Source organism: Gordonia sp. NPDC003376, from assembly GCF_053589235.1.
In genome coordinates, this window is record NZ_JBSFRM010000005.1 from 102,648 (window position 1) to 159,278 (window position 56,631).

The 56,631-nt window shown below is 68.5% G+C and carries 54 protein-coding genes and 2 tRNA genes (1 of these 56 cut by a window edge); 33 read left to right on the forward strand and 23 right to left on the reverse strand.

The genetic code is table 11. The features are described from left to right. Window positions 1–720 precede the first annotated feature (720 nt). Window positions 721–1,104: an MmcQ/YjbR family DNA-binding protein gene (locus ACWDUA_RS07700; RefSeq protein ID WP_449750426.1), complete on the reverse strand. Its 384-nt coding sequence runs from the start codon at window positions 1,102–1,104 to the stop codon at window positions 721–723. 75 nt (window positions 1,105–1,179) lie between these two features. Between ACWDUA_RS07700 and ACWDUA_RS07705 the strand changes: the two genes are divergently transcribed. Both ACWDUA_RS07705 and ligA read left to right on the forward strand, forming a co-directional pair. Then, on the forward strand, window positions 1,180–2,166 hold the full coding sequence (locus ACWDUA_RS07705; RefSeq protein WP_449750427.1) for an LLM class F420-dependent oxidoreductase: 987 nt from the start codon (window positions 1,180–1,182) through the stop codon (window positions 2,164–2,166). Window positions 2,167–2,244: 78 nt separating this feature from the next. Continuing rightward, on the forward strand, window positions 2,245–4,320 hold the full coding sequence (ligA, locus tag ACWDUA_RS07710) for an NAD-dependent DNA ligase LigA (RefSeq protein ID WP_449750536.1): 2,076 nt from the start codon (window positions 2,245–2,247) through the stop codon (window positions 4,318–4,320). Here the strand turns inward: ligA and ACWDUA_RS07715 are convergent. Further along, a complete protein-coding gene (locus tag ACWDUA_RS07715; RefSeq protein WP_449750428.1) occupies window positions 4,280–5,206 on the reverse strand; it encodes a LysR family transcriptional regulator in 927 nt (308 codons plus the stop codon). The genes ligA and ACWDUA_RS07715 overlap by 41 nt on opposite strands. Window positions 5,207–5,368: 162 nt before the next feature. Between ACWDUA_RS07715 and ACWDUA_RS07720 the strand changes: the two genes are divergently transcribed. Both ACWDUA_RS07720 and ACWDUA_RS07725 read left to right on the forward strand, forming a co-directional pair. After that, window positions 5,369–6,178, forward strand: a complete 810-nt coding sequence (locus ACWDUA_RS07720; protein ID WP_449750429.1) for an SDR family oxidoreductase — start codon at window positions 5,369–5,371, stop codon at window positions 6,176–6,178. A gap of 40 nt (window positions 6,179–6,218) precedes the next feature. After that, window positions 6,219–6,542: a nuclear transport factor 2 family protein gene (locus ACWDUA_RS07725; RefSeq protein ID WP_449750430.1), complete on the forward strand. Its 324-nt coding sequence runs from the start codon at window positions 6,219–6,221 to the stop codon at window positions 6,540–6,542. Window positions 6,543–6,596: 54 nt separating this feature from the next. Here ACWDUA_RS07725 and ACWDUA_RS07730 read toward each other — a convergent pair whose 3' ends face one another. From ACWDUA_RS07730 to ACWDUA_RS07740, 3 genes are read right to left on the reverse strand one after another with little or no spacing between them, the layout of a single operon-like run. Beyond that, complete coding sequence (locus tag ACWDUA_RS07730; RefSeq protein WP_449750431.1) at window positions 6,597–7,106, reverse strand: O-acetyl-ADP-ribose deacetylase; 510 nt, start codon at window positions 7,104–7,106, stop codon at window positions 6,597–6,599. A 58-nt stretch (window positions 7,107–7,164) separates the two neighbouring features. Next, window positions 7,165–7,833, reverse strand: coding sequence for an amino acid-binding protein (locus ACWDUA_RS07735; protein WP_449750432.1), 669 nt, complete (start codon window positions 7,831–7,833; stop codon window positions 7,165–7,167). Window positions 7,834–7,858: 25 nt separating this feature from the next. Then, complete coding sequence (locus tag ACWDUA_RS07740; RefSeq protein ID WP_449750433.1) at window positions 7,859–8,200, reverse strand: YbjQ family protein; 342 nt, start codon at window positions 8,198–8,200, stop codon at window positions 7,859–7,861. 21 nt (window positions 8,201–8,221) lie between these two features. On the opposite strand from ACWDUA_RS07740, the gene ACWDUA_RS07745 reads away from it, so the two are divergent. The 3 genes from ACWDUA_RS07745 to gatA all read left to right on the forward strand — a co-directional run bounded on the left by ACWDUA_RS07745 (window position 8,222) and on the right by gatA (window position 10,651). Beyond that, the gene (locus tag ACWDUA_RS07745; RefSeq protein ID WP_449750434.1) at window positions 8,222–8,647 is read left to right on the forward strand and encodes a VOC family protein; all 426 of its coding nucleotides are present in this window, start codon (window positions 8,222–8,224) and stop codon (window positions 8,645–8,647) included. Window positions 8,648–8,855: 208 nt separating this feature from the next. Then, window positions 8,856–9,170, forward strand: coding sequence for an Asp-tRNA(Asn)/Glu-tRNA(Gln) amidotransferase subunit GatC (gene gatC, locus ACWDUA_RS07750; RefSeq protein ID WP_449750435.1), 315 nt, complete (start codon window positions 8,856–8,858; stop codon window positions 9,168–9,170). Continuing rightward, complete coding sequence (gatA, locus tag ACWDUA_RS07755) at window positions 9,167–10,651, forward strand: Asp-tRNA(Asn)/Glu-tRNA(Gln) amidotransferase subunit GatA (RefSeq protein WP_449750436.1); 1,485 nt, start codon at window positions 9,167–9,169, stop codon at window positions 10,649–10,651. The genes gatC and gatA overlap by 4 nt, the downstream gene beginning before the upstream one ends. Here the strand turns inward: gatA and ACWDUA_RS07760 are convergent. Next, entirely contained in the window at window positions 10,621–11,850 is a 1,230-nt protein-coding gene (locus ACWDUA_RS07760) for an alpha/beta-hydrolase family protein (RefSeq protein WP_449750437.1), read from the reverse strand. The two genes, gatA and ACWDUA_RS07760, sit on opposite strands and share 31 nt — an antisense overlap. Continuing rightward, window positions 11,850–12,539, reverse strand: coding sequence for a hypothetical protein (locus ACWDUA_RS07765; RefSeq protein ID WP_449750438.1), 690 nt, complete (start codon window positions 12,537–12,539; stop codon window positions 11,850–11,852). Before ACWDUA_RS07765 ends, ACWDUA_RS07760 begins: the two co-directional genes overlap by 1 nt. A 181-nt stretch (window positions 12,540–12,720) precedes the next feature. On the opposite strand from ACWDUA_RS07765, the gene ACWDUA_RS07770 reads away from it, so the two are divergent. From ACWDUA_RS07770 to ACWDUA_RS07780, 3 genes are all read left to right on the forward strand, one after another. Beyond that, complete coding sequence (locus ACWDUA_RS07770; RefSeq protein ID WP_449750439.1) at window positions 12,721–14,070, forward strand: sensor histidine kinase; 1,350 nt, start codon at window positions 12,721–12,723, stop codon at window positions 14,068–14,070. Window positions 14,071–14,079: 9 nt separating this feature from the next. Continuing rightward, a complete protein-coding gene (locus ACWDUA_RS07775) occupies window positions 14,080–14,766 on the forward strand; it encodes a LuxR C-terminal-related transcriptional regulator (RefSeq protein WP_449750440.1) in 687 nt (228 codons plus the stop codon). A gap of 102 nt (window positions 14,767–14,868) precedes the next feature. Beyond that, window positions 14,869–15,903, forward strand: coding sequence for a 6-phosphofructokinase (locus tag ACWDUA_RS07780; protein WP_449750441.1), 1,035 nt, complete (start codon window positions 14,869–14,871; stop codon window positions 15,901–15,903). A 23-nt stretch (window positions 15,904–15,926) separates the two neighbouring features. Here the strand turns inward: ACWDUA_RS07780 and ACWDUA_RS07785 are convergent, their stop codons facing one another. Continuing rightward, a complete protein-coding gene (locus tag ACWDUA_RS07785; protein ID WP_449750442.1) occupies window positions 15,927–16,142 on the reverse strand; it encodes a PspC domain-containing protein in 216 nt (71 codons plus the stop codon). Between the two features lie 185 nt (window positions 16,143–16,327). On the opposite strand from ACWDUA_RS07785, the gene gatB reads away from it, so the two are divergent. Beyond that, a complete protein-coding gene (gatB, locus tag ACWDUA_RS07790; protein ID WP_449750443.1) occupies window positions 16,328–17,830 on the forward strand; it encodes an Asp-tRNA(Asn)/Glu-tRNA(Gln) amidotransferase subunit GatB in 1,503 nt (500 codons plus the stop codon). 198 nt (window positions 17,831–18,028) lie between these two features. Beyond that, window positions 18,029–18,862: a potassium channel family protein gene (locus tag ACWDUA_RS07795; RefSeq protein WP_449750444.1), complete on the forward strand. Its 834-nt coding sequence runs from the start codon at window positions 18,029–18,031 to the stop codon at window positions 18,860–18,862. A gap of 140 nt (window positions 18,863–19,002) precedes the next feature. Here the strand turns inward: ACWDUA_RS07795 and ACWDUA_RS07800 are convergent, their stop codons facing one another. Beyond that, the gene (locus ACWDUA_RS07800) at window positions 19,003–20,094 is read right to left on the reverse strand and encodes a PQQ-dependent sugar dehydrogenase (RefSeq protein WP_449750445.1); all 1,092 of its coding nucleotides are present in this window, start codon (window positions 20,092–20,094) and stop codon (window positions 19,003–19,005) included. A 178-nt stretch (window positions 20,095–20,272) separates the two neighbouring features. Here ACWDUA_RS07800 and ACWDUA_RS07805 point away from each other — a divergent pair, with 178 nt between their 5' ends. Further along, entirely contained in the window at window positions 20,273–21,403 is a 1,131-nt protein-coding gene (locus ACWDUA_RS07805) for a DoxX family membrane protein (RefSeq protein ID WP_449750446.1), read from the forward strand. Between the two features lie 86 nt (window positions 21,404–21,489). Here the strand turns inward: ACWDUA_RS07805 and ilvD are convergent, their stop codons facing one another. The 3 genes from ilvD to ACWDUA_RS07820 all read right to left on the reverse strand — a co-directional run bounded on the left by ilvD (window position 21,490) and on the right by ACWDUA_RS07820 (window position 25,480). Beyond that, window positions 21,490–23,334, reverse strand: coding sequence for a dihydroxy-acid dehydratase (gene ilvD / locus ACWDUA_RS07810; protein WP_449750447.1), 1,845 nt, complete (start codon window positions 23,332–23,334; stop codon window positions 21,490–21,492). Between the two features lie 216 nt (window positions 23,335–23,550). Further along, window positions 23,551–24,894: a magnesium transporter gene (mgtE, locus tag ACWDUA_RS07815; RefSeq protein ID WP_449750448.1), complete on the reverse strand. Its 1,344-nt coding sequence runs from the start codon at window positions 24,892–24,894 to the stop codon at window positions 23,551–23,553. Window positions 24,895–25,021: 127 nt separating this feature from the next. Next, window positions 25,022–25,480 carry a PH domain-containing protein gene (locus tag ACWDUA_RS07820; RefSeq protein ID WP_449750449.1) on the reverse strand — a complete coding sequence of 153 codons (459 nt, stop codon included), beginning with the start codon at window positions 25,478–25,480 and terminating at the stop codon, window positions 25,022–25,024. Between the two features lie 327 nt (window positions 25,481–25,807). Here ACWDUA_RS07820 and ACWDUA_RS07825 point away from each other — a divergent pair, with 327 nt between their 5' ends. The 3 genes from ACWDUA_RS07825 (at window position 25,808) to ilvC (ending at window position 29,340) form a co-directional block, all read left to right on the forward strand. Continuing rightward, on the forward strand, window positions 25,808–27,748 hold the full coding sequence (locus ACWDUA_RS07825; protein ID WP_449750450.1) for an acetolactate synthase large subunit: 1,941 nt from the start codon (window positions 25,808–25,810) through the stop codon (window positions 27,746–27,748). Continuing rightward, window positions 27,745–28,245: an acetolactate synthase small subunit gene (gene ilvN / locus ACWDUA_RS07830; RefSeq protein ID WP_053778332.1), complete on the forward strand. Its 501-nt coding sequence runs from the start codon at window positions 27,745–27,747 to the stop codon at window positions 28,243–28,245. Before ACWDUA_RS07825 ends, ilvN begins: the two co-directional genes overlap by 4 nt. An 81-nt stretch (window positions 28,246–28,326) precedes the next feature. Beyond that, window positions 28,327–29,340: a ketol-acid reductoisomerase gene (gene ilvC / locus ACWDUA_RS07835; RefSeq protein WP_020790640.1), complete on the forward strand. Its 1,014-nt coding sequence runs from the start codon at window positions 28,327–28,329 to the stop codon at window positions 29,338–29,340. 317 nt (window positions 29,341–29,657) lie between these two features. Here the strand turns inward: ilvC and ACWDUA_RS07840 are convergent, their stop codons facing one another. Continuing rightward, the gene (locus tag ACWDUA_RS07840; protein ID WP_449750451.1) at window positions 29,658–30,323 is read right to left on the reverse strand and encodes a serine protease; all 666 of its coding nucleotides are present in this window, start codon (window positions 30,321–30,323) and stop codon (window positions 29,658–29,660) included. Window positions 30,324–30,641: 318 nt separating this feature from the next. Between ACWDUA_RS07840 and serA the strand changes: the two genes are divergently transcribed. From serA to ACWDUA_RS07860, 4 genes are all read left to right on the forward strand, one after another. Beyond that, the gene (gene serA, locus ACWDUA_RS07845) at window positions 30,642–32,237 is read left to right on the forward strand and encodes a phosphoglycerate dehydrogenase (RefSeq protein WP_449750452.1); all 1,596 of its coding nucleotides are present in this window, start codon (window positions 30,642–30,644) and stop codon (window positions 32,235–32,237) included. Then, window positions 32,234–33,244, forward strand: coding sequence for a 3-isopropylmalate dehydrogenase (locus ACWDUA_RS07850; RefSeq protein ID WP_449750453.1), 1,011 nt, complete (start codon window positions 32,234–32,236; stop codon window positions 33,242–33,244). Before serA ends, ACWDUA_RS07850 begins: the two co-directional genes overlap by 4 nt. A 1,164-nt stretch (window positions 33,245–34,408) precedes the next feature. Then, the gene (locus ACWDUA_RS07855) at window positions 34,409–34,759 is read left to right on the forward strand and encodes a GntR family transcriptional regulator (protein ID WP_449750454.1); all 351 of its coding nucleotides are present in this window, start codon (window positions 34,409–34,411) and stop codon (window positions 34,757–34,759) included. Further along, entirely contained in the window at window positions 34,756–35,769 is a 1,014-nt protein-coding gene (locus tag ACWDUA_RS07860) for a hypothetical protein (RefSeq protein ID WP_449750455.1), read from the forward strand. The genes ACWDUA_RS07855 and ACWDUA_RS07860 overlap by 4 nt, the downstream gene beginning before the upstream one ends. 19 nt (window positions 35,770–35,788) lie before the next feature. On the opposite strand, the gene ACWDUA_RS07865 is transcribed toward ACWDUA_RS07860, so the two are convergent. Next, entirely contained in the window at window positions 35,789–37,000 is a 1,212-nt protein-coding gene (locus tag ACWDUA_RS07865) for an MFS transporter (protein ID WP_449750456.1), read from the reverse strand. Window positions 37,001–37,130: 130 nt separating this feature from the next. Between ACWDUA_RS07865 and ACWDUA_RS07870 the strand changes: the two genes are divergently transcribed. The 5 genes from ACWDUA_RS07870 to ACWDUA_RS07890 all read left to right on the forward strand — a co-directional run bounded on the left by ACWDUA_RS07870 (window position 37,131) and on the right by ACWDUA_RS07890 (window position 40,492). Then, the gene (locus ACWDUA_RS07870) at window positions 37,131–37,904 is read left to right on the forward strand and encodes a fumarylacetoacetate hydrolase family protein (protein WP_449750457.1); all 774 of its coding nucleotides are present in this window, start codon (window positions 37,131–37,133) and stop codon (window positions 37,902–37,904) included. After that, window positions 37,901–38,731, forward strand: a complete 831-nt coding sequence (locus ACWDUA_RS07875) for an alpha/beta fold hydrolase (RefSeq protein WP_449750458.1) — start codon at window positions 37,901–37,903, stop codon at window positions 38,729–38,731. The genes ACWDUA_RS07870 and ACWDUA_RS07875 overlap by 4 nt, the downstream gene beginning before the upstream one ends. A gap of 30 nt (window positions 38,732–38,761) precedes the next feature. Next, window positions 38,762–40,240, forward strand: a complete 1,479-nt coding sequence (gene gltX / locus ACWDUA_RS07880; protein ID WP_449750459.1) for a glutamate--tRNA ligase — start codon at window positions 38,762–38,764, stop codon at window positions 40,238–40,240. 87 nt (window positions 40,241–40,327) lie between these two features. Further along, a tRNA-Gln gene (locus ACWDUA_RS07885) sits at window positions 40,328–40,399 on the forward strand. Window positions 40,400–40,419: 20 nt separating this feature from the next. Continuing rightward, a tRNA-Glu gene (locus ACWDUA_RS07890) sits at window positions 40,420–40,492 on the forward strand. A gap of 700 nt (window positions 40,493–41,192) precedes the next feature. Here ACWDUA_RS07890 and ACWDUA_RS07895 read toward each other — a convergent pair. Then, entirely contained in the window at window positions 41,193–41,684 is a 492-nt protein-coding gene (locus tag ACWDUA_RS07895) for a PPOX class F420-dependent oxidoreductase (RefSeq protein ID WP_449750460.1), read from the reverse strand. Between the two features lie 91 nt (window positions 41,685–41,775). Further along, window positions 41,776–42,513, reverse strand: coding sequence for an IclR family transcriptional regulator (locus ACWDUA_RS07900; protein ID WP_449750461.1), 738 nt, complete (start codon window positions 42,511–42,513; stop codon window positions 41,776–41,778). A gap of 120 nt (window positions 42,514–42,633) precedes the next feature. Here ACWDUA_RS07900 and leuC point away from each other — a divergent pair, with 120 nt between their 5' ends. The 3 genes from leuC to ACWDUA_RS07915 all read left to right on the forward strand — a co-directional run bounded on the left by leuC (window position 42,634) and on the right by ACWDUA_RS07915 (window position 45,577). Further along, entirely contained in the window at window positions 42,634–44,061 is a 1,428-nt protein-coding gene (gene leuC, locus ACWDUA_RS07905) for a 3-isopropylmalate dehydratase large subunit (RefSeq protein WP_449750462.1), read from the forward strand. 94 nt (window positions 44,062–44,155) lie between these two features. After that, on the forward strand, window positions 44,156–44,749 hold the full coding sequence (leuD, locus tag ACWDUA_RS07910) for a 3-isopropylmalate dehydratase small subunit (RefSeq protein ID WP_449750463.1): 594 nt from the start codon (window positions 44,156–44,158) through the stop codon (window positions 44,747–44,749). A 180-nt stretch (window positions 44,750–44,929) separates the two neighbouring features. Then, window positions 44,930–45,577: an HU family DNA-binding protein gene (locus ACWDUA_RS07915; protein WP_449750464.1), complete on the forward strand. Its 648-nt coding sequence runs from the start codon at window positions 44,930–44,932 to the stop codon at window positions 45,575–45,577. A gap of 216 nt (window positions 45,578–45,793) precedes the next feature. On the opposite strand, the gene ACWDUA_RS07920 is transcribed toward ACWDUA_RS07915, so the two are convergent. The 3 genes from ACWDUA_RS07920 to cofC are packed head-to-tail and all read right to left on the reverse strand — an operon-like array spanning window position 45,794 to window position 49,755. Next, a complete protein-coding gene (locus tag ACWDUA_RS07920) occupies window positions 45,794–46,729 on the reverse strand; it encodes an NUDIX hydrolase (protein WP_449750465.1) in 936 nt (311 codons plus the stop codon). A 55-nt stretch (window positions 46,730–46,784) separates the two neighbouring features. After that, entirely contained in the window at window positions 46,785–48,968 is a 2,184-nt protein-coding gene (locus ACWDUA_RS07925) for an RNA degradosome polyphosphate kinase (protein WP_449750466.1), read from the reverse strand. A gap of 25 nt (window positions 48,969–48,993) precedes the next feature. Beyond that, the gene (gene cofC, locus ACWDUA_RS07930) at window positions 48,994–49,755 is read right to left on the reverse strand and encodes a 2-phospho-L-lactate guanylyltransferase (protein WP_449750467.1); all 762 of its coding nucleotides are present in this window, start codon (window positions 49,753–49,755) and stop codon (window positions 48,994–48,996) included. 234 nt (window positions 49,756–49,989) lie between these two features. On the opposite strand from cofC, the gene ACWDUA_RS07935 reads away from it, so the two are divergent. After that, window positions 49,990–50,997 carry an NAD(P)H-dependent glycerol-3-phosphate dehydrogenase gene (locus tag ACWDUA_RS07935; protein ID WP_449750537.1) on the forward strand — a complete coding sequence of 336 codons (1,008 nt, stop codon included), beginning with the start codon at window positions 49,990–49,992 and terminating at the stop codon, window positions 50,995–50,997. A 53-nt stretch (window positions 50,998–51,050) separates the two neighbouring features. Here ACWDUA_RS07935 and ACWDUA_RS07940 read toward each other — a convergent pair whose 3' ends face one another. Together ACWDUA_RS07940 and ACWDUA_RS07945 are read right to left on the reverse strand one after the other, a co-directional pair. Then, window positions 51,051–51,617: a DUF3515 domain-containing protein gene (locus tag ACWDUA_RS07940; RefSeq protein ID WP_449750468.1), complete on the reverse strand. Its 567-nt coding sequence runs from the start codon at window positions 51,615–51,617 to the stop codon at window positions 51,051–51,053. A gap of 42 nt (window positions 51,618–51,659) precedes the next feature. Then, window positions 51,660–51,905 carry an Lrp/AsnC ligand binding domain-containing protein gene (locus ACWDUA_RS07945; RefSeq protein ID WP_059035003.1) on the reverse strand — a complete coding sequence of 82 codons (246 nt, stop codon included), beginning with the start codon at window positions 51,903–51,905 and terminating at the stop codon, window positions 51,660–51,662. A 186-nt stretch (window positions 51,906–52,091) separates the two neighbouring features. Here ACWDUA_RS07945 and ACWDUA_RS07950 point away from each other — a divergent pair, with 186 nt between their 5' ends. From ACWDUA_RS07950 to ACWDUA_RS07960, 3 genes are read left to right on the forward strand one after another with little or no spacing between them, the layout of a single operon-like run. Beyond that, window positions 52,092–53,141 (forward strand): thiamine-phosphate kinase, encoded by a 1,050-nt coding sequence (locus ACWDUA_RS07950; RefSeq protein ID WP_449750469.1) that lies wholly within the window; start codon window positions 52,092–52,094, stop codon window positions 53,139–53,141. Window positions 53,142–53,184: 43 nt separating this feature from the next. Further along, a complete protein-coding gene (locus ACWDUA_RS07955; RefSeq protein ID WP_449750470.1) occupies window positions 53,185–53,706 on the forward strand; it encodes a gamma carbonic anhydrase family protein in 522 nt (173 codons plus the stop codon). Then, a complete protein-coding gene (locus ACWDUA_RS07960; protein WP_449750471.1) occupies window positions 53,703–54,392 on the forward strand; it encodes a uracil-DNA glycosylase in 690 nt (229 codons plus the stop codon). Before ACWDUA_RS07955 ends, ACWDUA_RS07960 begins: the two co-directional genes overlap by 4 nt. 41 nt (window positions 54,393–54,433) lie before the next feature. Here ACWDUA_RS07960 and ACWDUA_RS07965 read toward each other — a convergent pair whose 3' ends face one another. Both ACWDUA_RS07965 and rpmB read right to left on the reverse strand, forming a co-directional pair. Beyond that, a complete protein-coding gene (locus ACWDUA_RS07965) occupies window positions 54,434–55,261 on the reverse strand; it encodes an enoyl-CoA hydratase/isomerase family protein (protein ID WP_449750472.1) in 828 nt (275 codons plus the stop codon). 110 nt (window positions 55,262–55,371) lie between these two features. Next, window positions 55,372–55,563 carry a 50S ribosomal protein L28 gene (rpmB, locus tag ACWDUA_RS07970; protein WP_006370596.1) on the reverse strand — a complete coding sequence of 64 codons (192 nt, stop codon included), beginning with the start codon at window positions 55,561–55,563 and terminating at the stop codon, window positions 55,372–55,374. 281 nt (window positions 55,564–55,844) lie between these two features. On the opposite strand from rpmB, the gene ACWDUA_RS07975 reads away from it, so the two are divergent. Then, on the forward strand, window positions 55,845–56,631 hold the 5' end (the start) of the coding sequence (locus ACWDUA_RS07975) for a DAK2 domain-containing protein (protein ID WP_449750473.1). Its footprint extends 875 nt past the window's final position; the window shows 787 of its 1,662 coding nt (coding positions 1–787); the start codon lies at window positions 55,845–55,847; its stop codon lies beyond the right edge, outside the window.

Sequence of the window (56,631 nt, forward strand, 5' to 3'; positions counted from 1 at the left end):
TTGTGGTGTGCTCGGTCGGTTGTGCATGGGTGGCCGACTCCCGAACTCGGCCGGCGGAGATTTCGACACGACTTGTCGCTCGCTCCTCGTCGGCTCAATCATCGTGCACGCGTGGGCTTTCGACATCAGGGGGTCGGTCTATGTGGTGTGCTCGGTCGGTTGTGCATGGGTGGCCGACTCCCGAACTCGGCCGGCGGAGATTTCGACACGACTTGTCGCTCGCTCCTCGTCGGCTCGATCATCGTGTACGCGTGGGTGTTCGACATCAGAGGGTCGGTCTATGAGGTGTGCTCGGTCGGTTGTGCATGGGTGGCCGACTCCCGAACTCGGCCGGCGGAGATTTCGTTACGACTTGTCGCTTCGCTCTTCGTCGGCTCGATCACCGTGCACTCAACGGCCTTCGACATCAGAACATCAGGCATGGCGGTCGTTCCTCGCCGACTCAATCATCGTGCACGCGTGGGTGTTCGACATCAGGTTGTCGGGTCTTGGCGGTCGCGCCCGGTCGGTTGTGCACCGGTGGTTGCGTGGCGTTGTCGGCCGACGGAGATTTCGACACGACTTGTCGCTGCGCTCCTCGTCGGCTCAATCATCGTGCAGACAAGGGCTTTCGGTGGTGAGATGTCGGGTCTTGGCGGTCGCTCCTCGTCGGCTCGATCACCAAGCGCAACAGGGTCTTCAATGGCGGGGCGGGAGGTCTCGGCGGCGACTGTTATTCGATCAGGGTGTATCCAACTTGGCAATCGACCGCCTCGGTGCGACGTGTCGGAAGCTGGCATCCAAGAGCTCCGACACCTCGACCCAGTCGGTGTCGTCGTCGAGCAGGATGCCCAACCAGCCGTAGGGGCCGAGGTAAGCGGGGAGGAAGAACCGGGGGTCGGCCATCAGGGCCTCGCGCTCGGCGGTGTCGGGGATGAACAGCAACGACTGGTCGTGCCGCTCGCCGCCCTTCTCGCCGCCGCCGTAGTTGCCGAACATCTTGCCGCAGCGGAAGGTGGGTCGGCCGTGGGCGACGACCTCGGTGGTGTCGGGCAGGGCAAGGGCGAGCTCGCGCACACGGATCAGGAACGGATCGGCGTCGTCGAACATGATCGGATGCGGCATGTGACCGAGGATAGTTCGACTCCCGATGATTGTGAGGAGCCCTACGAAGACCCGATTGCCGATAACGTGGGTGGGATGGACTTCGGGATCTTCATACCGCAGGGCTGGCGGCTCGACCTCGTCGGCGTGGACGCCGCCGAGCAGTGGCCACTGATGAGACGACTGGCGCAGGCCGCCGACGCCGGACCGTGGACGTCGCTGTGGGTGTACGACCACTTCCACACTGTGCCCGCACCCACCACCGAGGCCACGCACGAGGCGTGGACGCTGATGTCGGCGTTCGCGGCGACGACCGACCGCGTCCGGCTCGGCCAGATGTGTACGTGCATGGCCTATCGCAATCCGGCGTATCTGGCCAAGGTGGCCGCGACCGTCGACCACGTCTCCGGCGGCCGCGTCGAGATGGGCATCGGCGCAGGCTGGTACGAGCACGAATGGCGGGCCTACGGATACGGCTTCCCCTCGGCGGGGGAGCGGTTGAAGGCACTCGACGAGGGCGTGCAGATCTTCCGTCAGGCGTGGCGGGACGGCACGGCCACCCTCGACGGCGACATCTATCAGGTCGACGGCGCGATTGTGCGACCGCTGCCGTTGCAGGAGAACGGAATCCCGCTGTGGATCGCCGGTGGTGGTGAACGCAAAACCCTGCGGATCGCCGCAAAGTACGCCCAGTACACCAACTTCGACGGCACCCCCGACGGATTCGCCCACAAGTCGGCGATTCTCGCCGAGCACGCCAAAGACCTCGGACGCGACTTCGGCGAGATCATCCGGTCGGCGAACTACAACGTGGTGATCGGCGAGACCGAGCAGGACGTCGCCGACAAACTCGACTGGATCGACGCCCACTACCGGCGGTTGGTCCCCGCCGAGGCCGCACAGCGGTTCTCCGAGACACTTCGGGGCGGCTGGCTGGTCGGGACCGTCGAGCAGATCACCGAGCGACTCACCCAGGTCGCCGACCTCGGACTCGCCTACGCGATCACGAACTTCGTCGACCTCGCCTACGACGAGGCCGGTGCCACCCTCTTCGCCGACAAGATCATCCCCGAGATCACCTGACGGGTCTGCTCACCGGCCGGGGAACTGTCGTGACCCTTCGTTAACCTGAGGGGCGTGGCAGAAGACAGCGATCCGGCCGTGAGCGGCACCCCCGATGAGGCCGCGGAGGTCCCCGCACCGATCCGTGAGCGGTGGAACGAGCTGGCCACCGAGATCCGCGAACACCAGTTCCGCTACTACGTCAAGGACGCGCCGACCATCTCCGACGGCGAGTTCGACCACCTGCTGCGTGATCTGCAGGAACTCGAGGACGACAATCCCGGGCTGGCGACGCCGGACTCGCCGACCAAACTGGTCGGCGGCGGATTCTCCACGGCCTTCACCCCGGTCGACCATCTCGAACGAATGCTGTCGCTGGACAACGTCTTCGACGCCGACGAGATGCGCACATGGGTGTCGCGGGTGGAGGACGAGATCGGCGGCGTCGAGTACTTATGTGAACTCAAGATCGACGGTGTCGCCCTGGCGCTGGTCTACATCGACGGTGTCCTCGACCACGCCACCACCCGCGGCGACGGGCGCACCGGTGAGGACGTGACGCTCAACGCCCGCACCATCGAAGACGTCCCGGCCCGGCTGACCGGCACCGACACCTACCCCGTCCCACATGTTCTCGAGGTGCGGGGCGAGGTGTTCTTCCGGGTGGAGGATTTCGAAGCGCTCAACGCCTCCTTGGTGGAGGACGGCAAACCGCCGTTCGCCAACCCGCGCAACTCTGCCGCCGGCTCTCTCCGCCAGAAGAACCCCCAGGTCACCGCGCGTCGCCGGCTGCGGATGATCTGCCATGGCATCGGCCACACCGAGGGCTGGCGGCCGAGGTCGCTGCACGACGCGTACCTGGCGCTCGGCGAGTGGGGTCTGCCGGTGTCGTCGCACACCAGCAAGCTGACCGGCGCCGCCGCGATCCTCGAGAAGATCGACCACTGGGGCGAGCACCGCCATGACGTCGAGCACGAGATCGACGGCATCGTGGTGAAGGTCGACGACTTCGGGTTGCAACGACGGCTCGGCGCCACCTCGCGGGCACCACGCTGGGCGATCGCCTACAAGTACCCGCCCGAGGAGGTCACCACCGAGCTCCTCGGCATCGAGGTGGGGGTCGGGCGCACCGGGCGCGTCACCCCATATGCGGTGCTCGCGCCGGTGCTCGTCGCCGGGTCGACCGTCGCCCGTGCCACCCTGCACAACGGCTCGGAGGTCAAACGCAAGGGTGTGCTGATCGGCGACACGGTGACGATCCGCAAGGCCGGTGACGTGATCCCCGAGGTACTCGGCCCCGTCGTCGACCTGCGCAATGGCAGCGAGCACGCCTTCGAGATGCCGACGAACTGTCCGGAATGTGGGGCGCCGCTGCGTCCGGAGAAGGACAGCGACGTCGACATCCGTTGCCCCAACCAGGAATCCTGCCCGGCACAGCTGCGGGAGCGCCTGTTCCACCTCGCCGGTCGAGGCTCCTTCGACATCGAGGCGCTCGGCTACGAGGCGGCCACTGCGCTTCTTTCGGCAGGGGTGATCACCAACGAGGGCGACCTGTTCTCGCTGACCGCCGACGACCTGGTCAAGACCGACCTGTTCACCACCAAGGCCGGTGCGCTCTCGGCCAACGGCAGACGCCTGCTGGCCAATCTGGGCAAGGCCAAAGAGGTTCCGCTCTGGCGGGTCCTGGTGGGGTTGTCGATCCGGCACGTCGGGCCGACCGCAGCGCGTGCCCTCGCCACCGAATTCGGGTCACTGCAGGCCATCGAGGAGGCGAGCGCCGAGGATCTGGCCCAGGTCGAGGGGCTGGGCGCGACTCTGGCGCAGAGTATCTCGGACTGGTTCACCGTCGACTGGCATCGCGAGATCGTCGAGAAGTGGCGCGCGGCCGGGGTGTCGATGGCCGACCAGCGCGACGAGTCGATCGTGCGCACGCTGGAGGGCAAGACCATCGTGGTCACCGGATCCCTGCAGGACTTCTCCCGCGACGGCGCCAAGGAGGCCATCCTGGTGCGGGGCGGCAAGGCCTCGGGCTCGGTCTCCAAGAAGACCGACTACGTGGTGGTGGGCGACGCCCCGGGCAGCAAGGCCGCCAAGGCCGAACAGCTCGGGGTACCGATCCTCGACGAGGACGCGTTCAAGCACCTTCTGGAGACAGGCGAGCCGGAGGCGAATTGAGCACTGCGGTGCGGAAATCCGACACCGTGTGCGGCAGCCACAACGCCTGGATCGGGGACAGCGGCGGGTCGGTGAACTCCTTGACCACCACCCGGCCGCCATGGACCGGGCCGGCCGGGGCGGTCACGAACGCGCAGGCGTCCGGATCGACGAGAACCGCGGTGGTCGGTGGGGTGCCCTGTACCCGGTTGATGCGTAGTTCCGGCTCGAAACCGGAACGGCGGCAGTGGGCGACGAGGAAGTCGGTGTAGAACGAGTGCCGCTCGGGAGCCCACACGATCAGCGGGTGCCCGGCGAGATCGGACATCGCGATCCGATCCGGGGTGGCCAACGGGTGGTCGGCGGCGACGGCGAGGCGCAGCTCCTGGTACGAGATCACCGCCGAGGTCAGTCCCTCCGGAGTGTCCACCCCGCGTCGAAGTACGAGATCGATTGTGCCACTGTGTAGTTCGTCGACGAAGGTGCTAGGGAATGCTGGGCGGGCGGTCACCGGTTGTGTGGGGTGGCCACCGATCGAGCGCTCGAGGAGCAGGAACACCTCGGCGCCGGAGAGTGCAGGGGAGTGGCCGACGACGAAGGCATGCGTGGAGTCGGCGTCGGCCTCGCGCACCGCCCTCGTCAGATGTCGCGCACCGGTGAGCAGAGGCCGGGCGCTGCGCAGGAGTTCCTCCCCGGCTGCGGTCAGGTGCAGTCCCCGATTCTGCCGGTTGAACAGGGTCACCCCGAGCTCGGATTCCAGTCGGCGTACGGCGGTCGACAGTGCCTGCTGGGTCACGTACAGCTGTTGCGCGGCGACGGCGAGGGTGGGTGATTCGGCAACTGCGACGAACTGCTCGAGTCGACGGATGTCGGGGAGGGGGTAGGAGCCCAGGGCGGAATCCGGCATGCACAAACAGTACTTGATGTTAGTGCCAAACGTTTCGTTGGAATTTGATCTTTTCGGTTCGTAGCCTCGGACGTGAAGCACCCAACGACCGGTGCCCGAGTCGGCGGAGTCTTTCCGACCACCGTCCACTGCCGACTCCCACGAACCGGAAAGGACCAAGACATGGCCGAGTCCACGGCAACAAACCCCACGGCAACAAACCCCACGGCACCCCGGGCCACCCCGCGTGACCTGCACGGCAAGACCGCGGTGGTCGCGGCAGGAGCGAAGAACCTCGGCGGCCTGATCTCGCGCGATCTCGCTGCGCTCGGCGCCGCGGTCGTCGTCCATCACCACGGCGAGACCTCGCGTCCTGACGCCGAGAAGACGGTCGCCGAGATCGAGGCGGCGGGCGGTCGCGCGATCGCAGTGGCCGGCGACCTCACCCGACCCGCCGCCGTCGCCGCTTTGTTCGACGAGGCGGTCGCGGCCTTCGGTGCGGTGGACATCGCGGTCAACACCGTCGGCAAGGTGCTGCGCACCCCGATCGTCGAGACCAGCGAGGCCGACTACGACGCGATGTTCGACATCAACGCCAAGGCGGCCTTCTTCTTCCTGCAGGAGGCGGGAAAGCAGCTGTCCGACAACGGATCGGCGATCACCATCGTCACCTCGCTGCTGGCCGCCTTCACCGACGGGTATGCCACCTATGCGGGCGCCAAGAGCCCGGTCGAGCACTTTACCCGCGCTGCGGCCAAGGAGTTCGCGCCGCGCGGCATCTCGGTGACCGCGGTCGCACCCGGCCCCATGGACACCCCCTTCTTCTATCCTCAGGAGACCCCCGAACGCGTCGAGTTCCACAAGTCACAGGCGATGGGCAACCGCCTGACCCGAATCGAGGACATCGCACCGATCGTCACCTTCCTCGCCACCGAGGGACACTGGATCACCGGGCAGACCCTGTTCGCCAACGGTGGCTACACCACCCGCTGACCCGGAACGGAGACCGCTGACCGGAACGGAGACCATTGTCATGACCACATCACTTCCCGAACCCGTCCGGGCGTCGATCGACGCCACCAATGCCGGTGACCTGCAGGCCTTCCTGGGTTCCTTCACCCCCGACGGTGCCGTCGACGACTGGGGTCGGGTCTTCGGCGGGCCCGCGGCCATCACCCGCTGGAGCGACGCCGAGTACCTCGGCAAGAACGTCACCCTCGAGGTGACATCGGTGAGCGCGACCGGCGGCGACGTGGTGGTCGTCGCCACGGTCGGCGGTGACGGCTTCAACGGACCGTCGACCTTCACCTTCACCGTCGACGGTGAGAAGATCGCTCGCATGACCATTCGCGAATGACGTTCCTCGACAAGGGAGTTCACCGCCGAGGAGGCGCTCCCCGCCGGACGGCGTTCAGTCGACCACCACGACGAACGCGCGGAACGCCCGCTCGTCGAACAGGACGAACCGGACGTCGGTGACCGATGTGGGTGTGGCGCGGACGGTCTCGACGGCGATCCGTGCGCCGTCATCGATCGGCCAGCCGTACACCCCGGTGGAGATGGCCGGGAACGCCACCGACCGGGCGCCGAGTTCGTCGGCCACCCGCAGCGACCGCCGGTAACACGACACCAGTGTGGCCGAGCGGTCGTCGGATGCGGAGAACACCGGACCCACGGTGTGGATCACCCAGCGGGCATCGAGATCACCGGCGCTGGTCGCGACGGCATCACCCGGTGGCAGCCCGTCGGCATATCGGGTCTCCCGCAGGTGCCGGCATTCGGCGAGAACGGCCGGACCGCCCCGGCGGTGGATCGCGCCGTCGACACCCCCGCCGCCGAGCAACGAGGAGTTCGCGGCGTTGACGATGGCGTCGACGCTCTGCTCGGTGATGTCGCCGCGGACCAGGGTGATCGTGGTCATCTGCGCATTGTCCCGCCGGGTGTCGGCGCGGGACAAGGGGCGGTCGTTCCCGGGAAGGTCAGTTCTCGGCGCGCAGCACCGTGCTGACGATCCCGGCGAGGTAGCCCAGACGCGCGATCTCCGACGGCCGGAAGTCGGGTCCACCGATCCGGCCGAGCAGGATCGCCTTGGCGCCGTCGACCAGCGGTGCCGCCGCCAGCCGGGTGTCCATGTCCTGCCAGGTCTCGGGCACCCAGTCGGCCTCGGGATCGAGTTGGACCGCGCGTGCGAGTGGCAGCCAGTCGACGGTGGTCAGCTGGGTCTCGGGGGCACCCGAACTCCCGAACAACTGCAGGACCCCGCCGGCGGCATCGGTGATCACCGTGGCCCACGAGACACGCAGCACGCGTGGGGCGTTGTCGACGAGAACCTGCAGCCGGTCGTCGCCGGCGGTGGCCACCTGATCGACGAGTTCGAGCTCGCGATGGGTGTCGAGGACGCCGGCGTACGGCCGGATCGAATCCACCCGCACACCCTTGACCTTCTCGGCGGCGGTGATCAGGGCATCGGGCAACGACCCGGGCGCGACTTCCACCACGAGATCGTCGACCGCATAGCCATCGCCGCGTTCGACCACCTCGAGGGACAGGATGTCGGCGCCGACCGAACCGAGCTGGACGGCGAGCAGACCGAGGCTGCCCGGCCGGTCCTGGAGATAGACCCGAAGGAGGTACGACACGACGGCCATTGTCGCACCGGGGCGGGTCAGCTGCTCAGTGCGGTCCCTGCGGGGCACCGAGCGGCTCGATGCCGACCGCGGTCCCGTACGCGCACACCTCGACGCCGGTGCCGCCGTATTCGGTGGTCTCGAATCGGAAGGCGACCACGGCGTTGGCGCCCACCCGCTGGGCTTCGGCGGCCAGCCGGGACAGCGCCTCCTGCCGGCATTCGTGCAGCAGGTTGGTGATGCCCTTGAGCTCGCCGCCGGCCATCGCCTTGAAGCCGGCGCCGATGTTGGAGCCGAGGTGACGGGATCGGACGGTCAACCCGAAGCACTCGCCGTAGACGTGGACGATCCGGGAACCGGGGATGTCATTGGTGGTGACGATGATCACGGAGCCCTACGCTAGGCGTCCGTGGGAACTTTCGCACCGGACACGCCGCTCGCCGGGCTGCACCATCTGACCCTGTCCGTCTCCGATCTGGACGCGAGCCTGGACTGGTATGCGCGGGTCCTGGGGTTTCGCGTCGTCGGACGCGCCGAGGTCGACGGCATGCGCAAGGCCCTGATGCGCCGTCCCGATGCCTTCTCACTGAGCTTCGTCGAACACGATCGCGACCCGGGTGACTCGGCCGGGGACAGGTTCGACGAGCGGCGGATCGGCCTCGACCACGTGTCCTTCGCGGTGCCCGGTCCCGACGCCCTGCACGGATGGATCGCGGTGCTCGACCGCCACGATGTGCCGCATTCGCCGATCGCGGCCGCCACCTGGGGATCGGTGGTCTCGTTCCGGGACCCCGACAACATCGCACTGGAGTTCTACACGCTGCAGGAGCGGTGAGGTCCGCGTCGTCGATGGTGGCCCCGTGCCCACCCATCGGCGACGCCGACGCATCGCCTAGGCTTGACGGGGTCGCCGCCCGGGCACTCCGGTCGTCCACGGTGGTCGCGGCCGCGTCGTACTCGGCAAGGAATGGACTTCCGCTGCGATGGGCGGCCGACGGTGTGCGAGCAGGCCAGACGAGCAGGTCAGAAAGGACACGATCGACATGTCAGGAGACTCCGGGTCCGCGATCACGCGGGCCGAGGTCGCGCATCTGGCGCGGTTGTCGCGGCTGGCGCTGCGCGACGACGAACTCGACGTCTATGCCGGACAGCTGGATTCGATCCTCGCCCACGTCGCGCAGATCTCCGAGGTCGCCGCCGACGACGTCCCGCCCACAGCGCACCCGGCCGAGCTGGCCAACGTGCTGCGCGCCGACGAGGTGGTTCCCGGCCTGACCACCGAGCAGGCGCTCTCCGGCGCCCCGGCCGTCGATCAGGACCGCTTCGAGGTCCCGCAGATCCTGGGAGAAGAGCAGTGAGCACCCGCACCGCCAACGAGGTCACCGGTCTGACCGCGGCCGAGCTCGCCGGCAAGATCGCCGCGCGCGAGCTGTCGTCGGTCGAGGTCACCCAGGCCCACCTCGACCGGATCGCCGAGGTCGACGGCGAGCTCGGTGCGTTCCTGCACGTCAGCGGCTCCGAGGCGCTGGTCGCCGCGAAGGCCGCCGACGACGCGATCGCCGCAGGCCGGGCGCCGTCGAAGCTCGCCGGTGTGCCGCTGGCGCTCAAGGACATCTTCACCACCACCGACGCGCCGACCACCTGTGGATCGAGGATCCTCGAGGGCTGGGTTGCGCCGTACGACTCGACGGTCACCCAGAAGCTGCGTGCCGCGGGTATCCCGATCCTCGGCAAGACCAACATGGACGAGTTCGCGATGGGCAGCTCCACCGAGAACTCCGCCTACCAGGTGACCCGGAATCCGTGGGACACCACCAGGATTCCCGGCGGCTCCGGCGGCGGTAGTGCGGCGGCGCTCGCGTCGTATCAGGCGCCGCTGGCGATCGGCACCGACACCGGCGGCTCGATCCGCCAGCCGGCCGCGGTCACCGCCACCGTCGGCGTGAAGCCCACCTACGGCACCGTCTCGCGGTACGGCCTCGTCGCATGTGCGTCGTCGCTCGACCAGGGTGGTCCGTGTGGTCGCACCGTGCTCGACACCGCACTGCTGCACGAGGTGATCGCCGGCTACGACCCGCGTGACTCCACCTCCGTCGACGCGCCGGTGCCCGACGTCGTGGGCGCCGCCCGGACCGGCGCGACCGGTGACCTCGCCGGTGTGCGGATCGGCGTGGTCAAGGAACTGCAGGGCGAGGGCTACCAGGCGGGTGTGCTCGCATCGTTCGAGCAGGCCGTCGCCGAGCTCACCGCCCGCGGGGCCGAGGTGGTCGAGGTGTCGTGCCCGAACTTCACCTACGCCCTCGGTGCGTACTACCTGATCCTGCCCAGCGAGGTCTCGAGCAACCTCGCCCGCTTCGACGCCATGCGCTACGGCCTGCGCGTCGGAGACGACGGCAACCATTCTGCCGACGAGGTCATGGCCCTGACCCGCGAGGCCGGATTCGGCCCGGAGGTCAAGCGCCGCATCATGATCGGAACCTATGCGTTGTCGTCGGGCTACTACGACGCCTACTACGGCCAGGCACAGAAGGTCCGCACGCTGATCGCCCGTGACTTCGCCGCCGCGTTCGCCGGTGTCGACGTGCTGGTGTCGCCGACCACCCCGACCACCGCGTTCCCGCTCGGTGAAAAGGTCGACGATCCGCTCGCGATGTACCTGTTCGACCTGTGCACCCTGCCGGTCAACCTCGCCGGTGTGGCCGCGATGTCGGTGCCGTCGGGTCTGTCCGCCGACGACGGGCTGCCGGTCGGTCTGCAGATCATGGCCCCCGCCCTTGCCGACGATCGGCTCTATCGCGTCGGTGCCGCCTACGAGGCGGCCCGCGGTCCGATCGGCTGACCGGCCTCGTCGCGGCCGCCGACCCTCGGTAGGTCGCCCTGCTCGGTCCCGTAGCGATGGCCGGTCCCGGCCGCGCCGTCGAGGGAGGTCAGCAGGTCGACCGAGGTCTGCACGAACGACACCACCGGGAGCCACGGTGGGGTGTGTGCGGCACGCCCCACCGTCCGGGTGTCGTCGGGGCGGCTCGGCGGACGCCACAGCGAGGCGACCGACCAGCGCGTCACCGGGTCGGACGGATTGGCCAGCACCGTCCGCGGTGTCGCAGAGACCCGCGCCACCGTGTCGGCCGGGACCCCGGCCAACAGCGTTCCGGCCATCATCCCCGCACGGTGGCGTTCGGCCCATTCCCGGGTGCGGTCGGCACCGAGGGCCCCCAGACTCTGCCCATAGAGGTGGATCTGAGGTCGGTCGGCGCCGGGACGCTGCCCGACGGCGTCGGCCACGGCATCGAAGAGTGCGATCGCACTGCGCGCCGCGGCGCCCGGATCGGTCACGAATGCCCGCCACGACGTCGTCGACGCATACGGCAGGGTGAGGATCTCGACGTCGCCACCGAACCGGGCGTCGATTCCCGCGACGGCGGTCGCATCGACCCAGCCGGATCCGGTGGGTACCGCGATGACCACCGCAGACCGGTCCAGGCCACCGTCACGGACCCAGGCATCGACGAGTTGTGTCGCCGCAGCAGACAGATTCCCGTCGTCCGGGATGGGCGCACGATGGACCGTCGCCGCAGCGGACTGCCCGGGCACGGCGAGCGACCCGGCCACCACCGCGCCGGCGATCATCCCGGCCGCCAGCGCGGGACGCGGCATCCACACGATGACGCCGAATGCCCCGACCGCCGCGGCCAGGACGGCGGCGGGGTACTCCGCGCCGACCCCTCCGGTTCCGAGGTCGGCGCGGACCAGGTTCTGCCACAGGGCGTTCCCGACCACCGCGGCCGTCACCAGGGGCAGTGCCAGGCTCGCGGCGAGTCGGCCGGAACGGCCTGACCGCGGCCGATGGCGCACGGCGAACACCGCGATCGCCGTGCCCAGGGCGACCAGCGCGGCCACCACCACCGCCTCGGTCACCACGCCCCGGGGGAGACCCGAGGGTGCCACGGCGGTCAGGGCGGCGGCGGTCGCCGCCACGGTCACCGCGGGATGTGGTGCAGCCGTGCGGTGTTCGGATGATCCCGGCGTGACCTGCCGCATCACGCCACCGCCGATCGGCCGGTCACCGCGGTGGTCACCCGGACCAGCATCGACGCGGTGATGTCCCCGGCGTCCTCCGACGGCGCAGGTGGACCGTCGTACTGCCGCCAGGTGTTGACGGCCAGACCGATCCGGGCGGTCTCGGCGGCCATCGAACAGAGCAGACCGTCGCAGGCGGCGTGCATCCGTGCGACCAGCATCCCGTCGATCGCCAGCCGTGCCCACCCGGCCAGCGGGTGCCCGGTGCGTTCGGCGTAGCGCAGCAGGTCGTAGCCGAAGTCGTGTGTGCGGCACAACGGTTCGAAGCGTTCCGGCATCGGGACCGGTGACGAGCAGTCGCCGTCGGGATCGATGGGGTATCCGTCGGCCGTCCTCGGCCGATAGCCCATCACCACGTCGAAGTCGGCGGGCAGCGAGGCGAGGGTCGCCGCCGGATCCGGTCCGGTCAGGACCTGCACCGTGTGGGCGGCCGGCGACGCCTCGCCGGGGTGCGTGGCCAGGGTGGGGGAACCCGACGCGCCCCGCGCCGGCGTGGCCAGCCACGCATGGGCGATCACGATGAGTGCTCCCAGGGCGATCCATGCGGTGCGACGCAGTCCGCCGTGCAGGGTGAAACCCCTTGGAAGATCAGGAAATCGGAGATCGAAGGTCGCGGACCGGGCGGGTGTGGGATCGGCTGTCGTGGACATGTATCCGACGCTAGGAACGGCCCGTACCCACCCACATCGGCCGCGCGATCGGTTCACACCCCACTCCGCCGACCGGGGCCGGCGCGCCCGACCGGGACCGGGGTATGACCCCGGATCTCCCTCTGGAGTATGAGGACTTCGGGCGGGTCGCCGCCTAGCGTGGACCGCGAGGTGATGTGAGATGTTGCGACGAATCACGCGGGCCGGGTGGCATGCGGTGTCGGAGGAACTGCGGGACACCCCGCTGGCCCGGCATCCCGGGGTCCGGGCCTACCTGCGATCGCCGTTGAACTGGTTCTTCCTCGTCTTCGCCACGGTGTTGTTCATCGTGTCGTGGGGAACCATGTCGATCACGCACGCGGTGCCGGCCTACGTGATGCCGGTGATGGCCGCGCCGGCATCGGTACCGCTGGCCTTCGCCTGGGTGGCACCGTTGCCGGCCTGGACGGTGTCGGCGGTGTCGGCGCTGGTGATCGGGGTGGTGACACCCACCGCCAACGGATGGCCGTGGCAGATCCAGGTCACCCACATCATCGCCTTCCTGATCCTGACGTTCATGGCCTTCCTGCGGTGCCCACTGCGCCTGCTGTTGCCCTGGTGGGTGTGCTCGGTGGCGGTGATGGTGCTGTCGGCGCCGGCCGAGGCGCGGTTCGGGTGGGCGTTCGGGCTGACCGCACTCGCGGTGGTCACCGGACTGCTGCGCGGATTGCTGTTCTCCCGACGTCAGCTCGCCGTGCAGACCGAGGAGACCCGGGTCGCCGAGTCGACCGCCGCGGTCCTGGCCGAGCGCACCCGGATCGCCCGCGACCTGCACGACGTCGTCGCCCATCGCATGTCGATGGTGGTGGTGATGGCGCAGACCGCCCGCTACCGCCTACCTGACGTGTCCGACTCCGCGGCCGAGGAATTCGACGCCATCGCCGACGCCGCGCGGACCTCCCTCGACGAGGTGCGCCAGCTCCTCGGTGTGCTGCGGGTGGAGGGATCGGCGATCAACTCGGCCCCGAATCCCGGTCTGGGCGATATCGATTCGCTGATCAACCAGACCCGCAGAGCGGGTGCGCAGGTCACCTTCACCGATGGTCTCGACCATGCCGCCTTCGGTGAGTCGTCGGGGTTGGTGATCTATCGGATCGTGCAGGAGTCCCTGGCGAACGCGACCCGGCACGCACCGGGCGGTGCGATCACCGTGGAGCTCGCCGCCGACAACCGCACCAACGCAGGCGATCCCGCGGCGCAGGTGATGGTGTACAACGCGGCGGGAACCGAACCGCCGCTGGGTCTCGGCGGGACCGGGGTGGGCCTGCCCGGGATGGTCGATCGGGCCGGTGCGGTGGGCGGCACCCTGACCGCGACACCGGCCGGCGACGGCGGATTCGTCGTGCGCGCGTGGATTCCGTCCGGACGCGTCGGCACCGCCGCGATCCCGCCCGGTGCCGGTTCGCCGACCACTGCGCCGTCGGGCGTTGCGCCGTCGGGGGTCGCGCCGTCGGGGGTGGAGGCCGCCGCGATCGCCGACGACGCCCGGTAACGTGGCACCGTGCCGATCACGCTCGTCGTCGTCGATGACCAGGCCATGGTCCGACAGGGATTCTCCGCGCTGTTGGCCGCGCAACCCGACATCTCGGTTCTCGGCGATGCCGCCGACGGTGTCGAGGCCGTCGACCTGTGCCGTCGGGTCCGGCCCGATGTGGTCCTGATGGATGTCCGGATGCCCCGCAAGGACGGACTGTGGGCGGCCGAACAGATCCTCGGTTCGGTGTCGGCGGCCACAGCCATCGCGCCCGCCGACGGTGCGCAGGGACGGACCAAGGTGTTGATGCTCACCACCTTCGACATCGACGACTACGTCTACGAGGCGCTGCGGATCGGGGCGTCGGGCTTCTTGCTCAAAGACGCTCCCGCCGACGAGCTCGTCCGTGCGGTGCGGGTGGTCGCGGCCGGGGAGGCGCTGCTCGCGCCCTCCATCACCCGCCGGCTGATCCAGGAGGTCACCGACCGCAGGTCACGGCCGGTCCGGACCTCCGGCGCCGCCACACACCTCACCCCCCGCGAGCGCGAGGTCTTGGGCCTGGTGGCCGAGGGCAAGTCGAATCAGGAGATCGCGGCCGAGCTGTTCGTCGCCGAACAGACCGTCAAGACCCATGTCAGCAGCATGCTCGGCAAGCTCTCGCTGCGCGACCGGGCGCAGGCCGTCGTCTTCGCCTATGAGAACGGGTTGAAGTGACACGTCCGGCACGAGTGGCCCATCACCACTAGATTGAACCCCGACCCGTGTCGGTCACTCGATGATGGTGGATTTCGACGGTGGCAGGAGGCGTTCGACGGTATGGCGAAGCGATTCGGGATTCTGACGTCCGGGGGTGACTGCCCGGGCCTGAACGCCGTGATCCGCGGTGCGGTCCTCAAGGGGGAGACGGTCTACGGCCAGGAGTTCGTCGGTTTCCGCGACGGCTGGTACGGGCTGGTCTACGGCGACATCATCGATCTCGACCGCACGGTGGTCCGCGGTCTTTCCAACCAGGGCGGAACGATCCTGGGCACCAGTCGATTCGGCCCCTACTCCGAGCCCGACGGCGGCCCGGAGAACATCAAGAAGGTGCTCAAGAACCTCGGCATCGACGGTGTCATCGCGATCGGTGGGGAGGGCACTGCGTCGGCGTCCAAGCGTCTCCTCGAGGACGGCATCCCGATCGTCGGTGTGCCCAAGACCATCGACAACGACATCAACGCCACCGACTACACCTTCGGTTTCAACACGGCCGTGGAGATCGCCACCGAGTCGATCGACCGGCTGCGCACCACCGGCAACTCGCACAAGCGGTGCATGGTGCTGGAGGTGATGGGCCGTCACGCCGGGTGGATCGCCCTGCACTCGGGGATCGCCGGTGGTGCACACGCCATCCTCATCCCGGAGCAGCCAGAGAGCATCAACCAGATCTGCGCCTGGGTGACCAGCGTGAAGAACCGTGGCCGGTCACCGATGGTGGTGGTGGCCGAGGGCTTCAAGCTCCCCGAGATGGCCGAGGCACATTCCACCAAGGGCCTCGACGGCTTCAACCGGCCGCGGCTCGGCGGAATCGCCGAGGTGCTCGCCCCGATGATCGAGGAGCGCACGGGTATCGAGGCGCGGGCCACCGTACTCGGCCACATCCAGCGTGGTGGTGTGCCGACCGCCTTCGACCGGGTTCTCGCGACCCGGCTCGGGATGGCGACCGCCGATCTCGTCGCCGACAAGAAGTGGGGACACATGGTGGCACTACGCGGCACCGACATCGTGCGTACCACCTTCGACGAGGCGCTCGCCGATCCCAAACGGGTGCCGCTCGACCAGTATCAGGAGATCCGGGTCATCTTCGGGTGATGCCTGCCCCCTGCTGAGCGGCCTCACGCCTCGCGTGGAATCACCAGCCACAGCACCAGGTACAGCAGGACCTGTGGGCCGGGGAGCAGGATCGACGCCACGAACAGGGCGCGGACCAGGCTCGCGTCCCAGCCGTAGCGGGCGGCGATCCCGCCGCACACCCCGCCGAGCCACGCGTCCGTGCGTGATCGGGTCAGCCGGCGTGCGGGAGCCGAGGTGGGTTGATAGGAGGTGCTCATCGTGGTGGTCCTGTCGGTCGGGCGGGCCCGGTGCGGGGTGCTGTGATCGGGTCGTCTCCGACGCTACGAGCGCCGTCGGCCGGTGGCATCGGGGTTCACCCGGGGATATCACCTGAACTCCGGCTCGGGGTCGCCGGAGCGTCCCCGTGCGGTGGGTGCGGGGTGCTCGGCATAAACTGGACCGCATGACTGCCGCTGCCGCCGAGTTGATGGACTACGACCAGGTCATCGCCGAATTCGATCCGGTGATGGGGCTCGAGGTCCACGTCGAACTGGGTACGGCCACCAAGATGTTCTGTGGCTGCCCGACCGCCTTCGGTGCCGATCCCAACACCCAGGTGTGCCCGGTGTGCATCGGTCTGCCGGGGTCGCTGCCCGTCGTCAACCAGAAGGCCATCGAGTACGCCATCCGGATCGGTCTGGCGCTGAACTGTTCGATCCGGCCGTCGAGTGTCTTCGCCCGGAAGAACTACTTCTACCCGGATCAGCCGAAGAACTACCAGATCTCGCAGTACGACGAGCCGATCGCCTACGACGGATACCTCGACGTACAGCTCGCCGACGGCACCACCTGGCGGGTCGACATCGAGCGCGCGCACATGGAGGAGGACACCGGCAAGTCCTTGCACATCGGTGGCAGTGGACGCATCCATGGTGCCGATCACTCCCTGCTCGACTACAACCGCGCCGGGGTACCGCTGGTGGAGATCGTCACCAAGCCGATCGTCGGCGCGGGCGAACGTGCCCCGGAGGTGGCCCGCGCCTATGTGAGCGCCCTGCGTGATCTGCTGAAGGCCCTGGAGGTCTCCGACGTCCGAATGGATCAGGGTTCGCTGCGCTGTGACGCCAATCTGTCGCTGATGGCCAAGGACGCCGGCGAGTTCGGTACCCGCACCGAGACGAAGAACGTGAACTCGCTGAAGAGTGTCGAGATCGCGGTGACCTACGAGATGCGGCGTCAGGCCGCGCTGCTCACCGCCGGTGGCGAGGTCATCCAGGAGACCCGTCATTTCCACGAGACCGACGGCACCACCTCGGCCGGTCGCCGCAAGGAGACCGCCGAGGACTACCGTTACTTCCCCGAACCGGACCTGCCGCCGGTGCAGCCGTCTCAGGAGTGGATCGCCGAGCTCGGCACCACCCTGCCGGAGCTGCCGTGGGTGCGTCGTGCACGCATCCAACAGGAGTGGGGTGTGTCCGACGAGGTGATGCGCGACCTGGTGAACGTGGGCGCCGTCGATCTGATCATCGCGACCGTCGACGCCGGCGCGTCGCCCGAGGCCGCCCGCGGCTGGTGGGTGTCGTTCCTGGCCCAGCAGGCCAACAGTCGCGGCGTCGAGCTCGGCGACCTGCCGATCTCGCCGGCGCAGGTGGCCACCGTCATCGGTCTCGTCGATGCCGGCAAGCTGACCACCAAGCTGGCCCAGCAGGTCGCCACCGCCGTCCTCGACGGCGAGGGTGAGCCCGAGCAGATCGTCGCCGACCGCGGTCTGGAGGTGGTCCGCGACGACTCGGCCCTGCAGAAGGCCATCGACGAGGCGCTCGCCAACAACCCCGACATCGTCGAGAAGATCCGCGGCGGAAAGGTCAAGGCCGCCGGAAAGATCGTCGGCGACGTCATGAAAGCCACTCGCGGACAAGCAGATCCGGCTCGCGTCCAGGAGCTCGTCCTGGCCGCGTGTCAGTAGGTATCCACCGACGACCTGCCACGGCGCCCACATCGATGTGGGCGCCGTTGGTGTTTCCCGACACTCACGGACCGGGAGACGCCGTCACCGACAGACCCTGACCCGAGATCGCCGGCCGAGTGGATGGTCCACGCGGCCGTCGCTCGCCGACCAGCCCATGGAATCCCGTCGATCCGACAACCGGCAAGGAGGAGTTCGATGACGGTACCGGCACCTGACCGACGAGACCTGTTGGCGGGGTGGGAGAAACACGTGGAGTGGCCGCTGGCGGGGATCGCGACCCTGTTCCTGGTGGCGTATTCGATCCAGGTGCTCGGCCATCCGCATCGCGCGGTCGCGATCGCGCTGAACGTCGTGGTGATCGTCTCGTGGGTGGCGTTCGGCCTCGACTACCTCGTGCGGTTGCTGCTCGCGCCGCAGCGGGGACGGTGGTTTTTCCGGCACCTCCTGGACCTGGCGATCGTGGCGCTCCCGGTCCTGCGGCCACTCCGCCTGGTCGGTCTGGTGATCCTGGTGGGCACCCTGCAGAAGGCGATCGGCGGTGCCATCCGCGGGAAGGTCATCGTCTACACGGTGTCCAGCGCCGTGCTGCTCATCTACGTCGCGTCGCTGGCGGTGTACGAGTCGGAGCGCTCACACGCCGACGCCGTCATCACCAGCTTCGGTGACGCGGTGTGGTGGTCGTTCGTCACCGTCACCACCGTCGGCTACGGCGACTTCGCCCCGGTGTCGGTGACCGGTCGGGTGGTGGCGGTGCTGTTGATGATCGGCGGGATCAGCCTCATCGGTGTGGTCACCGCGACGCTCGCATCATGGATCGTCCAGCGTGTGGCCGAGGAGGACGACGCCAACCGTGCGGTGACCGCGGCCGAGATCCGAGAACTGCGTGCCGAGATCCGTTCGCTGCGCGACGCACTCACCAGCCCCCAAGCGATGGACCCCGAAGCGATGGACCCCGAAGCGATGGATGCCGGACTGTCCGACGCCGAACCGGCCCTGGACTCGTCGGAGCCGAAGGAACCCGCGGGCTGAGCGAGAACGGTGACGCATCCCGATCCGACCACGTCGCGATCGGGTGCACGGTCGACGGGATCGGGTGCACGGTGAACGGGATCGGGTGCACGGTGAACGGGATCGGGTGCACGGTGAACGGGCGGGTGCGAGCCCAGGCCTCAGGTACGGTCCTCCGACGGCGGGGGTGCGATGAAGCGGATCACGCGATCGTCGGTGCTCACCGGCTTGCCGTAGGCCCGGTTGACCGTGGCGAACTGGATCAGTCCGCTGCTCAGTGCGGTCATCCGGCCGAGGGCCCCATACCGCTTGTCCAGCACCACCGACGGCGGGTTGATCGTCGGCTTGTCCCGGGTGGGCTCGTTGATCGCGAGGATCTGTTGGGTCCGCGTCGTGGAGACGAAGATCTGTCCGCCGGTGGCCGCGCAGCCGGCGATCTGCGGCCGATCCGGCCACGTCCACAGCACCTTGGTACCCGACTCCTCGACCGCCTGGACGCGATCCTCGGTGGGACCCTGATCGGAGACATACAGTGCGCCGGTCGAACTCGGGCACAGCGCCACGTCGGATCCCAGCCCGGACGCGAGGACCTTGGGGCGTGCGTTGGAGCCCGACGACAGGTCGGTCACCATGAGCAGCTTGCCCGCCAGCGACGCCGGGTCGGCGCCCGCGGCGGGGTCACCGGCGTTGCCGGTGGCGACGACGAGCTCGGTGGGCGAGGCGAACATCAACGCGCCCATGTTGCCGGTGGCGCCCTTGGGGATTCCGGTCAGGATCGGCTTGGGTGCGTCGCCCGGGGCGATCCGCACCACCCGATTGTCCGAGGCGGTGGTGATCAGTGCGTAGATCAGCTGATCCTGATCGTAGGTGGGGGAGTAGGCGAAGTCGATCAACCCGCCGTCGCCGGAGGCGTCCACGGGGAACGTGGCCACCACCCGTTGCGGCCCATAGCGTTTGGTGGTGATGATCTTTCCGGTGGTGCGTTCGGCGACGATCGTGCTCTCGCCCTGGTCGTCGCCCGCCCGGACGCCACCGGTGGAGGCGAGGCAGGTGGCGATGACCGCGGGATCGGGATCGACACAGGGACCCGGTGGCGGAGGTTCCTGCGACTCCGTACCCCCGGGTCGGCTCTGCGGGGGCTGGCTCTGCGGCACGGCGATCGACTCGTCGTTGGCACTGAACTGTCCGGCGGCCCGATCCTGATCCTGCTGGGAGAAATCACAGCCCGCGGTGAATGCCAGTGCCGCCACCATCACACCTGCGGCCAGCGCGCGGACGACGGACGTGGATGACCCACGTCGGTACGGTGTCCGGCCCCGCGGCCCATGGTGCTGCCGCCCCAATCGCATGCCCACCACAGTAGGCGATCGGCGAGTGTGGCCCGCGCGCCGATCGCCGGGCACCCCGGGCCCGGCATCTAGAGTCGGTCGTGTGAGTGAACGCGACCAGTCCGGTGGCGGCCGGGGCGACTTCCGGCCGTCGAGTCCCTACGACGAGCCCACCGAGGCGTTCGCGGTCCCGCCGCGGCCGGCCGACGACCGCGACAGCTTCTACGACCGTCACCACGTTTCCCGGGTCGATCACATCGACGACCTCGATCCCGACGAGGTGGCGACCCGCCAGTTCGATCTGCCGCCGGTCGGACGGCCCCGCAACCCTGTGCCGCTGCCACCGGTCACCGGCGCCGACGAGGCCCCGACCGTCCCGACGCCGGCCCAACCGTCACGATCAACACCGCCGGGTGAGCCGCCGACACCGATCCCATCGGTGGAGGACACGTTCCCGGAACTGGCGAAGCCTCGTCGCGACCCTGTCCCCGACGACGAGGCGACCGCCGCCGAACCGGTCGTCGAGTCGCATCCGACGATGGAACTGACCGCGGGCGACCCCGAGTACGTCGATGACGGCGAGCCGACATCGCAGCTCGCCGCGCCGCGCCGCGATGACATCGGCCACGGCGTCCACCCCGACCATGCCGACGACACCGGGCAGCACGAGGCCGCCATCGCCACGGCACCGCGCGGCACACTCGATCTCGGCCTGCTGATCCTGCGGCTCGGCGTCGGCGTGGTGGCCGTGGCACACGGCCTGCAGAAACTGTTCGGCTGGTGGGGTGGGCCGGGTCTCGACGGCTTCCAGGCGATGCTCACCAACTCCGCCGACCCGGCGATCGGCTTCGACGCCGACTACACCAGGGTGCTCGCGATCGTGGGTGCGGTGTCGGAGACCGCCGGCGGTGTGCTGGTCATCCTCGGTCTGCTCACCCCGATCGGTGCGAGCGCGTTGGTGTCGGTGATGCTGCTCGCCGCCACCTACCGGGTCACCCTGTCGGGCGGGTTCCAGTTCTTCGCGGCGGCGGGAGGCGTCGAGTACGAACTGCTCCTGCTCGTCGCCGCGGCAGCCCTGATCCTCACCGGTCCGGGCACCTATTCGCTCGACCGAACCCGCAAGTGGGCTCGTCGCCCCTTCCTCGGGTCGGTCGCGTGGCTGATCATCGGGATCGCCGCAGCGGTCGCGGTGTGGATCCTGTGCAACGGCGCCAACCCGTTCCAGGCTGCGTGACTGCCCCGATCGCCACGAAACCCGGCCGAGGCGCACCCCTCGCGGGACGCCTCAGCCGGGATTCCCCGGTCTGTATCCGTGTGTTCTCAGTCGACCGAGCGCACAGCTCCCTTGTCGGCGGAGGTGGCGAGTTTGGCGTAGGCGCGCAGGGCGGTCGACACCTGACGCTGCCGGTCCTTCGGGGCCCACGGACGCTCGGAGGCCTCCATCTTGGCGCGCCGCTCGGCGAGCACCTCGTCGTCGACCAGCACCTCGAGACGACGGGTCTTGACGTCGATCAGGATGTGGTCGCCGTCCTCGATCAGGCCGATCACGCCGCCGGCAGCGGCCTCGGGCGAGATGTGGCCGACCGACAGCCCCGAGGATCCGCCGGAGAACCGGCCATCGGTGATCAAGCCACACTTCTTGCCCATGCCGGTGCCCTTCATGAAGGCGGTCGGGTGCAGCATCTCCTGCATACCCGGACCGCCGGACGGGCCCTCGTAGCGGACCACGAGCACCTCTCCGGCCTGCAGGGTCTTCGACAGGATGACGTGGACGGCGTCCTCCTGGCTCTCGACGACCCGGGCCGGACCCTCGAAGTGCCACAGGTCCTCGCTGATCCCCGCGGTCTTCAGAACCGCACCGTCTTCGGCGAGGTTGCCGCGCAGCACGCACAGGCCGCCTTCGACGGTGTAGGCGTGCTCGATGTCGCGGATGCATCCGCCCTCGGCGTCGGTGTCGAGCGAACTCCAGCGGTTGGCGGTGGAGAACGGGGTGGTGGTGCGCACTCCACCGGGGGCGGCGTGGAACAGTTCGAACGCGGTATCGGTGGCCTTGCCGCCGCGGATGTCCCAGTCGTCGAGGCCCGTACCCAGGGTGGCGGAGTGGACGGTGGACGCGGTGTCGTCGATCAGGCCACCGCGGCGCAGTTCACCCAGGATCGCGGGGATTCCACCCGCACGGTGAACGTCTTCCATGTGGTAGTCGGAGTTGGGTGACACCTTCGACAGGCACGGCACCTGACGACTGATCTGATCGATCACCGACAGATCGAAGTCGGCGACCTCGCCCTCCTGGGCGGCGGCCAGGATGTGCAGCACCGTGTTGGTGGAGCCGCCCATCGCGACGTCGAGCGCCATCGCGTTGCGGAAAGCGGTGGGGGTGGCGATGTTTCGCGGCAGCACCGATGCATCGTCGTCGCGGTACCAGCGGGTGGCGGCCTCCACCACGACCCGGCCGGCACGCTCGAACAGTGCGTGGCGGGCCTCGTGGGTCGCCAGGGTGGAACCGTTGCCCGGCAGGGCCAGACCCAGTGCCTCGGTGAGGCAGTTCATCGAGTTCGCGGTGAACATGCCCGAGCACGAACCGCAGGTCGGGCACGCCGATCGCTCGACCTCGGACAGGCCGTCGTCGTCGACGTCGGAGTTGGCCGAGGCGGAGATGGTGGTGATCAGGTCGGTGGGAGCGTGGGCGACACCGTCGACGACGACCGCCTTACCGGCCTCCATCGGACCGCCGGACACGAACACGGTGGGGATGTTCAGGCGCATCGCGGCATTGAGCATGCCGGGAGTGATCTTGTCGCAGTTGGAGATACACACCAGTGCGTCGGCGGTGTGGGCGTTGACCATGTACTCGACGGAGTCGGCGATGATCTCGCGGCTCGGCAGCGAGTACAGCATGCCGCTGTGGCCCATCGCGATGCCGTCGTCGACGGCGATCGTGTGGAATTCGCGCGGCACGCCACCGGCTGCCCGCACCGCGTCGGCGACGATCTCGCCCACGTCCTTGAGGTGCACGTGACCGGGCACGAACTGGGTGTAGGAGTTCGCGATGGCGACGATCGGCTTGCCGAAATCGTCGTCGGTCATACCGGTGGCACGCCACAGGGAGCGGGCTCCGGCCGCCTCGCGGCCGACGGTGGTGGTGCGGGACCTCAGGGCTGGCATGGACTTCCTCGATCAGACAGGGTGCTGACGCACGATTGCGCGGTGGGCTGCTGACCGTCCACGTTACTCCCCGCTCACCTGGGCCAACAAAAACTTCGGCCCACGTCAGGGGTCACGAAACGGTCGTACCCACCGATCGGGGTCAACGCCGTGCACCCGGTCGGAGATTCCCCGCTGCCGAATCCCTGCCCCGGGGTTCCCGACCGACTCCGACCGTCAGATACCCAGTACCGCCTTGGCGATCATGAAGTAGATGATCAGACCGGTCGCGTCGCAGAAGGTCGAGATGAACGGGGTGGAGAACACCGCCGGGTCGACCCGGATCGACTTCGCGATCAGCGGCATCATGCCGCCGACCGTCGCCGCCATCGTGCAGATCGACAGGATCGTCAGGCCGATCACCGCGCCGATCTCGAGCTCATAGGCCAGGCTCGCGACGGTGAATCCGACGATACCGAGGATCGCACCGAGGGTCAGGCCCACCCGGACCTCCTTGCCGGCCACCCGCAACACATCGCGCGGTGCGGCCTCGCCGGTGGCCAGTGCGCGGGTCACCGTGGTGGCCGCCTGCGACCCGGTGTTGCCGCCGATGCCGGTGAGCAGCGGGATGAACAGCGCCAGCGCCACCTTCTGCTCCAAGGTGCCCTCGAAGATCTCGAGCACGTTGACGGTCAGGATGGCCGAGATCGCCAGTACGAACAGCCAGACGATGCGGGCGCGGGTGATCGACAGCACCGACGCCAGCAGGTAGGGCTCGCGCAGCGGCTCGCTCGCCCCGGCACGTGCCTCATCGGTGTCGCGGGCCTGTTCGACGACCTCTGCGGCGTCGTCGATGGTCAGCATCCCGACGAGTCGGCGTTCGCGATCGGTCACCGGCATCGCCAGGACCGCGCGGTCGATACAGCGTTGCGCGGTGAGCTCGGCGTCGTCGTCGGCATAGGCGGCGATCGGTTTGTGCATCATCGTCGACAGCGGGGTGTCGGCGTCACTCAGCAGCAGGTCACGGAGGCTGACGACGCCCTCCAGCACGCGGCCGTCGCCGATCACGGGGACGGTGTAGATGGTCTCCACCTCGTGGCCACGCTCCTTGACCCGGGCGAGGGCCAGCGCGGCGGTGTCGTCGACGTAGGCGTGCACCACCTCGGGGCTCATCCGGCGACCCACCGACCCGCGCGGGAAACCGAGGACGACACCGGTCATCTCACGCTCGTCCGGGGTCAGCTGCTGGACCAGGGCCTTGGCGACGGCGGCCGGGAGTTCGTCCAGGAGTTCGGCGCGGTCGTCGGGATCGAGGTGGTCGAAGGCCTCGGCGACGTCGGCGGTGCCGAGATCGGCGATCAGGTCGACCTGCGACACGGCGGTCAGGTCGTCGAAGACCTCGACCGCGGTGGGTTTGGGCAGCAGGCGGAAGGCGACGCCGCGGCGTTTCCGGGGGAGACGGTCGAGGATGCCCGCCACCTCACCGTGGTGCAGGGTGGCGAGGAGGTCGCCGGCCTCGGTGAGGGCGCCGTCGTCGATCAGGGCGCCGATCTCGTCGGGGTTCACGATCTGCTGGGTCACGGATGAACCCTATCGCCACACCGGCTGCACGATGGGGCCGCACTTGTCTCGAAAGCGCAGCTCAGCGCGCGTTCACGCGGGCGTCACCGCGGAGTCATCCGGCCGATGCCGACGAGTCACCCCGGCGTCAGTGCGCGGCGTCGCCGGAGGCGTAGGGATCCGGGATGCGGCCCCGGCTCGCCGCGGACAGTCGCGGCAGGTCCTGGAAGGTGATCGTGGGCAGCTTCACCCGGGTGTCGTCGACGAGCACCGCACGCACCGGACCCCACTTGGTGAACTGCAGGCCGTCGATCTCCGGCCAGCTGATGTCCCGGGCGGAGAAGGTGCTGATCGCCCGTAGGCCGTCCTCGGTGACGACGGTTCTGATCCGGGCGATCCACGATGCCAGGAAGATCGGCAGGATCAGCGTCCAGCCGAGCCAGGGCAGGCTCGCGCCGGCCAGGACCAGTGCCACGAGAAAGGCCATCGGGACCGCGAAGTAGGCGAGCTTGCTCAGGCGGAAGGTCTGGGGCAGCTCGGGCACCTCCGGCTCGGCGCCGGGAGTTGCCGGCGTGGACTCGGAACCGGACGATGCAGCAGAAGACACGATCCCATTGTGGCATCCGGGCCGTACCGGTCGGTGCGGGCCTCTCCCCGGTTGCCCCGACGACCAGTACCTTCCCAGGATGTGGGACCAGCGGGGGCGGAGTTTGACTCTCCACTATCTGCACCCCTACCGTGAACAACGTGATGCACAACGAGCTTCTCGTAGTAATCGGCCGGCGCGTCGTCGCCTGACCGGTCACCTCGTAGACCAAGCCAGCATCGACGCGCCACCCTCGAACAGCCTCGCTGTCGGGGGTTTTTTGTTGCCACCGATCAAGACCGCCATCACGACCCACCCGTCAAGACCACGAACATGAAGGACCGTGCAGTGAGCGCACCAACAGCACGTACGGACACCAGCGGAGCCGGCTCGACCGCCCCCGCCGCGCGTCAGGAATCGCCAGCGGCAGGGAGCCTCCGCGCCGTACGGCAGAACACCGTCGCCCCCGAGCGTGTCTCGGGTGCGCAGTCGGTGGTCCGGTCGCTCGAAGAGCTCGGGGTCGACGTCGTCTTCGGTATCCCCGGTGGAGCGGTCCTCCCGGTCTACGACCCGCTGCTCGACTCGCAGAAGGTCCGTCACGTCCTGGTCCGCCACGAGCAGGGCGCGGGGCATGCCGCGACCGGCTACGCGCAGGTCGCAGGCCGTGCCGGCGTCATGATGGCCACCTCGGGCCCGGGTGCCACGAACCTGGTGACCCCGCTCGCCGACGCCCAGATGGACTCGGTCCCGGTGGTCGCCATCACCGGCCAGGTCGGTCGCGCGCTGATCGGTACCGATGCCTTCCAGGAGGCCGACATCTCCGGCATCACCATGCCGGTGACCAAGCACAACTTCCTGGTCAGCAATGCCGCCGAGATCCCGCAGGTCATCGCCGAGGCGTTCCACATCGCCGAGAGCGGTCGTCCCGGCGCGGTCCTCGTCGACATCCCGAAGGACATCCTGCAGAGCCAGACCACCTTCTCGTGGCCGCCGCAGATCGACCTGCCGGGCTACCGCCCGGTGACCAAGCCGCACGGCAAGCAGGTCCGCGAGGCCGCACGCCTGATCAACGCCGCGAAGCACCCGGTGCTCTACGTCGGTGGCGGTGTGATCAAGGCCAATGCCTCCGAAGAACTGCTCGAGCTCGCCGAGCTGACCGGAATCCCCGTGGTCACCACGCTGATGGCGCGTGGTGCGTTCCCGGACTCGCACAATCTGCACCTGGGTATGCCGGGCATGCACGGAACCGTCGCCGCGGTCGCCGCGCTGCAGCGCAGCGACCTGCTGATCACCCTGGGTGCGCGGTTCGACGACCGCGTCACCGGTCAGCTGTCGTCGTTCGCGCCGGACGCCAAGGTCATCCATGCCGACATCGACCCGGCCGAGATCGGCAAGAACCGTCACGCCGACGTCCCGATCGTCGGTGACTGCCAGGCGGTGATCACCGACCTGATCGAGACCCTGCGCAATGAGCGGGCCACCACCGACTCGGCACCCGACCTCGGCGAATGGTGGGCATACCTCGACGGCATCCGTCGCACCTACCCGCTGAGCTACGACCGCCCGGCCGACGGATCGATGTCGCCGGAGTTCGTCATCTCGCAGATCGGCCGGATCGCCGGACCCGACGCGGTGTATTGCGCCGGCGTCGGCCAGCACCAGATGTGGGCCGCGCAGTTCATCTCCTACGAGAAGCCGCGCAGCTGGCTCAACTCCGGTGGGCTGGGCACCATGGGTTACGCCGTCCCGGCGGCGATGGGCGCCAAGATGGCCGCACCGGAGAAAGAGGTGTGGGCGATCGACGGTGACGGCTGCTTCCAGATGACCAACCAGGAGCTGGCGACCTGCGCGATCGAGGGCATCCCGATCAAGGTCGCCCTGATCAACAACGGAAACCTGGGCATGGTCCGCCAGTGGCAGACGCTGTTCTACGAGGAGCGGTACTCCAACACCGATCTGGCGACGCACTCGATGCGCATCCCGGATTTCGTGAAGCTCGCCGAGGCGCTCGGCTGCGCCGCCTTCCGCGTGGAGAACGAGGCCGACGTCGACGAGGTGATCGCCAAGGCCCGCGAGATCAACGACCGCCCGGTCGTGATCGACTTCATCGTCGGGGCCGACGCGCAGGTCTGGCCGATGGTCGCCGCCGGTACCGGCAACGACGAGATCATGGCCGCCCGCGACATCCGTCCGCTGTTCGACGACGACGCGTCGGCCGCCGATCCGTCGGCGATCCACGAGGTCGTCAACCAGGAAACCAATCTCGGCCAGGAGGGTGAGAGCAAGTGAGTACCCATACCCTGAGCGTGCTCGTGGAGGACCGCCCGGGCGTCCTGGCACGCGTCTCGTCGCTGTTCTCGCGCCGCGGCTTCAACATCGAGTCGCTGGCCGTCGGCCCGACCGAGATCAAGGGCATCTCGCGGATGACCATCATGGTCTCGGTGGAGGACTTCCCGCTCGAGCAGGTCACCAAGCAGCTGAACAAGCTGATCAACGTGATCAAGATCGTCGAGCAGGATCCCTCGAGTTCGGTCTCGCGTGAGCTGCTGATGGTCAAGGTCCGTGCCGACTCATCGGTCCGCACCGAGGTCATCGAGGTCGTGAACCTGTTCCGCGCCAAGGTGATCGACGTGTCACCGGAATCGCTGACCATCGAGGCGACCGGCACCGGCGAGAAGCTCGAGGCGCTGTTGCGGATGCTCGATCCGTACGGCATCCGCGAGATCGCCCAGTCGGGGGCGGTCACCCTCGGACGAGGGCCCAAGAGCATGTCGGCCAACCGCTGACCTACCGCAAGTAACATCGGGCCCCTCGCGTCGAGAACCGAATCGCCTGGGGCACACCACAATAGTGAAGGGAAGCCAACTGTGGCGATTGAACTGTTCTACGACGACGACGCGGATCTGTCGATCATCCAGGGCCGCAAGGTCGCGGTGATCGGATACGGCAGCCAGGGCCACGCCCACTCGCTGTCGCTGCGCGACTCCGGGGTCGACGTGGCCATCGGTCTGCGCGAGGGCAGCAAGTCGCGGGAGAAGGCCGCCGAGCAGGGCCTGAAGGTGATGAGCAACGCCGAGGCCGCAGCCTGGGCCGACGTCATCATGCTGCTGGCCCCCGACACCAGCCAGGCCCAGATCTTCACCGAGGACATCGAGCCCAACCTGAAGGACGGCGACGCCCTCTTCTTCGGTCACGGCCTGAACATCCACTTCGGTCTGATCAAGCCCCCGGCCAACGTCACCATCGGCATGGTCGCCCCGAAGGGCCCGGGCCACCTGGTCCGCCGCCAGTTCGTCGACGGCAAGGGCGTGCCCTGCCTGATCGCCATCGAGCAGGACCCGAAGGGCGAGGGTCAGGCCCTCGCGCTGAGCTACGCCTCGGCCATCGGTGGTGGCCGCGCCGGCATCATCAAGACCACCTTCAAGGAAGAGACCGAGACCGACCTCTTCGGTGAGCAGGCCGTGCTGTGCGGTGGCACCGAGGAACTGGTCAAGACCGGTTTCGAGGTCATGGTCGAGGCCGGTTACGCCCCCGAGATGGCCTACTTCGAGGTGCTGCACGAGCTCAAGCTGATCGTCGACCTCATGTACGAGGGTGGCATCGCCCGGATGAACTACTCGGTGTCCGACACCGCCGAGTTCGGCGGATACCTGTCGGGCCCGCGGGTCATCGACGCCGACACCAAGGAGCGCATGCGCGCCATCCTGAAGGACATCCAGGACGGGACCTTCGTCAAGCGCCTCGTCGCCAATGTGGAGGGCGGCAACAAGGAGCTCGAGGGTCTGCGGGCGAAGAACGCCGAGCACCCGATCGAGGTGACCGGCAAGAAGCTGCGTGACCTGATGAGCTGGGTCGACCGCCCGATCACCGAGACCGCCTGAGTCGTCGGAGAATCCGGCCGTCCCCGGCCACACGCCCCCGCGGGCCCCGCACCTGGACTTCCGGGTGCGGGGCCCGCGGGCTTTGCGGTGACGGCGATTCTGCGGTGGCCGCGATTCTGCGGTGGCCGCGATGTCCCTGCGGTGTCACGGCTCTCGTCGGGTCGGCACCCCGGCGGTGCCGCGAGCCGATCCGAGTCACCCGACCATGCGGTGATCGAATCGGGCGACGGGTGTCGGCGCCGGTGCCGGATACGCGAAGACAACTGCGCCCCTTCCCGGATCGGGAAGGGGCCAGTCCTGGAGACATGTTCTGTCGATCAGATCGGCGTGAAACCCTTGTACTTGGTGGTCTTCACGAAGTTGAGCACAGGTCCGATGTTGGTTCCGGTCTCGGGTCCGATGCAGCCGAGGAAGTAGTAGGCGTTGACCATGCCGACCAGGCGGTCGCCGACCACGACCGGGCTACCCGAATCGCCCTCGATCACACAGATCTGGGAGAAGTGGACGTCACCGTCGGAGAACCAGGCGATGCCGCACGTGTTGCCCGTGGTACGGCCGGTCTTGCACGCGATGGTGGGGAAGCCGATCGGACGGGTGTCGATGGACCGGATGGTGACACCGTTGACCGAGCGCTGCGGCACCACGCGGCTCTTGTCGAACTGGATGATCGCAACGTCGTCCTTGGAATTGGAGTACGTGATCACACCGGCCTGGCCGCGATCGGAGTAGGTTTCCGACAGCACCACCTGACCGGGCTTCCCGCAGTGGCCCGCGGTGATACCGATCAGTTCACCGGTCTTGGCATGTCCGATGGTGGTCAGCGTGCAGGCCGACGCGGAATTGCCGCCCTTGAGGACCAGGATTCCCGATCCTCCGCCGAGATTGATCTTCGCCGGCGCCGCCGAAGCGGTACCCGGTGCCCCCCAGCCTGCCAGTACGGTCGCTGCCAGGACAGCCAACAATACTGTCAGCTTCTTCTTCATTCACACTCCACTCTCGACACACCCGACCTCGTCAACACCCGACGTCCACACACCGTTCACCACCCGGGTACGACGTCCGGTGGTCCACCGTACCGGCGCCGCGGAGCGCATCGCCCCCACCGGGACAACCGCGTCCGCATTGCAACCGATCCGTGATGGCCGCCGGGTAACGACGATCACAATGTACTCCGCGCCGGCAGACGGTGGTCCCGGGTTTCGACGACCGGTGACCAAGGTCCTGGTCACGCCCTCTAAGCTGTCAGCTGGATGCTTTTAGGGCATCGCACCCGATCTCGCAACCCATACTGGAGAACAACTGTGACCACAGCAGGCCTGCCGGTCGTCCTCATCGCCGACAAACTGGCCCCGTCCACCGTGGAAGCCCTCGGTGACGGTGTCGAGGTGCGCTGGGTGGACGGCCCCGACCGTCCCAAGCTCCTCGAGGCCGTCGTCGACGCCGATGCGCTCCTGGTCCGTTCCGCCACCACCGTCGACGCCGACGTGCTCGATTCCGGCAAGAAGCTGAAGATCATCGCCCGCGCAGGCGTCGGCCTCGACAACGTCGACGTCCCCGCTGCCACCGAGCGCGGCGTCATGGTGGTCAACGCGCCGACCTCGAACATCCACACCGCCGCCGAGCACGCGATCAGCCTGCTGCTGTCGACCGCGCGCCAGATCCCGGCCGCCGACGCCACGCTGCGCGAGCACACCTGGAAGCGCTCGTCGTTCAACGGCGTCGAGATCTTCGACAAGACCGTCGGCGTGGTCGGGCTCGGCCGCATCGGCCAGCTGGTCGCCGCGCGTCTCGCCGCGTTCGAGACCCACATCATCGCCTTCGACCCCTACGTGTCGCCGGCCCGCGCCGCGCAGCTGGGCATCGAGCTCGTCTCCCTCGACGAACTGCTCGAGCGTGCCGACTTCATCACCGTGCACCTGCCCAAGACCCCGGAGACCCTGGGTCTGATCGGTGCCGAGCAGCTCGCCCGCACCAAGAAGGGCGTCATCATCGTCAACGCCGCCCGCGGTGGTCTGGTCGACGAGCAGGCGCTGGCCGACGCGATCAGTTCCGGTCAGGTCCGCGCCGCCGGCCTCGACGTGTACGCCACCGAGCCGTGCACCGATTCGCCGCTGTTCGAGCTGCCGCAGGTCGTCGTGACCCCGCACCTCGGTGCATCCACCAGCGAGGCACAGGATCGTGCCGGCACCGACGTCGCCAAGAGCGTGCGTCTGGCGCTGGCCGGCCACTTCGTCCCCGATGCGGTGAACATCACCGGCGGCAAGGTCGACGAAGAGGTCGCCCCGTGGCTGGAGATGGCCCGCAAGCTCGGTGTCCTGATCGGCGCGATCAGCACCGAACTGCCGTCGTCGATCGTCGTCGACGTGCGCGGTGAGCTGGCCTCCAGCGACGTGTCGGTGCTGGGCCTGTCGGCGCTGCGCGGTCTGTTCCAGGCCGTGCTCGACGACCCGATCACCTTTGTCAACGCCCCCGCTGTGGCCGAGGCCCGCGGCGTGACCAGCGAGGTCACCACCGCCACCGAGAGCCCCAACCACCGCAGCGTCGTGGACGTCAAGGCCGTGTTCGCCGACGGATCGGTGCACAACGTGTCCGGGTCGATCACCGAGCCGCGCCAGGTGGAGAAGATCGTCAACATCAACGGACGCAACTTCGACCTGCGCGCCGAGGGCCTCAACCTGCTGGTCAGCTACACCGACCAGCCGGGCTCGCTGGGCAAGATCGGCACCCTTCTGGGCGATGCCGGCATCGACATCCTGGCCGCCGCGCTGTCGCAGGACGTCGAGGGCACGGGCGCGACCGTCATCCTGCGCGTGAGCCGCAAGGTCGACGACTCCGTCGTCGACGCCATCAGTGGTGCCGTGGGCGCCACCCTGATCGAGCAGGTGGACCTGTCGTGAAACTCGCCGTGATCGCCGGTGACGGCATCGGCCCCGAGGTCATCGCCGAGGCACTCGAGGTGCTGCGCGCCGTGGTGCCCGACGTCGAGACCACCGAGTACGACCTCGGTGCACGCCGCTACCACCGCAACGGTGAGCTGCTCACCGACGCCGACCTGGACTCACTGCGTGAGCACGACGCGATCCTGCTGGGCGCCATCGGCGACCCGTCGGTTCCGTCGGGTGTGCTCGAACGCGGTCTGCTGCTCACGATGCGGTTCGCGCTCGACCATCACGTCAACCTGCGTCCGTCACGGCGTCTGCCGGGTGTGACCTCGCCGCTCGCCGGCGACCCCGACATCGACTTCGTGGTGGTCCGCGAAGGCACCGAGGGTCCCTACACCGGCAACGGTGGAGCGATCCGCGTCGGCACCCCCAACGAGGTGGCGACCGAGGTCAGCGTCAACACCCGCTTCGGTGTGGAGCGTGTGGTCCGGGATGCGTTCGAGCGCGCGACCCGACGCCGCAAGCACCTCACGCTGGTCCACAAGACCAACGTGCTGACCTTCGCCGGTTCTCTGTGGAGCCGTGCGGTGGCCGAGATCGGCAAGGACTACCCCGACGTCACCACCGACTACTGTCACGTGGACGCGGCGACCATCTACCTGGTCACCGATCCGGGTCGCTTCGACGTGATCGTCACCGACAACCTCTTCGGCGACATCATCACCGACATCGCGGCCGCGGTGTCGGGTGGTATCGGTCTCGCGGCGTCGGGCAACATCGACGCCACCGGGACCAACCCGTCGATGTTCGAGCCGGTCCACGGCAGCGCCCCGGACATCGCGGGCCAGGGCAAGGCCGATCCGACCGCCGCGATCCTGTCGGCGGCACTGCTGCTCGAGCAGGTCGGCGAGTCCGACGCCGCCCGCCGCGTGGAGAAGGCCGTCGCCGACGACCTGCTCGAGCGCAACGGTCAGACGCTGTCGACCTCGGAGATCGGAAAGCGAATCCGCGAGCGCCTGTAGCGCGATGCTTCTCGACTGATGTGAGCGAAGGCCGGTCCCCACTCGGGGCCGGCCTCCGTCGTCTGCGCGGTGTTTGTCGGCGCCGACTTCGTCGTCGCGGGCCGCTCGCCTTACCGCGTGTTTTCCCTCCTCATTGCATCGGTCGCAGGCTCCCTCGCTCTTCGTCAGTCCAGACACGCGACGGCCGCTCGGCCGTGGGTGTTGTTGTTGCTGGTTGAGCCGGTGAGGAGCGGAGCGACGAGGCGTGTCGAAGCCTCCGGTGGCCGATGTCGGGTGGTGAGCACCTCGTGGGTGCGTTTCGATGTGACGTGACCGAGGTTTCGACGGTCGGTCGGCCTCGCTGGCGCGAGGACGTCCTGCTCAACCACCGTGTGGGGTGCGCGAGGACGTCCTGCTCAACCACTGGTTGTTGCTGGTTGAGCCGGTGAGGAGCGGAGCGACGAGGCGTGTCGAAACCTCCGGTGGCCGATGTCGGGTGGTGAGCACCTCGTGGGTGCGTTTCGGCGTGAGGTGGCCGAGGTTTCGACGGTCGGTCGGCCTCGCTGGCGCGAGGACGTCCTGCTCAACCACCGGTTGTTGCTGGTTGAGCCGGTGAGGAGCGGAGCGACGAGGCGTGTCGAAGCCTCCGGTGGCCGATGTCGGGTGGTGAGCACCTCGTGGGTGCGTTTCGATGTGACGTGACCGAGGTTTCGACGGTCGGTCGGCCTCGCTGGCGCGAGGACGTCCTGCTCAACCACCGTGTGGGGAGCGCGAGGACGTCCTGCTCAACCACTGGTTGTTGCTGGTTGAGCCGGTGAGGAGCGGAGCGACGAGGCGTGTCGAAACCTCCGGTGGCCGATGTCGGGTGGTGAGCACCTCGTGGGTGCGTTTCGATGTGACGTGGCTGAGGTTTCGACGGTCGGTCGGCCTCGCTGGCGCGAGGACGTCCTGCTCAACCACCGTGTGGGGAGCGCGAGGACGTCCTGCTCAACCACCGTGTGGGGAGCGCGAGGACGTCCTGCTCAACCATCGTGTGGGGTTCGTCCTGCTCAACCACCGTGTGGGGAGCGCGAGGACGTCCTGCTCAACCGGCGGTTGGGGCGTGGCCGCGCGGCCCGAGGTCTGTCACCACTGGCCAGACGGACACTACTTGTTCTAGTTACAATAGAACTATAGGATTTGGCTGTGTTGATCCGAATCGACCCCGCCGACCGCGCGCCGATCTTCGAACAGATCGCGGCGTCGGTCCGTCGGGCGATCGCCGCCGGTGACGTCGTACCGGGGGAGCGCTTGCCGGCCGCACGGGATCTTGCCGCCTCACTCGAGGTGAACGTGCACACCGTGCTGCGCGGCTATCAGCTGTTGCGCGACGAGGGCCTCGTCGAACTGCGGCGTGGCCGCGGAGCTGTGGTGTCCGAATCAGCACCCGCGAAGGCCGAATGGGGTGCGGCTATCGACGCGCTGGTCGAGGTGGCGCGACGATTCGGTGTGAGTGCAACGGAACTGACCACCGAGATCACCAGGAGGATGTCATGACCACCCCCGCGACGGGCATGCAGAGCTCATCGGGACCGACACGGGCGCAACGTCTTCGGATTCTGCCGCTTGGAATCGTTCCGCCGGTCGCGGCCGGCGTGGTGGCCGTGTCGCTACTCAGCGCGTGGCGGCCGGACCTCCCCGATCCCATGGCCTCGCACTGGGGTTCCCACGGTGTCGACGGCACGAGCAGTATCACCGGTGCCATCGTGATGGCGGTGGCCGCGGCGGTGATCGGTGCGGTGATCGGCGGGGCCACCTGCTGGTGGGGTCGCGACACGCGGATCACGCGCACCGTGGTGGCGTTGGTGAACTTCCTCGCCGTGGTCATCGCCGGGATCGTCCCGGCGGTGGCGGCGGACCAGCGCGGAGTCACCGACATCGACTCGCTGTCGACACCGGTGTGGCCGATCGTGATCACCTTCGGTGTCGCAGTGCTCGTCGCGGCGGCGTCGGCGGCACTGATCCCGCGGTGGACAGCCGCAGAACCTGGCGCCGTCGGTGTGACACCGCCCGGTGACCTCGCCGCCGGGGAACGGTTCTTCTGGCGCCGCAACGTCTCCACGTCACCCTGGGCTGCCGTGGCCGTCGGCGTCGTCGAACTGGTCCTGCTGATCGTCGCGGTGGTCGTCGGGCCGTGGTGGCTGCTGGTCCCGATCGTCGTCGTGGTGATGTTGTCTGCCGCGGCATTGTGGTCGGTGCGGGTCACGGTGGACCGCAGGCAGATCGAGGTCCGCGGCATCTTCGGCCGGCCACGCCGCCGGATTCCGATGGGCGACGTGGTCCGGGCCGAAGTGGTGCCGGTCCGTGCGCTCGCCGACTTCGGTGGCTACGGATTCCGGTTGTCGGTGCATGGACCCCTGCGTGGCGCACAGGGTTTCGTGCTCCGCTCCGGACCGGGACTGCTGCTGACCCGGTCCGACGGGCGTCGCGACATCGTGGTGGTGGACGACGCCGACATCGCGGCGGGCCTGATCAACGCGGGTATCCGGCCGGCGGCCGGCAACTGACCCGTTCAGGCCCCACGTTTCAGGCCACCGGCTCCGGCTCCGGCACGGGGTCGGCAGGGACCAGGGGGATGGCGGCGAGTGGTGCCGCGGCTCCGATCAGGAATGCGATCGGGAAGCCGACCGCGGTGATCACCGCGCCGAACGCCGGGGTGATGGCGGCGGTCGCCAGATACTGGGCGGTGTTCTGCACTGCGAGACCTCGTCCGCTCCACCGAGGTCCGGCGAACTCGGCGATTGCGGTGAAGGCCAGGCCGTTGTCGGCGACGCTGACGATCGAGGCCACCATCATGATCGCCACCGCCACCGGGGTGTCGAGCCAATCGGTGAGGGCCAATGCCACCATCGCCACGCCGGCGACCGAGGCGATCACGCGGATCGGTCGCATCCTCGACAACCACGCATCCGACCATCGGCCGGCCGCGATGCGGCCCAGCGCTCCCACGGTCTGCGTCACGGTGACCATCAGCCCGGCCGCAGCCGGCGACCAGTGTTTGGCGACGATCAGCCACGTGGGGACGAAGGTCCACAGCATCGACTGCGGGATGACGAGCAACACACTCACCGCGTGCACCCGGGTCAGGAACGTGCTGCGACGGTAGGGATTCGGCTGGGGCTCGTCGGCTACCGCGCCGCCGGGACGAGCGGGTGGATCGACGATCCCGACGATGCACACCAGCAATCCGATCCCGGTGACCACTGCCGGCACGATCAGCGCCGCGGCGATCCCGTGCCGCGCGGCGATCACCGGCATCGTCAACGCACAGACCGCGATCCCCAAGGGCTGGGCCATCTGCCGCACTCCCATCGCGGTTCCGCGCTGCCGGGGTGGGAACCACCCCACGACGATCCGGCCACTGGCGCCGTTGGCCGCGCCCGACCCGAGACCGCCGACGAACAGGCACACGGCCAGAACCCAGTGCGGCGCATGGTTCCACGCGGCGACCAGGGTCATGGCTGCGCCGACAAACGTGATCGTCAACGAGATCATCAGGATCAGTCGCTCGCCGTGGCGGTCGAGCAGCACGCCCCACCCCAGGATCGCCAGCATCAGTCCGACGGTCGGGATCGTCGCCAGTACCGAGGCGTCGGTGATGGACATGCCGTCGGCATGCAGTGCCGGGATGAGGTAGGCGAAGCCGCTCACCACGCAGGTCGTGGTCATGGCGGCGATCAGCGAGCAGACGAGCATCACCCACCTCCGGGTGGCTCCGACGGATTCGACGGCTTCCATGACACCTCCTGGCTATCACGAAAATCTCATATATTGGAACGAAGTGTTCACATTTTAGAACGGGTTCCCCTGATGCGACCAATCGACGTCTCGCACTGTGGACACCGGCCGGTGCGATAGGCTCGGACCCATGCGTCTTGGTCGAATCGCCAGTCCCGACGGTGTCGCCTTTGTCTCCCTTGATGACTCCGAGGGCGGCGTCGTCGCCAAGGAGATCGCCGAACATCCCTTCGGTACGCCGACCTTCACCGGTCGGTCGTGGCCGCTGGCCGATGTGCGGCTGCTCGCCCCGATCCTCGCCTCCAAGGTGATCTGCATCGGCAAGAATTACGCCGCGCACGCGGCCGAGATGGGCGGTGAGGCACCGGCGGATCCGGTGATCTTCATCAAGCCCAACACGTCGATCATCGGTCCCGAGGTGCCGATCGTGCGGCCGCCGTCCGCCGAGCGGGTGGACTTCGAGGGTGAACTCGCCGTCGTCATCGGTCGCCCCTGCAAGGACATCCCGGCCGCCAAGGCGGCCGACGTGATCCTCGGCTACACCGTGGCCAACGACGTCACCGCCCGCGACCAGCAGGCGATCGACGGGCAGTGGACACGCGCCAAGGGCTACGACACCTTCTGTCCGCTCGGTCCGTGGATCGAGACCGCCTTCGACCCGTCCGATGTGGAACTCGTCACCGAACTCGACGGCGTCGTCAAGCAGCGCAGCCGAACGTCGTTGATGCTGCACGGCATCGGCGAGATCGTGGAGTGGATCTCCCGGGTGATGACCCTTCTCCCGGGTGATGTGATCCTCACCGGCACCCCCGAGGGAATCGGGCCCATGGTTGCCGGCCAACGGGTTTCGGTCACCGTCTCCGGGCTGGGCACGCTCAGCAATCCGGTGGTGGACAAGCCGTGACCGCCCCCGCGCCGCAGAAGGCCCGGATCAACGGGATCGACATCGCCTATGAGGTGGCCGGTTCCGGCCCGCTCGTCGTGATGGTGATGGGCACCGGTAGCCCCGGGCGCGTCTGGAAGGCCAACCAGTTCCCGGCCCTGCGTAAGGCCGGCTATCGCGTCGCGATCTTCGACAACCGTGGGATCGCGCCGTCGTCGGAGTGCACCGAGGGCTTCACCCTCGACGACATGGTCGCCGACACCGCAGGGCTGATCGAGCATCTCGGCGACGGACCGGCATTCGTCGTCGGCACCTCGCTCGGCGCACGCATCACCCAGGAGCTCGCGCTGGCGCGTCCCGATGTGGTGCGTGGCGCGGTGATGCTGGCCACCTACGGTCGCACCACTCCACTGCAGCAGGCGTTCTCGGCCGGGGAGCGGGCGCTCTACGACCAGAGGATCACCCTGCCCAGCGAGTACGAGGCCGCGATCACCGCGCACATGAACCTCTCGCCGCACACGCTCGCCGATGACCGTTCCGCACGGGACTGGCTCGACATCATCGGCTTCTCGCCGCAGACGGTGACGCCGGGTGTGCGTGCCCAGCTCGAACTGCACAGCGGTGAGACCTCGCGACTCGACGCCTACCGGGCGATCACCGTGCCGTCGCTGGTCGTCGGTTTCGCCGACGACCGTACGCTTCCGGCGTTTCTGGCCCGTGAGGTGGCCGACGTGATCCCGACCGCGGAGTACATCGAGGTCGCCCGCGCCGGACACTTCGGCTATCTGGAGCAGCCGGCCGAGGTGAACGGATTGATCATCGACTTCTGCAACCGACACCGGGACTGAGCGTTCACCGGGTTCGATACCCTGAGGGCCATGACCAGTTCCGATGCAGTCCGTGTCCGATTCTGTCCGTCGCCGACCGGGACCCCGCACGTCGGCATGGTGCGAACGGCCTTGTTCAACTTCGCGCAGGCGCGCCATGACAAGGGCACCTTCGTCTTTCGGATCGAAGACACCGATGCCGCCCGCGACACCCAGGAGTCGTACGACGCGATCCTCGAATCGCTGCGCTGGCTGGGCCTGGACTGGGACGAGGGCCCCGAGGTCGGCGGACCCTACGGGCCGTACCGGCAGTCCGAGCGTCGCGACATCCACATCGACGTGGTGGCCCGACTGCTCGCCGCCGGCGAGGCGTACGAGGCCTACTCCAGTCCCGAGGAAGTGGAAGCGCGCCACCGTGCAGCCGGCCGCGACCCGAAGCTCGGGTACGACAACTTCGACCGCCACCTGACCGACGAGCAGCGGGCGGCCTACCGGGCAGACGGGCGCAAACCCGTTGTGCGCCTGCGGATGCCGAACCGCGATCTCTCCTGGGACGATCTGGTGCGCGGAACCACCACGATCAAGGCGGGGACCGTTCCCGACTTCGCCCTCACCCGCGCGAACGGCGACCCGCTCTACACCCTGGTCAATCCGGTCGACGACGCGATGATGAAGATCACCCACGTGCTGCGCGGCGAGGACCTGTTGTCGTCGACCCCGCGGCAGATCGCGCTGTACGAGGCGCTCATGCGCATCGGTGTGGCCGACGCCGTCCCGGAGTTCGGTCATCTCCCGTTCGTGATGGGCGAGGGGAACAAGAAGCTCTCCAAGCGCGACCCGCAGTCCAACCTGCTGCATCACCGCGATCGCGGGTTCCTCCCCGAGGGTCTGCTGAACTACCTGGCGTTGCTCGGCTGGGGCTACTCCGGTGACTCCGACGTGTTCACCCTCGACCAGATGATCGAGGCGTTCGACGTCCATCAGGTCAACTCCAACCCGGCGCGGTTTGACCAGAAGAAGGCCGACGCGATCAATGCCGAGCACATCCGGATGCTCGAGCTCGGAGACTTCGCCGGGCGGCTGAAGACCTACCTGATCGAGCACGGGCATCTCGCCGAGCCGGTTGACGACGCGCGCTTCACCGCGATCGCCGAGCTCGTCCAGACGCGCATCCAGGTGCTTGGCGAGGCCTGGGCGCTGATGTCCTTCCTCTACGTCTCCGATGCCGACTTCACGATCGACGAGAAGTCGGCGTCGAAGAATCTCGGCGCCGACGCCGTGCCGGTGCTCGACGCCGCCATCGCCGCCGTGGACGCCCTCGAGGCGTGGGACACCACTGCGCTGCACGACGCACTCAACGGGGCACTGGTCGACGATCTGGGCCTCAAACCGCGCAAGGCCTTCGGTCCGGTACGCGTGGCGGTGACCGGCTCACAGGTGAGCCCACCGTTGTTCGAGTCGATGGAGTTGCTCGGTCGCGCGAAGTCGCTGGCCCGCCTGCGCTCGGCCCGGGAATTGACGACGAAATAGCCTCTCACCAGGCGATTTGCGGTTTGGGGGTAGGTCTCTGCTAGTCTTTCGGAGGTCCTTTTCCGAAGGGAAAAAGGGAAAAACCCTTGGGGTATGGTGTAATTGGCAACACAGCTGATTCTGGTTCAGCCATTCTAGGTTCGAGTCCTGGTACCCCAGCGAGACCACACAAGGTCCATGGCCCCGTCGTCTAGCGGCCTAGGACGCCGCCCTCTCAAGGCGGTAGCGCGGGTTCGAATCCCGTCGGGGCTACACCTGAAGGTCCCCTTCCCGGTTCGCCGGGAAGGGGACCTTCGTGTTTGTCGGGGCGTGCCGTGGCGGTGGTCGCGTCGTGGGGCCGGGTGCGGAGATCTCGACTCGTCTCGTCGCTGCGCTCCTCGTCGGCTCAATCACCAAGGGGGTCTGGTCGCTGCGTTGTTCGTCGGCTCGATCGCCGGGTGGGTGGTGCCCTGTTTGCGGGTTTCCACGGCGGTGGTTGAGCAGGTCGACCGAGCGCGAGCGAGGACGCCCGGCTGTCGAAACCTCGGTTGGTTGCGCTGGGTGGTGACTGGGTGTGGTGGTCGCGTCGTGGGGTCGGGTGCGGAGATTTCGACTCGTCTCGTCGCTGCGCTCCTCGTCGGCTCAATCGCCAGGGGGTCTGGTCGCTGCGCTCCTCGTCGGCTCGATCGCCAGGGGGTCTGGTCGCTGCGCTCCTCGTCGGCTCGATCGCCAGGGGGTCTGGTCCCTGCGCTCCTCGTCGGCTCGATCGCCAAGGGGGGGTCTGGTCCCTGCGCTCCTCGTCGGCTCGATCGCCAGGGGGTCTGGTCCCTGCGCTCCTCGTCGGCTCGATCGCCAAGGGGGGTCTGGTCCCTGCGCTCCCCGTCGGCTCGATCGCCAGGGGGTCTGGTCCCTGCGCTCCTCGTCGGCTTGCTCACGGTGACGGGTCTGTGCTGGGTCGGTTCGCCGGCCAGAGTTACTCGGCGGTGGACCCGGCCGCGGGCATCTCGGGCAGTCCGAGTTTGCGGTGATCCCACGAACGGGTGCGTTCACCGATCAGGCGGACCGCGACGCGCTTGTGCATCATCTGGTCGACGAAGGGACGTGACTCCTCGGTGTACGGTCCGGTGTAGCGCTCCCACACCGAGATGCCGATCCTGAGACACGAGTCGGGGTCGTCGAAGATCTCCGCGGTGCCCTCGATGGCGACGCCGCGCAGCGTGTCGTAGGTGTCACCGTCCTCGATCAGCACCGAACAGCGGGCGTTGCGCCGCAGATTCACCGCCTTCTGGGACTTGGCCTTGGTCTCGAACCAGATCTCACCGTCGATCACGCCGTACCACATGGCGACCAGGTGGATCGCGCCGTCGGGCCCGGTGGTGGCCAGCGTCGCGGTGCGGCTGCGGGTGATGAACTCGGCGATCTCGTTGTCGGACATGGTGATCTGTCCGCGCTGATTGACTCCCATGTGACGACGCTAACCCAATGCCGCTGACACGACCAGGCATTCGTGCAGTGCGAGGGTTCGGAGACGGGTGCTGGGGGACGCCGCCGACGGCTCAGCCGGGGCTGCCGGGCTGCAGGCGCTTCTGGATGGCCTCGGCGGCGGCGAGCAGATCGGCGGCCCACCGGGCACCGGGACGGCGGCCCATCCGGTCGATCGGCCCCGACACCGAGATCGCGGCCACCACGTCGCCGCCGGCGTCGCGAACCGGAGCCGAGACACTCGCCACACCGGCCGCTCTCTCGCCCGCGCTCTGCGCCCAGCCACGACGCCGGATCTCGTGCAGGGCACGGTCACTGAAGACGCTGTCGGTGAGCAGTGCGCGCAGGATCGACGGCTCTGCCCACGCGGCCAGCACCTTGGCCGCCGAGCCGGCGGTCATCGGGAAGCGGGTGCCCACCGGGACGGTGTCGCGCAGCCCGGTGGGTGGCTCCATCGCCGCGATGCACACACGCTCGGATCCCTCGCGCCGGTAGACCTGCACCGATTCGCCGGTGATCTCCCGGAGTCGGGGGAGCACCATCAGCGCGGCCTCACGAACGGGATCGTGTGCCGACGAGGCGAGTTCGCCGAGCGCGGGGCCCGGATACCAGCGTCCGGCGGCGTTGCGGGCAAGCAGTCGGTGGGTTTCGAGCCCGACGGCGAGGCGATGTGCCGTGGCGCGCGGCAGGCCGGTCCGCTCGCACAACTCGGTGAGATTGCTCGGAGCGTCGGCGATCGCCCGCAGAACGGTCATCGATTTGTCGAGAACACCGATTCCGCTCGCGGGTTCCGTTGCGCTATCCTTTCCCATAGGGCGATACTAACCGCCCAGATAGTGAGATGCACATATCGGCGCGGATTCAGCCCGGAACCGCCGGCGCCAGTATGTGACGCCAAACAGTGTGTACCGAGACAGTTTGCGAGTGCAGCCATGACGAACAGCCACACCAAGCCGCGGACCCTGGCCGAGAAGGTCTGGGACGACCACGTGGTCGTGAGCGGTAGTGCCAACGGTGGTCAGGACCCCGACCTGATCTACATCGATCTCCACCTGGTGCACGAGGTGACCAGTCCCCAGGCCTTCGAGGGCCTGCGCATCGCGGGACGTCCCGTGCGCCGTCCCGATCTCACGATCGCGACCGAGGACCACAACGTCCCGACCCTCAACATCAACGAGGTGATCGCCGATCCGGTCTCGCGGACCCAGGTCGAGACCCTGCGCCACAACTGCGAGGAGTTCGGCATCCGCCTGCACCCGATGGGCGACGCCGAGCAGGGCATCGTGCACGTGGTGGGTCCCCAGCTGGGACTGACCCAGCCCGGCATGACCGTCGTCTGCGGTGACAGCCACACCTCGACCCACGGCGCATTCGGCGCGCTCGCAATGGGAATCGGAACCTCCGAGGTGGAGCATGTGCTCGCCACCCAGACCCTGTCGCTGCGTCCCTTCCGAACCATGGCGATCACCGTGGACGGTGACCTCCCCGCCGGTGTGACGAGCAAGGACCTGATCCTGGCCGTGATCGCCAAGATCGGTACCGGCGGCGGCCAGGGATATGTGCTCGAATACCGCGGCCCGGCCATCGAGAAGCTGTCGATGGAAGCCCGGATGACCATCTGCAACATGTCGATCGAGGCCGGTGCCCGCGCCGGGATGATCGCGGCGGATCAGGTGACCTACGACTACCTCAAGGGTCGCCCACACGCCCCGCAGGGCGCGGATTGGGATGCCGCGGTGGCCTACTGGGATTCGCTGCGCACCGATCCCGACGCCGAGTTCGATGCCGAGGTGCACATCGACGCCGCGTCGCTCTCGCCGTTCGTGACCTGGGGCACCAATCCCGGTCAGGGTGCACCGCTCTCGGCGGTCGTTCCCGACCCGGCCGACTTCGGTGACGAGAACGCCTCCAGCGCCGCGGCCAAGGCACTGCAGTACATGGACCTCACCCCCGGTACCCCGTTGCGCGACATCACCGTCGACACCGTCTTCGTCGGGTCGTGCACCAACGGTCGGATCGAAGACCTGCGCGCGGTGGCCGAGATCCTCAAGGACCGCACCGTCGCGGACGGCGTCCGCATGCTGGTGGTGCCCGGGTCGATGCGCGTGCGCGCGCAGGCCGAGGCCGAGGGCCTCGGCGAGATCTTCACCGCGGCAGGCGCCGAGTGGCGTCAGGCCGGATGCTCGATGTGCCTGGGCATGAACCCCGATCAGCTCGCGCCGGGGGAGCGTTGCGCGTCGACCTCCAACCGCAACTTCGAGGGTCGGCAGGGCAAGGGCGGCCGGACCCATCTGGTCTCGCCCGCCGTGGCCGCCGCCACCGCGGTCCGCGGGACGTTGTCGTCGCCGGCGGATCTGTAGGCCGGCCTAGGCCATCGGCCGTGAGACATCCGAACGGTCCGCCGGTCCGGATCGTCACCGCCATCAGACTTTTCATCTCGTAAGGATCACAACGATGCAACCGTTCATCAGTCACACCGGGATCGGCGTCCCGCTGCGCCGCAGCAACGTCGACACCGACCAGATCATCCCCGCGGTCTACCTGAAGCGTGTCACCCGAACCGGATTCGAGGACGGGTTGTTCGCCGGATGGCGCACCGACCCCGACTTCATCCTCAACGCCGAGCCCTGGAGCCGCGGATCGGTGCTCGTCGCCGGACCCGACTTCGGCACCGGGTCATCGCGGGAACACGCCGTGTGGGCACTGTCGGACTTCGGTTTTCGGGTCGTCATCTCGTCCCGTTTCGCCGACATCTTCCGAGGTAATGCCGGAAAGGCCGGACTCGTGGCCGCCCAGGTGGAGCAGTCCGACGTCGAACTGCTGTGGAAGCGGCTCGAGGAGCAGCCGGGTCTGGAACTGACTGTGAGCCTTCCCGACCGGACCGTCACCGCCGGAGACCTCGTGGTCCCGTTGACAATTGACGACTACACCCGCTGGCGTCTGATGGAGGGTCTGGACGACATCGGACTGACATTGCGGCAGGTAGAGGCCATTTCCGAGTACGAGGGCCGCCGTCCGTCGTTCAAGCCGGTGACCCTTCCGGGCTGAGTTCTCCCGGCCCTTCGGGCGGCCACCCGTATCGACGGGAACGTGATTGCGGCCTCATGTTTTTCGCAACACGTCCCGTCGATTGGCGTGGAAGATGGACGTTTTCGTCTTCGACGTTTACCGTGTGGGGTTAGCTGGCCATGTCAAGATGCAGCCAGAACAGCTTGCGGAGGTAACCCCATGAACAAGGCAGAGCTCATTGATGAGCTGACCACGAAGCTCGACGCAGATCGCAAGACCGCCACAGCCGCGGTCGAGCTGGTCGTCGACACCATCGTCCGCGCGGTCAACCGCGGTGAGAGCGTGACCATCACCGGATTCGGTGTCTTCGAGAAGCGTCGTCGCGCACCGCGCGTCGCGCGCAACCCGCGTACCGGCGAGACCGTGAAGGTCAAGGCCACCTCGGTTCCGGCCTTCCGTCCGGGTGCCCAGTTCAAGGCCGTCGTCGCGGGCAAGCAGAAGCTGACCGCCAGCGGCCCGGCGGTCAAGCGCGGCAGTGGCACCACCACGACCGCGGCAAAGAAGACCGCCGCCAAGAAGACTGCGGCCAAGAAGACCACGACCGCTGCCAAGAAGGCACCGGCCAAGACCACCACCGCGGCCAAGCGCACCACGACCGCTGCCAAGAAGGCACCGGCCAAGACCACCGCGGCCAAGAAGACCACGACCGCTGCCAAGAAGGCACCGGCCAAGACCACCGCGGCCAAGCGCACCACGACCGCTGCCAAGAAGGCACCGGCCAAGAAGACCACCACGGCGGCCAAGAAGACCACTGCGGCAAAGAAGACCGCTGCCAAGAAGGCACCGGCCAAGCGCACGCGTCGCTGATCTCTCGACGGCGCGACCGCCGGCCAGCTCGACCCACCCCTGACGAACTTCCCTCGTCAGGGGTGAGTTGCGTTGTGGGTGCCTGTTTGTGGCACGACCGCCGCCGAGTGGTCGCGTGCCACGCATAGGAGGTCACCTGGCAACCGCGACGGAGACGTCGTGTCGGAGAGCTCGCGCGGTGGGTCCGGCGGAGAGTGAGGTGGCCTTGTCGGGCGATCAGTCCGCCTCGTGCGGCAGCGGACTCTCGATGTGATCGGCGGCCCGGAGCGTGCCGTCGTCGGTGAACACCACCCAGATGCTGCCCTTGCGATTGCGCGCCGCCGGGATCGTGAGGCCGTCGCGCTCGGCCCACCAGTCGAGCAGCGGTGGGATCACCTTGCCCTGGCTGCACACCGCCCGCACCACATCGTCGTCGGCACCGGCGAGTTCGACGACGCGGTCGCGGCCGGGTCCCGGGTCGTGCCGGTAGGCCTCCTCCGACAACGCCGGCTCGGAGCCGATCTCGACTCCCAGTGCGGCGGCGGCCGGTTCGAGGGTCTGCACACAGCGCACCCGGTCGGCGGCGGCCAGGGCCGTCACCCCATATGCCGACAGGATCGGCACCAACGCCTGCGCCTGGCGGCGGCCGGTCTCGTCGAGTGGGCGGGTCCGGTCGTCCCCTTTGTAACGGGAACGGCGGCCGGCCATCGCATGGCGCACCAGCAGCAGCGGGGTGAGGTCGAGCGGCAGACGGCTGAACTCGTGCAAGACCCGCCGATCGAGTCGGTAGCTCAGCCGTGCCCGTGCGCTCTCGAGGTCGAACCACTCGAGCGCGTCCACCTCGTGGTTGGGCTCGAACTCGCCACCCACCGACTCAGCCGACCAGTACCGGACATGCTTGCGGCCGTTGGCGAGGTCGTAGCTCACCCTGGCCAGGTGCCGGCCCAGGCGAACCGCATGTCCGGTCTCTTCGGCGAGTTCCCGTACCGCCGTGGCGATCAGGGTCTCACCTGGGTCCTGTTTGCCCTTCGGCAGAGTCCAGTCGTCGTACCGCGGGCGGTGCACCAGGCCGATCCGCACCGCGCCGCCGTCCCGGCGCCAGAGCACACCGCCGGCCGCCCAGATCGTCCTGCCGCGGGTCTTCTTCGGAGAATCCGTGTGTGTCTTGGACATCGGCGGTAACCCTATGCCGTCCGGGTTGCCGGACGGTGACCGTGACGCGACCAGATCATGCGCCGGAGTTGCGGCGGCGGTTGCGGCGCATCATCTCCTGCTGGTGATCGCGCACCTCCTCGCCCGCGGCAGGGGAGGCCAGCCAGCTGCCGTCGGACTGCAGGATCCAGCACCGGGTCCGAGGGTCGAGCGCGGAGGCGAAGATGTCCTCGAGCTCACCGGTGAGCCGTTCGTCGCGAACCTGCACCATCACCTCGATACGGCGATCGAGGTTGCGGTGCATCATGTCTGCGGAGCCGATCCAGTACTCGTCCTGGGCGCCGAAATACAGCACCCGCGAATGTTCCAGGAACTGGCCGAGAATCGACCGGACGATGATGTTGTCGCTGACCCCGGCCATCCCCGGCCGCAGGGCGCAGATGCCGCGGACGACGATCTCCACCGCCACCCCGCTCTGCGAGGCACGGTAGAGCGCGTCGATCACCTGCTCGTCGACCAGGGCGTTGGCCTTCAGCCGGATCCGTGCTCGCTCGTCGCCGGCGGTGTGTGCGGCGATCTCCCGGTTGATGCGGTCGATGATCCCCGATCGGATCCCGTGCGGCGCCACCAGGATGTTGCGGTACTCCTTCTTCCGGGAGTAGCCGGTGAGCGTGTTGAACAGGTCCGTGAGGTCGGCGCCGATGTCGGGGGCGGCGGTCAGCAGGCCCACGTCCTCGTAGAGCCGGGCGGTCTTGGGGTTGTAGTTGCCGGTTCCGATGTGGCAGTAGCGGCGAATGGTCGATCCCTCGCGCCGCACGACCAGGCACGTCTTGCAGTGTGTCTTCAGTCCGACCAGGCCGTAGACGACGTGCACGCCGGCCTGCTCGAGCTGCCGCGCCCACTTGATGTTGGCCTGCTCGTCGAAGCGCGCCTTGATCTCCACAAGCGCCACAACCTGTTTGCCCGCCTCGGCGGCGTCGATCAGGGCGTTGACGATCGGGGAGTCACCGGAGGTGCGGTACAGCGTCTGCTTGATCGCGAGCACCTGCGGATCGGCGGCCGCCTGCTCGATGAACCGCTGCACACTCGTCGAGAACGAGTCGTACGGGTGGTGCACCAGCACGTCACCCTCACGCAGGGTGGAGAACACGCTCTTGGGTGTCTCGCGCTCACCGAACGCCGGGTGCGTCGACGGGACGAACGGGCGGTCCTTCAGCGTCGGCCGGTCGAGACCGTAGATCTCGAACAGCGACGCCAGGTCGAGGAGACCCGGGACCTGGATCACGTCGGCCGGATTCACGTCGAGCTCGCGGAGCAGCAGTTCGAGCATGTGCTCGCTCATGTCGTCGGCCACCTCGAGGCGGACCGGCGAACCGAAACGGCGGCGGGCGAGTTCACGTTCGAGGGCCTGCAGCAGATCCTCGTCGCGGTCTTCCTCCACCTCGAAATCCGCATTTCGGGTGATTCGGAACACATGGTGCTCAACGATTTCCATCTCGGGGAAGAGATGCCGGAGATTCGCTGCGATCAGGTTCTCCATCGGCAGCAGCACCACCGGATGATGCCCGCGTGAATCGGCCGGTGGCGACCCCGGGGTCAGCTGATCGACCCGGACGAAACGATTCACGTTGTCCGGGACCTTGACTCGGGCGAAGTGCTCGCCGCCCTCGTTGGCGTCCTTGACCGTGACCGCCAGATTCAGCGACAGTCCACTGATATAGGGGAACGGGTGGGCCGGGTCGACGGCGAGCGGGGTCAGCACCGGGAAGACCTGCTCGTGGAAATACTCCACCATCCGTCGCTGCTGGTCGTCGTCGAGCTCCGACCACGACACCACGTGGATGGCATTGGCGGCCAGGGACGGACGCACCGAGTCCAGGAACACCCGCGCGTGACGGTCGGCGAGCGTCTGGGTACGGCCGGCGATCCGCAGCAACTGCTCGCGCGGGGAGAGCCCGTCGGCCGACCGCACCGACAGCCCGGTCTCGTCGCGACGCTTGAGACCGGCGACGCGGACCATGAAGAACTCGTCGAGGTTCGACGCGAAGATCGCGAGGAACTTCGCGCGCTCCAGCAACGGCAGCGAGGTGTCCTCGGCGAGGGCCAGTACGCGGGAATTGAAATCGAGCCAGCTGAGCTCGCGATTGAGATACCGGTCTTCGGGCAGATCGGCCGACTCGTCGGGCGTCAGGGTCGCGGCCGGCGGGGCACCGGGGATAGGGGTGGTTGCGGCCAGGGAGGCGAGTTCGTCAGGGCTCACCGTTCAATGATGGACCATCCGGTCGTCATCGAGCCGGGCGACCGGTGAAACTCGTGTCGAGCACCGCGCGGGTGTGTGCGCCGACACCGTGTGCGACCGCCGCGTCGAGGTCGGCGACGGTGTCGACGTCGGTGCGCAGCGCGGCCCACCGCCGTCGGGTGGGGTCGAGTTCGACGGCGCCCGAAAATCGGTGTGCCGCGGCCGAATCCACCCCGAACTCCGGGGCGTCGTCGACGGCGATCGGCCGGATCAGCAGAGCCGTCCCGTCACCGTCGGCGTCGGCGAGCAGCGCCGCGTGATGCGTGCTCGCGGCGGCGAGGACCTCGGCGAGGGCGGTGCCGGTCGCGGCCGGGAGGTCGGCCTGCACCATCATCACCATCCGAAGGCCGGGATGTCGGGCCCGCAGCCACACGGCACCCTGCAGGTACGCCCGATTCAGCGACGGGTGTGGATGCGCCTGTTCGTGGAGTCCGTCGGCGTCCGTCCCGCCGAGGATCCGCAGCACCGCCTCGTCCGGGGTGACCACGACGATCGGGCCGACCCCCGCGGCGATCACCGCGGCCACCGTGTCGAGCAACATCGCGAGCACGAGGTCCCGGTGCGCAGAAGTGGTGTCCCGCTCGCCGGCCGGCCGGCCGGCCGCCAGTCGGGTCTTGGCGCCGTCGAGGTGTTTGACCGCCAGCACCGCCCCGACGTCGTCGATCCCCCAGCCGGTGGTGGTCGGCCCGGTCGACGACGGCGTTCTCGCACCGGCGGGGACACCGATGTGTCCTTCGTTCGACCTCATGTGTCCATGATGCCCACCCGCCGGCCGACGCACCGCGCGACCCCTGGCGGGACATCTCCGGCGGAGACCCCGGCGCGCCGTCACCGACTGCCGGGCGCGTCCGACATCTCCCGAGGCGGCACCGCCACGGATCGATTCACCACAGTGGGCAATCACGGCCGGCGGACAGCGGCGGCGGACTAGGGTGGGAACCACTGTCGTTTCGTGACTGTCGAATTGGTGGAGGGTGCGGACGTGCGTGCTGCGGTGATGGGGGCCGGGTCGTGGGGGACGGCGATCGCGAAGGTTCTGGTGGACGCCGGGACCCCGACGACGATCTGGGCGCGGCGCCCCGAGCTCGCGGCACAGATCGACACCGAGCACACCAACGACGACTATCTGCCCGGGATTTCCTTGCCCACCGCACTGCGCGCCGGGAGCGACGTCGCGGACGTGCTGCCCGGCGCCGACCTGGTCGTGTGCGCGGTGCCGTCGCAGTCGTTGCGCGCCAACCTGACCGAATGGACGCCGCACCTGCACCCGGATGCCACCCTGGTGTCGCTGGCGAAGGGTATCGAGACCAGCACACTCATGCGGATGAGTGAGGTGATCGCCGAGGTCACCGGCCTGGGTCCCGAGCGCATCGCGGTGCTGTCGGGACCCAATCTGGCCCGCGAGATCGCCGAGGAACAGCCCGCGGCGACGGTGATCGCATGCCCCGACGACACCCGGGCGCGGCAGCTGCAGGATGCGTTCAAGAACGCCTACTTCCGCCCCTATACCAACACCGATGTGGTGGGGTGCGAGATCGGCGGGGCGGTGAAGAACGTGATCGCCTTGGCGTGCGGGATGGCCGGCGGCGTCGGGTTCGGCCAGAACACCCTCGCCACGATCATCACCCGCGGGCTCGCCGAGACCATCCGCCTGGGCATCACCCTGGGCGCCGACATGCAGACCCTGGCCGGCCTGGCCGGGATCGGCGACCTGGTGGCCACCTGCTCGTCGCCGCTGTCACGCAACCGGACCTTCGGTGCCCGGCTCGGTGAGGGTGCCACCATGCAGGAGGCGCAGGAGGCGACGAACGGTCAGGTCGCCGAGGGGGTCAAGTCGTGCACCTCGGTGCGAGCGCTGGCCGAGAAACACGGTGTGTCCATGCCCCTCACCGACGCCGTCCACGAGGTGTGCCACAACGGGATGTCGGTGGCCGACGCGGTCAGCTCCCTGCTCGGTCGTTCCACGAAACCCGAGGTCTACCACGACTGAGTCGCGAGACACCTTGTGCGCCGGTGATATCGGCGCCAGACGGGGTGTCCCGGCTAGCCGAGGTCGAGCGGACCGGGGGTCAGCGTCCGGCCGATCGCCGCGGACACCGCGGTGATCGACGCGTTGCCCGCCGACACCGGAACCCACAGCGCCACATACGGACGGTGATCGACGCAGACATAGGCCTGCCCGCGTCCCTCCTCGGTGTCGGTGATGAACCACTGCACGTTGTTGACCGCCTGCAGGCGGCTGTCGGCGGCCAGGCCGTTAGGCCGGTCCACCCCACAGCGGACGACGATCGGGTCACCGTCGTCGGCCGACCACGTCGCGCGGTCGCCGTCGACGCTCTTGGAACCGAATCCGTCGAACGAGCCGGGCAGATCGGCGAGGAACGTCGCACACTGGTCGCCCACCGTCGACGAGGCCACCGCATATCCGTCGACCGGCGTCGACTCGTCCTGATCGGCCTTCAACGCCGCGAACGTGATGAATCCGACGATCACCATCACCGGGATGGTGATCAGGGTGGCGATCAGTGCAGGGCTCAGCCGCGGACCCGACGGGGAATCGGGGGCCGGGGTCTCGTCCGAGTCGTCGGGCGTGTCATCAGCGGAACTCACGGCTTCACCCTAGGGCAGCGCGCGAGCAGGTCGCCTCCGACCTCACCGCGTGGTGGTCACCACCGGGCAGGTCAGGGTCCGGGTGATGCCGTCGACCTTCTGGATCTGCGGTACCACGTCGTTGCTCAGATGTGCGGCGTCGGCTGCGTCGACCCGGACGATCACGTCATAGGGTCCACTGACCTCCTCGGATGAGGCGACTCCCGAGATCTCCGCGATGGTCGCCGCGGCCAGTGCCGCCCTCCCGACCTCGGTCTGGATCAGTATGTAGGCCTGAACCACGGGCATCCTCTCCGTATGTGCACCATGGGGACCGGGGCTGCCGATCCCACAGTGTTCTTACCACCGTCGGCACGTGTTCACCTGCACACGGCCGGGTGGGGACGAACACCCCAACCACTAGACTGCTGGGACACATTGTTGCCGACAACAGCCGCAGTGGCGAGTCGGCGGAGAGATCGAGGGGGCGCCCACATGCCGTCCGACGGCGTCGGCGAAACCGATTCGAATGTGTTCGCCCCGACGAAGACCGTCGGCGAGATCGGCGAACGCGCGATCATCACCATGTTCACCCGTGCGGCGGCGACGCGGCCCACCGGGAACCCCGCCGACATGCCGGCGACCGGCGACATCGTCATCGGTTCCGGCGACGATGCCGCGGTCTTCGACGTCGGGCCCACCGTGATCAGCACCGACACCGTGGTGCAGGACAGACACTTCCGGCTCGACTGGTCGACGCCGGAACAGATCGGCGCGCGGGCGGTGATCCAGAGCGCCGCCGACATCGCCGCGATGGGCGGGCGAACCGTCGGGGTGGTGGTGTCGCTGGCGTGCCCGGCGAGCACCGCGGTCGGTTGGGTGCTGCGGCTCAACGACGCGATCGTCTCCGCCACACACGCACTCGGCGCCCGGGTACTCGGCGGTGATCTGGTGCAGGCCGAGGAGGTGGTGGTGTCGATCACCGTCGTCGGTGCCCTCGACGGGCTCGCTCCGGTGACCCTGTCCGGGGCCCGGCCGGGCGACGTCCTGGCGGTCAGCGGTCCGCTCGGTGCCGCGGCGGCCGGACTGGCCGTGCTGTCACGATCGGGTCCGGGGCCGCTGGAGCGGTGGCGACGCGACGACGACCCGCGCGCGGCGGTGGCGGCAGCCTTCCTCCTGCCCACGCCGGACCTGGCGCAGGGGATGATTGCCGGACGTGCCGGGGCACATGCCATGACCGACGTCTCCGACGGACTCGTCGAGGAGCTGATCACCCTCGCCCGCTCGTCCGGGGTCACGGTGGGCGTCCGTGCCGACGCCGTCCCCCGCCATGCCGCGGTGACCCACACGGCCGCGCTGCTCGGCGCCGACGTACGGCGCTGGGTGCTCACCGGTGGTGAGGATCACGAACTGCTCGGCTCGTTCGTCCCGGGGACGGTACCCGCCGGATGGACCGAGATCGGCACCGTCGACACCGGGCCCGCCGCAGTCGTCGTCGACGGTGAACCGCTCACCGAACTGCGCGGCTGGCAGGCCTTCGGCTGACCGGTCGACCGCCCGCCGCGGTGACCCTGCTTAGATCTCTGTCATGGCGATCTACGCTCTCGACGATCGAGAACCCGTACTCGGTGCGGACGTCTACGTACACCCGGACGCGACGGTGATCGGCGCGGTCACGCTGGCCGACGGGGTGTCGGTGTGGCCGGGTGCGGTCCTGCGCGGTGACTACGGGACCATCAGCGTCGGTGCGCGCACCAACATCCAGGACGGCACGGTCGTCCACTGCACGATGCACCATCCGACGGTCATCGGTGCCCGGTGCGTCGTCGGACACAATGCCCACATCGAGGGCGCGACAATCGGCGACAACTGCCTGATCGCATCGGCGTCGGTGGTGCTCAACGGGTCCACGATCGGCGCCGGTGCGATCGTCGGGGCCGGCGCGGTGGTGCCGTTCGACACCGAGATCCCCGCGCGCCGGATGGCCTTGGGTGTTCCCGCCCGGGTGCGTGAGGGCTTCGAGGTGCCCGAGGACCATGTGGACCTCAACGTCGAGATGTACTTCCAGAATGCGCAGCACTACCGGGGATCACTGCGGAGGATCGATTGAGCACCACCACACCCAGACCACTGCCGGAACTGCTCGATCCGGGATGGGCACAGGCGCTCGAACCGGTCGCCGGGGTGATCGCCGAGATGGGTGCCTTCCTGCGTGCGGAGAATGCCGAGGGCCGGCGCTACCTGCCCGCCGGCGCGAATGTGTTGCGGGCCTTCACCCAACCGTTCGACGACGTCCGGGTGCTGATCGTGGGACAGGACCCGTATCCGACGCCGGGTCATGCGGTGGGGTTGAGTTTCTCGGTGGCACCGGATGTCTCGCCGATCCCACGGAGCCTGGCGAACATCTACACCGAGTACTGCGAGGATCTCGGCTATCCGCGCCCGGCCAACGGTGACCTCACCCCGTGGGCGAACAACGGTGTGCTGCTGCTCAATCGAGTGCTGACCGTCCAGCCCGGCGAGGCCGGGTCGCATCGAGGGAAGGGGTGGGAGCAGGTCACCGAATGCGCGATCAAGGCGCTCGTCGACCGAGACGAACCGCTCGTGGCGATCCTGTGGGGCCGCGACGCGCAGGGGTTGGCGCAGTGGATGCCGGATGTCCCGACCATCGTCTCCGCGCACCCGTCCCCGTTGTCGGCGAGCCGTGGATTCTTCGGGTCGCGTCCGTTCAGCCGGGCCAACACCGAACTCGAGGACCTCGGCGGCGAACCGGTGGACTGGCGCCTGCCGTCCTGATCGGATCGGCAGGCGCCCGATGGTTCACGGGCCCGTCGTCGTCACCGTGCGGCGTCGCGGGCGGCGGCGAAATCCGGTGCACGTTTGCCGATGAACGCGTCGACTCCCTCGGTGCCCTCGGGCTCGCCGCTGCGGGTCGAGATGGAGGCCGCCTCGGCCAGCAGCTGCTCGGGCAGCGATCGCTGCGCCGAGTCGGTCAGCAGCCGGCGGGTGGCGATGAACGCCGAGCGCGGGCCGGCCGCGAGCGTCGCCGCCACCGACTGCGCTTCTGATTCCACGTCGGCGTCGTCGACCAGACGCGACAGGATGCCCAGCGACACTGCGTCGTCGGCGGACAGGGCACGATTGGTGAGGATGATGTCGCGGGCGCGGGCCACCCCGACGATCCGCGGCAGGGTCCAGGTCATGCCACCGTCCGGGGTGAGTCCGATCCCGCCATAGGCGGGGCGCAGGTTGGTGCCCGCGCCACCGATCGCGACGTCGGCGTGCAGCACCAGGCTCATCCCGGCGCCCGCGGCCCAGCCCTTCACCGCCGCGACGACGGGGCGGTCGGCGCCGACGAGTGCGTTCACGAAGGCATGGAAGGTGTCGGCGATCTCGCGCAGATAGGTGGGCCGGTGTTCGGCCCCTGCGAACGCCCGGACGTTGCCGCCGGCACAGAAGTTCGGTCCCGAACCGGTGAGCACGATGGCGCCGACGGTGTGCTCACCGCGCGCCACCTCCTGCAGGACACGGGCGCCCTCGACGAGGGCGACGTCGTCGAGCGAGGTCCCGGCGGCGGCCGAGGACACGGCGATGGTCAGGACCTCGCCGGAGATGGTCACCGGTGATGTGGGAGACGGAGTGGGGGAGTTCGTGGTCGCTGTCATGCCGGTCACTGTATCGCCGGCACGAAAAAGACCCGACCCTGGGGCCGAGCGTTCGCTCGGTGGGTCGGGCCTTGCTCGTGAGGATCCGGTGGCCCCGAGGGGCGTCGGGATCAGACCAGCGAGGTCTTTCCGGCCTTGAGGCAGGAGGTGCACACGTTCTTGCGCTTCCGGTTGCCCGGGGCGACCTCGACGCGGACCGACTGGATGTTCGGATTCCAGCGACGGTTGGTACGGCGGTGCGAGTGCGAAACGGACTTGCCGAAGCCCGGACCCTTGCCGCAGACGTCACAGACGGCAGCCATATCGAACTCCTTGGATAGAGGGTTGGTTCACATTTGGCCCCGCCGTGCGGCCGGGTGCGTGAAGCCCACGGTCGCGGCAAGGCAACCCTGCAAGGATAGCGGGGGCCACCCGGCTCGGCCAAATCCACCCCCGAAGGCGTCCCGGCGTCCGGGATGCGGAGGGGGTGCACCCGGAGACCATGATGACCTCCTGTGGACACGAAGTCGACAGGCAATGGTGCTGTCGGCATGTCCGAGTAGCCTCGAACACAATTGTCACCGGCGGTGTCCGAGGAGGTTGCATGGCCGCGTTCGACGTCGGTCCGACACAGACGATCAACCCGAACCTGCTCCGGGACTGGGCACAGGCCAGCGCCGACGGCCTGGATGCGCTGCGGGGCGAGATCAACGATCTGAACGTCTTCCCGATCCCCGACTCGGACACCGGTTCCAACATGGCCTTCACCATGCGCGCCGCCGCCGACTCCGTGCGGGCGCTGCCCGACGCCGCCGACGTGGCCGCGGTGGCGCGGGCCATGGCCGACGGCGCGGTGGCCTCGGCGCGCGGCAACTCCGGGATCATCCTGTCGCAGGTGCTGGTCGGGATCGCCGACGCCGCGGCGGTGGCCGGAGCCGACGACCTCACGCTGACCTACCTCGCCGTCGCGGGGCTGCGGCTGGCCGGCCTCGCGGCGCGCCGGGCCGTCAGCGAACCGCGTGAGGGCACGGTGCTCACCGTCATCCGGGTGGCGGCCGAGACCGCGGTGACCCATGCCGACGACGCCCCCACCGACCTCGTGCGGGCGATCGCCGACGAGTGCGCCGAGGCCCTCGAACACACCACCGACCAGCTTCCCGAGCTCACCTCGGCCGGGGTGGTCGATGCCGGCGCCCGCGGTTTCCTGGTGCTGCTGGACGCGATGGTCGGCGTGGTCACCGGCGTCGCGGTCCGTCGCCGCCGCTATCGCGGATCGCTCACCGGGGGCGGGCAGCCCGGGCACCCCGACGACGAGTGCGGCGGATCGTCGGAGATGGACTTCGAGGTGATGTACCTGCTCGACGCCGCCGCCGGCGAGGGGATCGGCCGGC

Coding starts and splice junctions, on each gene's coding strand:
- ACWDUA_RS07720 (WP_449750429.1), top strand. CDS start 5,369: ATGGCCGAGTCCACGGCAACAAACCCCACGGCAACAAACCCCACGGCA.
- ACWDUA_RS07860 (WP_449750455.1), top strand. CDS start 34,756: ATGACCACCCCCGCGACGGGCATGCAGAGCTCATCGGGACCGACACGG.
- leuD (WP_449750463.1), top strand. CDS start 44,156: ATGCAACCGTTCATCAGTCACACCGGGATCGGCGTCCCGCTGCGCCGC.
- ACWDUA_RS07770 (WP_449750439.1), top strand. CDS start 12,721: ATGTTGCGACGAATCACGCGGGCCGGGTGGCATGCGGTGTCGGAGGAA.
- cofC (WP_449750467.1), bottom strand. CDS start 49,755: ATGAGGTCGAACGAAGGACACATCGGTGTCCCCGCCGGTGCGAGAACG.
- ACWDUA_RS07945 (WP_059035003.1), bottom strand. CDS start 51,905: ATGCCCGTGGTTCAGGCCTACATACTGATCCAGACCGAGGTCGGGAGG.
- ACWDUA_RS07760 (WP_449750437.1), bottom strand. CDS start 11,850: ATGCGGCAGGTCACGCCGGGATCATCCGAACACCGCACGGCTGCACCA.
- ACWDUA_RS07870 (WP_449750457.1), top strand. CDS start 37,131: ATGCGTCTTGGTCGAATCGCCAGTCCCGACGGTGTCGCCTTTGTCTCC.
- ACWDUA_RS07765 (WP_449750438.1), bottom strand. CDS start 12,539: ATGTCCACGACAGCCGATCCCACACCCGCCCGGTCCGCGACCTTCGAT.
- ACWDUA_RS07900 (WP_449750461.1), bottom strand. CDS start 42,513: ATGGGAAAGGATAGCGCAACGGAACCCGCGAGCGGAATCGGTGTTCTC.
- ACWDUA_RS07700 (WP_449750426.1), bottom strand. CDS start 1,104: ATGCCGCATCCGATCATGTTCGACGACGCCGATCCGTTCCTGATCCGT.
- ACWDUA_RS07915 (WP_449750464.1), top strand. CDS start 44,930: ATGAACAAGGCAGAGCTCATTGATGAGCTGACCACGAAGCTCGACGCA.
- ACWDUA_RS07950 (WP_449750469.1), top strand. CDS start 52,092: ATGCCGTCCGACGGCGTCGGCGAAACCGATTCGAATGTGTTCGCCCCG.
- ACWDUA_RS07705 (WP_449750427.1), top strand. CDS start 1,180: ATGGACTTCGGGATCTTCATACCGCAGGGCTGGCGGCTCGACCTCGTC.
- ACWDUA_RS07785 (WP_449750442.1), bottom strand. CDS start 16,142: ATGAGCACCTCCTATCAACCCACCTCGGCTCCCGCACGCCGGCTGACC.
- ilvD (WP_449750447.1), bottom strand. CDS start 23,334: ATGCCAGCCCTGAGGTCCCGCACCACCACCGTCGGCCGCGAGGCGGCC.
- leuC (WP_449750462.1), top strand. CDS start 42,634: ATGACGAACAGCCACACCAAGCCGCGGACCCTGGCCGAGAAGGTCTGG.
- ACWDUA_RS07955 (WP_449750470.1), top strand. CDS start 53,185: ATGGCGATCTACGCTCTCGACGATCGAGAACCCGTACTCGGTGCGGAC.
- gatC (WP_449750435.1), top strand. CDS start 8,856: ATGTCAGGAGACTCCGGGTCCGCGATCACGCGGGCCGAGGTCGCGCAT.
- rpmB (WP_006370596.1), bottom strand. CDS start 55,563: ATGGCTGCCGTCTGTGACGTCTGCGGCAAGGGTCCGGGCTTCGGCAAG.
- ACWDUA_RS07715 (WP_449750428.1), bottom strand. CDS start 5,206: ATGCCGGATTCCGCCCTGGGCTCCTACCCCCTCCCCGACATCCGTCGA.
- ACWDUA_RS07865 (WP_449750456.1), bottom strand. CDS start 37,000: ATGGAAGCCGTCGAATCCGTCGGAGCCACCCGGAGGTGGGTGATGCTC.
- ACWDUA_RS07795 (WP_449750444.1), top strand. CDS start 18,029: ATGACGGTACCGGCACCTGACCGACGAGACCTGTTGGCGGGGTGGGAG.
- ACWDUA_RS07730 (WP_449750431.1), bottom strand. CDS start 7,106: ATGACCACGATCACCCTGGTCCGCGGCGACATCACCGAGCAGAGCGTC.
- ACWDUA_RS07895 (WP_449750460.1), bottom strand. CDS start 41,684: ATGGGAGTCAATCAGCGCGGACAGATCACCATGTCCGACAACGAGATC.
- ACWDUA_RS07735 (WP_449750432.1), bottom strand. CDS start 7,833: ATGGCCGTCGTGTCGTACCTCCTTCGGGTCTATCTCCAGGACCGGCCG.
- ACWDUA_RS07780 (WP_449750441.1), top strand. CDS start 14,869: ATGGCGAAGCGATTCGGGATTCTGACGTCCGGGGGTGACTGCCCGGGC.
- gatB (WP_449750443.1), top strand. CDS start 16,328: ATGACTGCCGCTGCCGCCGAGTTGATGGACTACGACCAGGTCATCGCC.
- ACWDUA_RS07725 (WP_449750430.1), top strand. CDS start 6,219: ATGACCACATCACTTCCCGAACCCGTCCGGGCGTCGATCGACGCCACC.
- ACWDUA_RS07800 (WP_449750445.1), bottom strand. CDS start 20,094: ATGGTGGCGGCACTGGCATTCACCGCGGGCTGTGATTTCTCCCAGCAG.
- ACWDUA_RS07965 (WP_449750472.1), bottom strand. CDS start 55,261: ATGACAGCGACCACGAACTCCCCCACTCCGTCTCCCACATCACCGGTG.
- gltX (WP_449750459.1), top strand. CDS start 38,762: ATGACCAGTTCCGATGCAGTCCGTGTCCGATTCTGTCCGTCGCCGACC.
- ACWDUA_RS07840 (WP_449750451.1), bottom strand. CDS start 30,323: ATGAAGAAGAAGCTGACAGTATTGTTGGCTGTCCTGGCAGCGACCGTA.
- ACWDUA_RS07920 (WP_449750465.1), bottom strand. CDS start 46,729: ATGTCCAAGACACACACGGATTCTCCGAAGAAGACCCGCGGCAGGACG.